This window comes from Mesorhizobium sp. B2-4-12 (assembly GCF_006441575.1).
Classification (GTDB): Bacteria; Pseudomonadota; Alphaproteobacteria; order Rhizobiales; family Rhizobiaceae; genus Mesorhizobium.
The window spans coordinates 1-56681 of sequence record NZ_VFVC01000002.1 but is presented as its reverse complement, the minus strand read 5'-3'; the positions used below and the strand labels follow the sequence as shown (position 1 = coordinate 56681).

57 protein-coding genes, 1 tRNA gene and 1 pseudogene (1 of these 59 running past the window's edge) are annotated in these 56681 nt (G+C 61.0%); 28 read left to right on the top strand and 31 right to left on the bottom strand.

Features of this window, described 5'->3' with window-relative positions:
• The 3 genes in view from FJ934_RS01605 to FJ934_RS01595 are tightly spaced (at most 52 nt apart) and all read left to right on the top strand, a layout consistent with a single transcriptional unit that may run on beyond the window.
• On the top strand, positions 1-358 hold the 3' portion of the coding sequence (locus FJ934_RS01605; RefSeq protein ID WP_140606910.1) for an ABC transporter permease. 773 nt of this gene lie to the left of the window's left edge; only the last 358 of its 1131 coding nucleotides appear in the window; its start codon lies off the left edge, out of view; the stop codon is at positions 356-358.
• The gene (locus tag FJ934_RS01600) at positions 358-1278 is read left to right on the top strand and encodes an ABC transporter permease (protein WP_140606909.1); all 921 of its coding nucleotides are present in this window, start codon (positions 358-360) and stop codon (positions 1276-1278) included. The genes FJ934_RS01605 and FJ934_RS01600 overlap by 1 nt, the downstream gene beginning before the upstream one ends.
• Before the next feature lie 52 nt (positions 1279-1330).
• Positions 1331-2398: a BMP family ABC transporter substrate-binding protein gene (locus FJ934_RS01595; RefSeq protein ID WP_140606908.1), complete on the top strand. Its 1068-nt coding sequence runs from the start codon at positions 1331-1333 to the stop codon at positions 2396-2398.
• A 520-nt stretch (positions 2399-2918) separates the two neighbouring features.
• On the opposite strand, the gene FJ934_RS01585 is transcribed toward FJ934_RS01595, so the two are convergent.
• The gene (locus FJ934_RS01585; RefSeq protein WP_140606907.1) at positions 2919-3866 is read right to left on the bottom strand and encodes a LysR family transcriptional regulator; all 948 of its coding nucleotides are present in this window, start codon (positions 3864-3866) and stop codon (positions 2919-2921) included.
• Between the two features lie 216 nt (positions 3867-4082).
• Between FJ934_RS01585 and FJ934_RS01580 the strand changes: the two genes are divergently transcribed.
• Positions 4083-4403 carry a YdhR family protein gene (locus FJ934_RS01580; protein WP_226890620.1) on the top strand — a complete coding sequence of 107 codons (321 nt, stop codon included), beginning with the start codon at positions 4083-4085 and terminating at the stop codon, positions 4401-4403.
• Positions 4404-4533: 130 nt separating this feature from the next.
• Positions 4534-4653: pseudogene (locus FJ934_RS01575) on the top strand (IS5/IS1182 family transposase); the annotation flags it as partial.
• On the opposite strand, the gene rimO reads toward FJ934_RS01575, so the two are convergent.
• The 5 genes from rimO to FJ934_RS01550 all read right to left on the bottom strand — a co-directional run bounded on the left by rimO (position 4650) and on the right by FJ934_RS01550 (position 9097).
• Complete coding sequence (gene rimO, locus FJ934_RS01570; protein WP_140606906.1) at positions 4650-5963, bottom strand: 30S ribosomal protein S12 methylthiotransferase RimO; 1314 nt, start codon at positions 5961-5963, stop codon at positions 4650-4652. The pseudogene FJ934_RS01575 and the gene rimO overlap by 4 nt on opposite strands.
• Positions 5964-6120: 157 nt before the next feature.
• Positions 6121-6801: a TerC family protein gene (locus FJ934_RS01565; protein ID WP_140606905.1), complete on the bottom strand. Its 681-nt coding sequence runs from the start codon at positions 6799-6801 to the stop codon at positions 6121-6123.
• A 174-nt stretch (positions 6802-6975) separates the two neighbouring features.
• Positions 6976-7383: a DUF930 domain-containing protein gene (locus tag FJ934_RS01560; protein WP_181165476.1), complete on the bottom strand. Its 408-nt coding sequence runs from the start codon at positions 7381-7383 to the stop codon at positions 6976-6978.
• Positions 7384-7438: 55 nt separating this feature from the next.
• Positions 7439-8137, bottom strand: a complete 699-nt coding sequence (locus FJ934_RS01555) for a DUF2161 family putative PD-(D/E)XK-type phosphodiesterase (protein ID WP_140606903.1) — start codon at positions 8135-8137, stop codon at positions 7439-7441.
• 162 nt (positions 8138-8299) lie between these two features.
• Entirely contained in the window at positions 8300-9097 is a 798-nt protein-coding gene (locus tag FJ934_RS01550; RefSeq protein ID WP_140606902.1) for a sterol desaturase family protein, read from the bottom strand.
• Positions 9098-9445: 348 nt separating this feature from the next.
• On the opposite strand from FJ934_RS01550, the gene FJ934_RS01545 reads away from it, so the two are divergent.
• Positions 9446-9679, top strand: coding sequence for a hypothetical protein (locus tag FJ934_RS01545; RefSeq protein WP_140606901.1), 234 nt, complete (start codon positions 9446-9448; stop codon positions 9677-9679).
• A gap of 276 nt (positions 9680-9955) precedes the next feature.
• On the opposite strand, the gene FJ934_RS01540 is transcribed toward FJ934_RS01545, so the two are convergent.
• The 3 genes from FJ934_RS01540 to FJ934_RS01530 all read right to left on the bottom strand — a co-directional run bounded on the left by FJ934_RS01540 (position 9956) and on the right by FJ934_RS01530 (position 12755).
• Positions 9956-10591, bottom strand: a complete 636-nt coding sequence (locus FJ934_RS01540) for an SDR family oxidoreductase (protein ID WP_140606900.1) — start codon at positions 10589-10591, stop codon at positions 9956-9958.
• 152 nt (positions 10592-10743) lie between these two features.
• Complete coding sequence (locus FJ934_RS01535) at positions 10744-11712, bottom strand: alpha/beta hydrolase (protein WP_140606899.1); 969 nt, start codon at positions 11710-11712, stop codon at positions 10744-10746.
• A gap of 95 nt (positions 11713-11807) precedes the next feature.
• Positions 11808-12755, bottom strand: a complete 948-nt coding sequence (locus FJ934_RS01530; protein WP_210241944.1) for an alpha/beta hydrolase — start codon at positions 12753-12755, stop codon at positions 11808-11810.
• Positions 12756-12910: 155 nt separating this feature from the next.
• Between FJ934_RS01530 and FJ934_RS01525 the strand changes: the two genes are divergently transcribed.
• From FJ934_RS01525 to FJ934_RS01460, 10 genes are all read left to right on the top strand, one after another.
• Positions 12911-13804 (top strand): LysR family transcriptional regulator, encoded by an 894-nt coding sequence (locus tag FJ934_RS01525; RefSeq protein WP_140606897.1) that lies wholly within the window; start codon positions 12911-12913, stop codon positions 13802-13804.
• Between the two features lie 294 nt (positions 13805-14098).
• Positions 14099-15316: a site-specific integrase gene (locus FJ934_RS01520; RefSeq protein WP_140606896.1), complete on the top strand. Its 1218-nt coding sequence runs from the start codon at positions 14099-14101 to the stop codon at positions 15314-15316.
• Between the two features lie 448 nt (positions 15317-15764).
• Positions 15765-16469, top strand: a complete 705-nt coding sequence (locus tag FJ934_RS01510; RefSeq protein WP_140606894.1) for a hypothetical protein — start codon at positions 15765-15767, stop codon at positions 16467-16469.
• Positions 16470-16910: 441 nt separating this feature from the next.
• The gene (locus FJ934_RS01505) at positions 16911-19016 is read left to right on the top strand and encodes an AAA family ATPase (RefSeq protein WP_181165475.1); all 2106 of its coding nucleotides are present in this window, start codon (positions 16911-16913) and stop codon (positions 19014-19016) included.
• 512 nt (positions 19017-19528) lie between these two features.
• Entirely contained in the window at positions 19529-20347 is an 819-nt protein-coding gene (locus FJ934_RS01500) for a hypothetical protein (RefSeq protein ID WP_140606892.1), read from the top strand.
• 122 nt (positions 20348-20469) lie between these two features.
• Positions 20470-20925: a hypothetical protein gene (locus tag FJ934_RS01490; RefSeq protein ID WP_140606890.1), complete on the top strand. Its 456-nt coding sequence runs from the start codon at positions 20470-20472 to the stop codon at positions 20923-20925.
• Entirely contained in the window at positions 20925-21227 is a 303-nt protein-coding gene (locus tag FJ934_RS01485) for a hypothetical protein (protein ID WP_140606889.1), read from the top strand. The genes FJ934_RS01490 and FJ934_RS01485 overlap by 1 nt, the downstream gene beginning before the upstream one ends.
• A gap of 184 nt (positions 21228-21411) precedes the next feature.
• Positions 21412-21780 (top strand): hypothetical protein, encoded by a 369-nt coding sequence (locus FJ934_RS01480; RefSeq protein WP_140606888.1) that lies wholly within the window; start codon positions 21412-21414, stop codon positions 21778-21780.
• A 917-nt stretch (positions 21781-22697) separates the two neighbouring features.
• Positions 22698-23159, top strand: a complete 462-nt coding sequence (locus tag FJ934_RS01465) for a hypothetical protein (protein ID WP_140606886.1) — start codon at positions 22698-22700, stop codon at positions 23157-23159.
• A 65-nt stretch (positions 23160-23224) separates the two neighbouring features.
• Complete coding sequence (locus FJ934_RS01460; protein ID WP_140606885.1) at positions 23225-24037, top strand: hypothetical protein; 813 nt, start codon at positions 23225-23227, stop codon at positions 24035-24037.
• 76 nt (positions 24038-24113) lie between these two features.
• Here the strand turns inward: FJ934_RS01460 and FJ934_RS01455 are convergent.
• Positions 24114-24203 (bottom strand) — tRNA-Ser (locus FJ934_RS01455).
• 270 nt (positions 24204-24473) lie between these two features.
• Here FJ934_RS01455 and FJ934_RS01450 point away from each other — a divergent pair.
• From FJ934_RS01450 to FJ934_RS01420, 7 genes are all read left to right on the top strand, one after another.
• A complete protein-coding gene (locus FJ934_RS01450; protein ID WP_140606884.1) occupies positions 24474-25697 on the top strand; it encodes a septal ring lytic transglycosylase RlpA family protein in 1224 nt (407 codons plus the stop codon).
• A gap of 97 nt (positions 25698-25794) precedes the next feature.
• Complete coding sequence (locus FJ934_RS01445; RefSeq protein ID WP_140606883.1) at positions 25795-26958, top strand: D-alanyl-D-alanine carboxypeptidase family protein; 1164 nt, start codon at positions 25795-25797, stop codon at positions 26956-26958.
• Positions 26959-27040: 82 nt separating this feature from the next.
• Positions 27041-27715, top strand: a complete 675-nt coding sequence (gene tmk, locus FJ934_RS01440; protein ID WP_140606882.1) for a dTMP kinase — start codon at positions 27041-27043, stop codon at positions 27713-27715.
• On the top strand, positions 27712-28767 hold the full coding sequence (locus tag FJ934_RS01435) for a DNA polymerase III subunit delta' (protein ID WP_140606881.1): 1056 nt from the start codon (positions 27712-27714) through the stop codon (positions 28765-28767). The genes tmk and FJ934_RS01435 overlap by 4 nt, the downstream gene beginning before the upstream one ends.
• Positions 28768-28906: 139 nt before the next feature.
• On the top strand, positions 28907-30460 hold the full coding sequence (gene metG, locus FJ934_RS01430) for a methionine--tRNA ligase (protein WP_140606880.1): 1554 nt from the start codon (positions 28907-28909) through the stop codon (positions 30458-30460).
• Positions 30460-31260 carry a TatD family hydrolase gene (locus FJ934_RS01425; protein WP_140606879.1) on the top strand — a complete coding sequence of 267 codons (801 nt, stop codon included), beginning with the start codon at positions 30460-30462 and terminating at the stop codon, positions 31258-31260. The genes metG and FJ934_RS01425 overlap by 1 nt, the downstream gene beginning before the upstream one ends.
• Entirely contained in the window at positions 31257-32075 is an 819-nt protein-coding gene (locus FJ934_RS01420; RefSeq protein ID WP_140606878.1) for an MBL fold metallo-hydrolase, read from the top strand. The genes FJ934_RS01425 and FJ934_RS01420 overlap by 4 nt, the downstream gene beginning before the upstream one ends.
• Positions 32076-32088: 13 nt before the next feature.
• On the opposite strand, the gene FJ934_RS28270 is transcribed toward FJ934_RS01420, so the two are convergent.
• Positions 32089-32364, bottom strand: coding sequence for a GNAT family N-acetyltransferase (locus FJ934_RS28270; RefSeq protein ID WP_226890622.1), 276 nt, complete (start codon positions 32362-32364; stop codon positions 32089-32091).
• A complete protein-coding gene (locus FJ934_RS28265) occupies positions 32319-32810 on the bottom strand; it encodes a hypothetical protein (protein ID WP_246671409.1) in 492 nt (163 codons plus the stop codon). Before FJ934_RS28265 ends, FJ934_RS28270 begins: the two co-directional genes overlap by 46 nt.
• A 296-nt stretch (positions 32811-33106) precedes the next feature.
• Here FJ934_RS28265 and FJ934_RS01410 point away from each other — a divergent pair, with 296 nt between their 5' ends.
• A complete protein-coding gene (locus tag FJ934_RS01410) occupies positions 33107-34018 on the top strand; it encodes an agmatinase (protein WP_140606877.1) in 912 nt (303 codons plus the stop codon).
• 76 nt (positions 34019-34094) lie between these two features.
• Here the strand turns inward: FJ934_RS01410 and FJ934_RS01405 are convergent, their stop codons facing one another.
• From FJ934_RS01405 to FJ934_RS01385, 5 genes are all read right to left on the bottom strand, one after another.
• Positions 34095-34967 carry an aldose 1-epimerase family protein gene (locus FJ934_RS01405; protein WP_140606876.1) on the bottom strand — a complete coding sequence of 291 codons (873 nt, stop codon included), beginning with the start codon at positions 34965-34967 and terminating at the stop codon, positions 34095-34097.
• 174 nt (positions 34968-35141) lie between these two features.
• Complete coding sequence (locus FJ934_RS01400) at positions 35142-35858, bottom strand: Bax inhibitor-1/YccA family protein (protein WP_140606875.1); 717 nt, start codon at positions 35856-35858, stop codon at positions 35142-35144.
• 41 nt (positions 35859-35899) lie between these two features.
• Positions 35900-36673, bottom strand: a complete 774-nt coding sequence (locus tag FJ934_RS01395; RefSeq protein ID WP_140606874.1) for an anti-sigma factor — start codon at positions 36671-36673, stop codon at positions 35900-35902.
• A complete protein-coding gene (locus tag FJ934_RS01390) occupies positions 36670-37191 on the bottom strand; it encodes a sigma-70 family RNA polymerase sigma factor (protein ID WP_246671408.1) in 522 nt (173 codons plus the stop codon). Before FJ934_RS01390 ends, FJ934_RS01395 begins: the two co-directional genes overlap by 4 nt.
• A gap of 125 nt (positions 37192-37316) precedes the next feature.
• A complete protein-coding gene (locus FJ934_RS01385; RefSeq protein ID WP_140606872.1) occupies positions 37317-37910 on the bottom strand; it encodes a histidine phosphatase family protein in 594 nt (197 codons plus the stop codon).
• A 131-nt stretch (positions 37911-38041) separates the two neighbouring features.
• Here FJ934_RS01385 and FJ934_RS01380 point away from each other — a divergent pair, with 131 nt between their 5' ends.
• Both FJ934_RS01380 and mazG read left to right on the top strand, forming a co-directional pair.
• Positions 38042-39226: an amino acid aminotransferase gene (locus FJ934_RS01380; protein WP_140606871.1), complete on the top strand. Its 1185-nt coding sequence runs from the start codon at positions 38042-38044 to the stop codon at positions 39224-39226.
• Positions 39227-39306: 80 nt separating this feature from the next.
• Positions 39307-40131, top strand: a complete 825-nt coding sequence (gene mazG / locus FJ934_RS01375) for a nucleoside triphosphate pyrophosphohydrolase (protein WP_140606870.1) — start codon at positions 39307-39309, stop codon at positions 40129-40131.
• 60 nt (positions 40132-40191) lie between these two features.
• On the opposite strand, the gene hflX is transcribed toward mazG, so the two are convergent.
• The 8 genes from hflX to dusB all read right to left on the bottom strand — a co-directional run bounded on the left by hflX (position 40192) and on the right by dusB (position 50334).
• Positions 40192-41583 carry a GTPase HflX gene (gene hflX / locus FJ934_RS01370; protein WP_140606869.1) on the bottom strand — a complete coding sequence of 464 codons (1392 nt, stop codon included), beginning with the start codon at positions 41581-41583 and terminating at the stop codon, positions 40192-40194.
• On the bottom strand, positions 41584-41829 hold the full coding sequence (gene hfq, locus FJ934_RS01365; protein WP_006202172.1) for an RNA chaperone Hfq: 246 nt from the start codon (positions 41827-41829) through the stop codon (positions 41584-41586). It lies immediately after the preceding gene.
• Between the two features lie 145 nt (positions 41830-41974).
• On the bottom strand, positions 41975-42838 hold the full coding sequence (locus tag FJ934_RS01360; protein ID WP_140606867.1) for a D-amino-acid transaminase: 864 nt from the start codon (positions 42836-42838) through the stop codon (positions 41975-41977).
• Between the two features lie 99 nt (positions 42839-42937).
• Positions 42938-44299 (bottom strand): sigma-54 dependent transcriptional regulator, encoded by a 1362-nt coding sequence (locus FJ934_RS01355; RefSeq protein ID WP_140606866.1) that lies wholly within the window; start codon positions 44297-44299, stop codon positions 42938-42940.
• A complete protein-coding gene (locus FJ934_RS01350; protein WP_181165474.1) occupies positions 44289-46574 on the bottom strand; it encodes a PAS domain-containing sensor histidine kinase in 2286 nt (761 codons plus the stop codon). Before FJ934_RS01350 ends, FJ934_RS01355 begins: the two co-directional genes overlap by 11 nt.
• Before the next feature lie 129 nt (positions 46575-46703).
• A complete protein-coding gene (ntrC, locus tag FJ934_RS01345) occupies positions 46704-48164 on the bottom strand; it encodes a nitrogen regulation protein NR(I) (protein ID WP_140606865.1) in 1461 nt (486 codons plus the stop codon).
• Entirely contained in the window at positions 48161-49309 is a 1149-nt protein-coding gene (locus FJ934_RS01340; protein ID WP_140606864.1) for a nitrogen regulation protein NR(II), read from the bottom strand. The genes ntrC and FJ934_RS01340 overlap by 4 nt, the downstream gene beginning before the upstream one ends.
• On the bottom strand, positions 49306-50334 hold the full coding sequence (dusB, locus tag FJ934_RS01335; RefSeq protein WP_140606863.1) for a tRNA dihydrouridine synthase DusB: 1029 nt from the start codon (positions 50332-50334) through the stop codon (positions 49306-49308). The genes FJ934_RS01340 and dusB overlap by 4 nt, the downstream gene beginning before the upstream one ends.
• A gap of 140 nt (positions 50335-50474) precedes the next feature.
• Here dusB and FJ934_RS01330 point away from each other — a divergent pair, with 140 nt between their 5' ends.
• Positions 50475-51704: a bifunctional 2-C-methyl-D-erythritol 4-phosphate cytidylyltransferase/2-C-methyl-D-erythritol 2,4-cyclodiphosphate synthase gene (locus FJ934_RS01330; RefSeq protein ID WP_140606862.1), complete on the top strand. Its 1230-nt coding sequence runs from the start codon at positions 50475-50477 to the stop codon at positions 51702-51704.
• Positions 51701-52189, top strand: coding sequence for a CinA family protein (locus FJ934_RS01325; RefSeq protein WP_140606861.1), 489 nt, complete (start codon positions 51701-51703; stop codon positions 52187-52189). The genes FJ934_RS01330 and FJ934_RS01325 overlap by 4 nt, the downstream gene beginning before the upstream one ends.
• Positions 52190-52261: 72 nt before the next feature.
• Here the strand turns inward: FJ934_RS01325 and FJ934_RS01320 are convergent, their stop codons facing one another.
• From FJ934_RS01320 to FJ934_RS01295, 6 genes are all read right to left on the bottom strand, one after another.
• Positions 52262-52720 (bottom strand): type II toxin-antitoxin system RatA family toxin, encoded by a 459-nt coding sequence (locus FJ934_RS01320; RefSeq protein ID WP_140606860.1) that lies wholly within the window; start codon positions 52718-52720, stop codon positions 52262-52264.
• A gap of 115 nt (positions 52721-52835) precedes the next feature.
• A complete protein-coding gene (gene lipA / locus FJ934_RS01315) occupies positions 52836-53801 on the bottom strand; it encodes a lipoyl synthase (protein ID WP_140606859.1) in 966 nt (321 codons plus the stop codon).
• Positions 53802-53935: 134 nt separating this feature from the next.
• Positions 53936-54193 (bottom strand): GlsB/YeaQ/YmgE family stress response membrane protein, encoded by a 258-nt coding sequence (locus FJ934_RS01310; RefSeq protein ID WP_140606858.1) that lies wholly within the window; start codon positions 54191-54193, stop codon positions 53936-53938.
• A gap of 102 nt (positions 54194-54295) precedes the next feature.
• On the bottom strand, positions 54296-55741 hold the full coding sequence (gene lpdA, locus FJ934_RS01305; protein ID WP_140606857.1) for a dihydrolipoyl dehydrogenase: 1446 nt from the start codon (positions 55739-55741) through the stop codon (positions 54296-54298).
• Between the two features lie 15 nt (positions 55742-55756).
• Positions 55757-56392 carry an SGNH/GDSL hydrolase family protein gene (locus tag FJ934_RS01300; protein WP_140606856.1) on the bottom strand — a complete coding sequence of 212 codons (636 nt, stop codon included), beginning with the start codon at positions 56390-56392 and terminating at the stop codon, positions 55757-55759.
• 166 nt (positions 56393-56558) lie between these two features.
• The coding region (locus tag FJ934_RS01295) for a 2-oxo acid dehydrogenase subunit E2 (protein ID WP_140606855.1) at positions 56559-56681 on the bottom strand (123 nt) is incomplete at its 5' end.

The following is a 56681-nucleotide window of genomic DNA, read 5'->3' as shown; positions in this document are numbered from 1 at the left end:
GGCCGGTCTTGCCGGCATCTCGGAAGTCTCCGGCGCTATCGGGCAATTACAGCCGGTGATCTCGCCCGGCTATGGCTTCACGGCCATCATCGTGGCATTCCTCGGCCGCCTCAATCCGCTCGGCATCATCGCAGCCGGCCTGGTGCTCGCGCTAACCTATCTCGGCGGCGAGGCGGTGCAAAGCGCGCTTGGCATTTCCGACAAGGTGGCGAGAGTGTTCCAGGGCATGCTTTTGTTCTTCGTGCTCGGCTGCGACACGCTCATTCACTACCGCATCCGGCTGATCGGCCTGGCGCTGACGAAACCGGATGGCGCGGCGAAGCTGGAAGCCGCGCCGAAGCTGAAGGAAGCCCGCTGATGGACATCACCGTCAACATCCTCCTGACCATCGCCACGGCGGCGACGCCGCTTCTCATCGCGGCGATCGGCGAACTGGTGGTCGAACGCTCCGGCGTGCTCAATCTCGGCGTCGAAGGCATGATGATCATGGGCGCGGTCGCCGGCTTCGGGGCCGGTTATCTGACCGGCTCGCCCTGGATCGGCCTTCTGGCGGCCATCGCCATGGGAGCTCTGTTCTCGCTGCTGTTTGCGGTCATGACGCTGTCGCTCGCCACCAATCAGGTTGCCACCGGCCTGTCGCTGACCCTGCTCGGCCTCGGCCTCTCCGGCATGATAGGAACGAGCTTCGTCGGCCAGCCGGGTGTCAGGCTGCCCAATCTCGACATTCCCGGGCTGAGCTCGGTCCCGGTCGTCGGCAAGCTGCTGTTCGGCCAGGATCCGGTGTTCTACATTTCAATCGCGCTGACGGCGGCGGTGATGTGGTTTCTGTTCAAGACGCGCACCGGGCTCACGCTGCGCTCGATCGGCGACAGTCATGCCTCGGCGCATGCGCTCGGCATCAAGGTCATCCGCTACCGTTATCTCTCGGTCATCTTTGGCGGCGCCTGCGCCGGCCTTGCCGGCGGCCATCTGTCACTGGTCTATACGCCGCAGTGGGTCGAGAACATGTCCGCGGGCCGTGGCTGGATCGCGCTGGCGCTGGTGGTGTTCGCGTCATGGCGGCCATGGCGGGTGCTGGCCGGCGCCTACATCTTCGGCGCGGTGTGGATCGGCCAGCTTCATGCACAGGCTTTTGGCATTCCTGTGCCCTCGCAGATGCTTTCTTCTCTGCCCTATCTGGCAACCGTCGTGGTTCTCGTTCTAATCTCGCGCAACAAGCGTCTGACGATGATGAACACGCCGGCATCCCTGGGGCAGCCATTCGTTCCGGATCGTTGACAACAATAAAAAGACGGGAAGCTCCAAGGCTTAAACTCAGAGAGGTAACACGATGAAAAAACTGCTTATTGCCCTGATGACCACGACAGCGGCACTTTCGCTGGCTGCGTCCGCAGAGGCTGCCGACAAGTTCAAGGCCTGCTGGGTCTACACGGGCCCGATCGGTGATTTCGGCTATTCCTACCAGCACGACCAGGGCCGGCTCGAGGTCGAGAAGGCGCTCGGCGACAAGGTCGAAACCGCCTATCTGGAGAACGTCTCCGAAGGCCCCGATGCCGACCGTGCTTTCGAGCGCCTGGCGCGCGAAGGCTGCAAGATCATCTTCGGCACGTCGTTCGGCTTCATGGACGCCGAAGTGAAGGTCGCCAAGAAGTTTCCGAAGGTGATGTTCGAGCACGCCACCGGTTACAAGACCGGTGACAATCTCGGCATCTACAATGCGCGTTTCTATGAAGGCCGCTACGTGCTCGGCCAGATCGCGGCCAAGGAATCGAAGTCCGGCGTGGCCGGCTACATCGTGTCCTTCCCGATCCCGGAAGTGGTCATGGGCATCAACTCCTTCATGCTCGGTGCGCAGTCGATCAACCCGAATTTCAAGGCCAAGATCGTCTGGGTCAATTCGTGGTTCGATCCCGGCAAGGAAGCCGACGCGGCCAAGGCGTTGTTCGACCAGGGCGCCGATATCATCGTCCAGCACACCGATTCGACCGCGGCGCTGCAGGTGGCCGAGGAGCGCAAGCTGCACGGCTTCGGACAATCTTCCGACATGATCAAGTTCGCGCCGCACGCGCAGCTGACCTCGCTGACCGACGAATGGGGTCCGTACTACATCAGCCGGGTGAAGGCGGCCATGGACGGCACCTGGAAGCCCGACAATGTCTGGCTCGGCATCAAGGACGGCGCTGTCAAGCTCGCGCCCTACACCAACATGCCCGACGACGTGAAGGCGATGGCCGAGGCGACCGAGAAGAAGATTGCCGGCGGCTGGAACCCCTTTACCGGGCCGATTGCCAAGCAGGACGGCTCGCCATGGCTGAAGGACGGCGAGGTTGCCGACGACGGCACGCTGCTCGGCATGAACTTCTATGTGAAGGGCGTCGACGACAAGCTGCCGCAGTAAGCGACGGCGACCTCAAATTGGGGAAGGGCGCCGCAGGGCGCCCTTTTTATTCGGCGGGATGCGTTGCGGCGGGGCCCCGGCCGCTGGGCCACGAAAGCAGTAGTGATACAGCACGACGGCGACTGCAGCAGCCAACCTCAGCAGGTCCAGCGTTGCAAAGTAGTTCTGCCTGGCAGGTCTGGCGTCCATGCCAAGCCTCTGCGTTTACGATCCGCAAACCATAAAGCAGGTGGCAGCCAAACAGGGTAAATGGCCGCAACTATCGCCAAATGGGATAAATCCAGCAATTCCAGGAAAAGTGCGTAGCGGTTTTCCGTCCGGAATTGCGCAAAAACGACGACCTGGAGCGGCTCAACGAACCGCTCTGGGTCATGTACTCATAACGGGGCGTTCGGAACGATCACGCTTCGATATCCGCTTGTACACCGTAAGCAGCGTGAACGCGGACATGCTTGGAGGCCCGAGAAGGGCCAGAAGGCGACATGTTGCGCCGCAACGGCAACGGAGGCCAAACTCCATTTCACGTTGGGTGCAGCCTGTCGTTCGTGGCGTTCGGTTGCGGCGACGGCATGGTGCCGAAATTGTTCCGGTCGTCACGTCGCGGTTTCGAACCGTCGAACAGCTCCCGCTGGCCCACGATTTCCGCCAGCATGTGTTCGCGAAACAGCCGCACACGCTTGGTGCGTCGGAGATTGGGATGGTAGAGCAGCCAGAGGCCGACATCATGATGCGGCTCCGGAGCGAGATAACGGAGCAGTCGGGCGTCATTGTCGCCCATGAAGCACGGCAGATAGGCGAGGCCCATTCCCTCGCGCAGCGCCGCGAGGGTCAACAAAGTATCGTCGACAAAAAAGCTGTGGTCGCGGTTGGGGCACGCAGCATTTGTCCACGACTGGTGGGAGGCGCAGCATTCCACGCCCAGCCATTTCGGCGTCGCACCGGAGCGCAATGAGGCCACATAATTGCGCTCGCCATAGACGGCGGAGGCGACCTTACTGAGCAACGTGCCGACCAGTGTCTCGTGCGGCGTGTTGGTCTGGCGGATCGCAACATCGGCCTGGCGCTTGGCCAGGCTGACATACTTGTTCGAGACCTGTATGTGCAACTCGATCTCTGGATATTTTGCGCTGAAGCGCGCGAATATCGGCATCAGCACCGACGAGGCCATGTTGTTGATCGCAGCGACGCGCAGAACGCCGGTTGGACGATCTTCTTCGCCGCCTAGCGCGCCTTCGATCTCCAGCACCTCGACTTCCATCTTGCTGGCAGCGAGCTTCAGTTCCTCGCCGGCGCTGGTGAGTTCGTAGCCCGACGCCTTGCGCTCGATCAGGCGCGTGCCGAGCTTTTGTTCTAGCACCTTGATACGGCGCGAGACCGTCGAATGCTGCACGTTGATCCGTTTTGCCGCGCCGCTGATCGATCCATCACGCGCGACAGCAAGGAATATCCTCAAATCATCCCACTGCATGGCGAGCCCCTGTCCTGTGCAAATTTGCACAAGGCGCGTCGAGATTTCGCGAATTCAGCCCAGGCTTTGCTGCGCTAACGTAACGTCCTCCGGAAGGCGATGATGGGACAAAAATAGGCAGATGCCAAGTCTCTCGCGTTGGCTGTGCCGTGTCCGGGCGCCTTACGGTCAGGATGAATGCTGGGTCGCATGACCCGATCAGAGAGGAGAAACGTCGTGCGCAATACAATCACCACAGTGGTGCAATTCCGGCTGCCACAGCCGATCAGCCTCGAGGAGGCGACGCGTCATTTCGAGTCGAGCGCCCCGAAGTACCGCAGTTTGCCGGGATTGATCCGGAAATATTACCTGCGGGCGGAGGATGGGCGCACGGCCGGTGGCGTCTATCTCTGGGAATCGCGTGCCGCGGCCGAGGCCGCCTACAGCACAGAGTGGCGCGAGCACGTTACGAAGGTCTTTGGCGGCGCGCCTGAGATCACCTGGTTCGACACGCCGGTGATCGTCGACAACGCGGCGCCGGCCAGCAAGGCGGCGTAGCCGGCGAAAGAAGTCGTCAGGATTGGCGCGGGCCGTGCCGTACTGGCGGCCCCACCGCCCTGCTGCGGTTATAGCGCGGCAGGGCGTCTGCGGTTTCGAACCAGGCAAGCCGCTCGGCCACGTGCACGTGATCAGACACCGTCGGCGTGTAGCGGCCCGCTACGACCAGCTCGCGGCCAATTACCTCGCATTCGTCCAACTCGCGTCAATACGGCTGTGGCTGCGCGTTAATGATGAGTCCACGGCCTAGACTGCTGAGCCGTAGAGATCGTAAGCGTCGGCGCGATCGATCTTGACGGTGACGATGTCGCCGGCGCGCAGCGGGCGGCGCGACTGGATATGGACCGAGCCGTCGATCTCGGGCGCGTCGTATTTGGTGCGGCCCTTGGCCGAGGTGCCGTGCGCCTCGTCGATCAACACCGGCAGGCGCTTGCCGACCTTCTTGGCGAGTTGCGTCGCCGAAATCTTCTGCTGGCGCTGCATGAAGCGGTGCCAGCGCGCTTCCTTGATCTCCTGCGGCACCTGTTCGAGGCCGAGATCGTTGGAGCGGGCGCCGCGCACCGGCTCGTATTTGAAGCAGCCGGCGCGATCGATCCTGGCTTCGTCCAGCCAATCGAGCAGTATCTCGAAATCATCGTCCGTCTCGCCGGGGAATCCGACGATGAAGGTCGAGCGGATGGCGAGATCCGGGCACACGTCGCGCCAGCCGCGAATACGCTCGAGCGTCTTTTCGCCATGTGCAGGCCGGCGCATGTTCTTCAGCACCCGCGGCGAGGCGTGCTGGAACGGAATGTCCAGATAGGGAAGGATTTTTCCTTCAGCCATCAGCGGGATGACATCGGCGACGTGCGGATACGGGTAGACATAGTGCATGCGCACCCAGATGCCGAGCTTGCCCAATTCCTGCGATAGATCGAGGAATTTCGCCCGCACCTCGCGGTCGCCGAACATGGACGTCTGGTACTTGATGTCGATGCCGTAGGCGCTGGTGTCCTGCGAGATGACGAGGAGTTCCTTGACGCCGGCCTTGGCCAGTTTCTCGGCTTCGCGCAGAACGTCGGCGGCCGGCCGCGAGACGAGATCGCCGCGCAGCGCCGGGATGATGCAGAAGGTGCAGCGGTTGTTGCAGCCTTCCGAGATCTTGAGATAGGCATAGTGGCGCGGCGTCAGCTTGACGCCCTGCGGCGGCAGCAGGTCGATATAGGGATCATGCGAAGGAGGGGCCGCCTCATGCACGGCGGCCATCACACTTTCATAGGCCTGCGGCCCGGTGATCGCCAGCACGTTGGGGTGCTTTTCGCGGATCACGTCGGGCTCGGCGCCAAGGCAGCCGGTGACGATGACCCGGCCGTTCTCCGACAGGGCGGAGCCGATGGCATTGAGCGATTCATCGCGGGCGGAATCGAGGAAGCCGCAGGTGTTGACGACAACGAGATCGGCGCCGTCATGCTTGCGCGCGATCTCATAGCCCTCGGCGCGCAGGCGCGTGATGATGCGCTCGGAATCCACAAGGGCTTTGGGACATCCAAGACTGACGAAGCTGACGCGCGGGGCGGACATGGGCAAGGTTCCAATGGATGCGGACCGGAAACGCTGATCCGGCCCGACATCTCGACATATGACGGTTTGCATGGCTCCGGCAGGAGCTCAATTTGGGCGGCGCAATAGCACGGGTTCGGCGATCAGGCAAACCGCCGGCCGGCGCGGTGCTTGCCGCTCAGTGTCCGCCCGACCCGAACCAAGGCTCCAGGAAGGCAAAATGCTCGGGGAATTGCTGCACCGCGCCGTCCAGCAGCATCTTGACCGCGACGTACAGAATGATCGCCAGACCGATATAGGCAATCCAGCGGTATTTGTGCAGCAGGCGCGCGACGAAGGATGCGGCAAAGCCCATCAAGGCGATCGACAGGACCAGTCCGACAATCAGCACCGTCGGATGGTTCATTGCCGCTCCCGCGACGGCAAGGACGTTGTCGAGCGACATCGAAACGTCGGCGATCACGATCTGCCAGGCGGCCTGCGAGAAGGTCTTGCTCGGTCCCTTGCCGGCCCCATCGCTGTCGAAGCCGCCATTGGACAGCGATTCGGTAGCGTCACGCTCCTGCTCGTGGCTGACACGCAATTCGCGCCACATCTTCCAGCAGACCCACAGTAGCAACAGGCCGCCTCCGATCAGCAGCATGGGGCCAATGGTAAGCAGCCATTGCGTGATCAGAGCGAAGAAAATGCGAAGAATGGTGGCGGCCACAATGCCGACGAGGATCGCCCGCTTGCGCTGGCTGGCCGGCAAGCCGGCCGCGGCGAGGCCGATGACAATGGCGTTATCGCCCGCGAGCGCAAGGTCGATGGCGATGACCTGAAGAAGAGCCGACAGGCCCGCGGCGGTAAATATTTCCATCGACCTGGAAGCCCTTCGCCGAGTGTTCGTTGTCGATTGTCAAAACGGGCCTAAAGGGATGGTCCGCTGGCGTCAAGACACAGCACTGGACAACACTGGAAAACCAATTCGTGGCCGTGGCATTACAGGGAATGTTCAGCAACCGCCGGCTCGCGACCCGAACTCGCGAAAAAACTAATCGTAGAGATTGTACTTTGCCCAGTCGCCTTCCGGGATCTCATTGCCGATTCGGTAGCGGAGCTGGAGAACTTGCATATGGTCCGGTCCCGTCTGGCACTTGAATTTCAGCCGGTACCACTGTCCTTTGCTGCGGAACGCCGCACCCGGGCTCCTGATCGCATCGGCGCTCATCTCGGGCGTCGCGAAGGCGTAGGCGACGACGCGATCGGCTTTGAACTTGCGGTCATCGTGGGTGATCCGATCCAGAACTTCGGCATCGCACCGCTGCTCGAGGCGGGTTTGCGGATCAAGTTTCATCAGCCCGGCACGCAAAGCATTGTCCATTGCGCTGGCCGGGAAGGCCAATATCAGCGACGCCACGGCCACCATGCAGAGTGTCTTCATGGGCGGGACAAGCACCATATTTTGTCTGAAAAATCAACAGAGAGGGGCACTCATGCCCGGCAAGTCCCGGCATTCAGGGGGGCGGCGCAATCAAAATCTCGTGTCGGACTTCGTCATGCGAGACCGGGGGCCAACGGACCAGCGAGGCGCGGCCGGCATCCGTGAGATCGTAGAGGCCACGGTCGACGCGCGCGAACCAGCCATAGACATTATGCTGCAGGATTTTCGGCGCGATCGGCGTCAGGACCTTCAGATCGCGCGGCCGTTTGGGACCATCGGCCATTGCGGCCGCGCAGGCGAGGGCGCTTTGGCGGTAAGCGGTCATGATCGGATTGCGCGACCCTCCGCCCGCGACAGGATCGCCGCGGCGGCGCTGATGCTCGTCGACAAGGCGGGAGCGGCGTCGAGCGTTCTTGCGCGGCGCAGGCGCAACCGGACTGAGAAGCACCTCGATACGGTCAGTCGCGGTCACGCCAAGCAAACCGAAGCCGAGCCGGCGGCAGAGGTTGCGGAACCTGGCGTCGCTTTCGCGGCCCTTGCCCCGCGCCGACATGCGCGCCGCCAGCCATACTTCGTCGCAAGCCGCCGCGCGGTCGACGCCTTGCAGCACCAGTTCGAGATTGAATTGCAGTTTCAATTCGCAGATGACGACGACCGCCGGCTCACCTTCGCGCAACGCGACGATGTCGCAGCCGCCAATTTCCCCCTTCACGACGAAGTCGAGACTTTCGAGGAACCGCTTCACCGGCGCATAGAGTGAGGTCTCGTTCATGTCTCAAGGCTTAGCCGATTCGACGCCAAAAGCCTTCCGGATGTGGAGGCTGGAATTTTGCCGGCAGCGGCCAAAACCGGCTCTCGACGCAGCGTCTGCTGCCACAAGGCGACACGGCAAATGTCGATTGGCCATGGGTCCTGCGTTCTCGATGCTAGCTCGTCAGGCCTCGGTGCTCGGCTGGGCTCGGTTCGAAACTTTCCTGCGGGGCCGGAGCGGATAGCCGATCTGTCCGAAATAGCTGGCAGGGATCGGATCATCGACGCCATACTTTTCCGGCGCCTTGTTGCCGGTGGCATTGTAGGTGCCGAACAGCACGTCGAGGAGGGGCAGTTGCCCAGCGAAGTTCTTGTCATAGGCTTCGCGCTGGTTGGCATGGTGCCAGCGATGGAACTGCGGGCTGGCGATCAGCCACTTCAAGGGGCCGAACGGAACCCGCAGGTTTGAATGAACGAGCATCGTGTGCCCAAAGTAGATCATCGAAAAGACGGCGATCGAGGCCTCGGAGAACCCAAGGAGAAAGATCGGCATCAGCGATATCGCCTTTGTGGCAATCGCGTCGACCGGGTGGGAGTGGAAAGCGCCGAGCCAGTCCAGTTCCTCGATGCCGTGGTGAACCGCATGGAACTTCCAAAGCGCGGGGATTTTGTGGAAGGCGCGATGCGCCCAGTAGACACCGATGTCGGTGATCAGGATGATTTCCGCAACCTGCAGCCAGACGGGCTGACCGCTGACGGCTCGCGTCACCGATTGAGGGACAAGGACTGCGGCGACGTGGAGGACAACGGCCGCCATCATGACCATGGCCACCTTTACGATGAAGGCGTTGAACATCAGATAGATCAGATCGACATCGAAGCCCTTGCGAAAGATCTTCTGCGGCCGCTCGGCGAACAGATGTTCGAACGGAATGAAGATCAATGCGCAGATCAGCAGCGCCTTGATGCCAAAAATATCCATTCATCCGCCTCTATCGCCTTGTCTGTCGCGGCGCGGCCTGCGCCTGGGCTTCTGAACAGAAGCACATCTCTCCTTTCCAAAGGCTTGATATGGGCTTTGGGGTCGTGTTTGCGACGGGCAGTGCGACAGCGGCGCCCGCCATTGTCACATAGGTGTCGCAACAGGGCGATATCTGGCGAGCGCGCGGTTTGCGAACGCAGCGCGACCCGCGTCCTCCCAGGACTAACCCCTCCGGTTCCCTGCCGGTGGGGTTTTCTATTTCAGGTGCTATCTTGTGCAGGTTCCATCTTGGCAGCCGCGAATGATCCTTGCTATTGTGGCCTCACGGTCAGCACAGGACACCCCGTCATGGACGCAAGTGAAATGAGTGCGATCGGCGACACCCTCATGAGGATCGTCACGCCCGACATGTCTCCCAAGCAGCTTGTCAAGGCAGCTCAGAAAGCGCATCCCAACGCCTCGAAGAAGGACATTGCCAGAGCGGCCTTCTTTTCGATCATCGCAAACGCGGATCAGGATATAGGCAAGGCCAAGAACCTGCAGGCATTCGCGATCGCCGAGCGCACCCAGCAATCCGACTGAGCAATCGCCTGGCGTCGCGCTGGCTTGCCATCGCCGCGCCCTTATCGCCGCGGATTGCTTGCGGGTAGTGCAGGATGGCGATGAGAACTCGTCTACGCCTTAGCCCTCTAAGATGCCAACTGAAGATCAGCCGGAACTCATTGAAATCGCGTCTGGTTTTCGACCGACTTGTCCTGCTCTGTCACGCTCTTCTGACTGTTTCGAGGATGGTAGCTCACGACGCCGGGCCGCACTGGTTGAGGAGCGTTCTGCCTCCTCTAAGCAATAGCGGCAACTTTACATGAAATAGGGCTTCTCGCCGTCGGTCCCGGGCTTGTTGACGCCAATATTGCCGCGCAGGTGCAGGCCCGGCGAGCGGATAATCTTCACGATCAGATCGGCCACGCTCTTGCGCGAGACGACGGTACCCTTGAACGGCTCATTCCGCGGCGTCAGCTCATAGTCCACTTCATTCTCATCCATCAGCCAGGCAGGGCGGATAATGGTGTATTCCAGCCCCGATGCCTCGATGGCATCGGCGGCGCGGCGGAAGGGTTTCAAATCCTCGCCGATGGTCGTGTTGTTCCACTCGCCGAACTTGCCGGGCACCTCATCGTAAATTCCCAGTGACAGGATGAAGATCAATCGGTTGACGCCCGCCGCCCGCATTGTGGCGATGACGCTTTTTGCCTGTGCATCGAGGTCTTCGCCGGTCAGGTTGGCATAGACGATGTCTTGTCCTTTCACCGCCGCACCGAGTTGCGTGGCATCCAGCACGTCGCCCTGAATGACGGAAGCGTTGGCGGGCACTTCCACCAGCTTGGCGGCGTTGCGAGCGAACAACGTCAGCCGCACATCATCCTCGCCGGCCAGCATCCCGATGGCGTGGCGGGCGATTTGTCCGCTTGCGCCGAGAATGAGCACCTTCGTCATTTTCTTCTCCTCATGAAACTGTCTGGAGCAGGCTCGAAGGCCGATCGCGCCTGTCCTATGCGACGTGCTCATTGGCACCAGAGTTCATCTCCGGCCCCATCCATTCGCCAGGCGGACGAGCAGGGCCGGCTAATACCCTCGATCAAATATGCTTATTCGGCTGCTTCGCGTCGGCGTGCGGCGACCGGCTCGTTCAGATGCTTTTTGAAGAACGGAATAAGCTTTTCGAGCGCCATGCCCACCGGCTCGGGCTTGTCGTAGAGGTCGTAATGCGACCAGTCTTCCAGCGAGACCAGTTGACGGTCCTTCGAGCCGGTCGCGCGGCCATATATCTCCATGCCGTCGCCATAGGCTCCGAAGGCACCCACCTTCTGGCCGACCACCACCATGACGGGCTGCGTGAGGAGCGTCTCGGCAAAGGCGAACGCGTCCCAGGCGAGCGCCTTCTGCGCATGTGAGAATAGCATCCTGGTCGCACCACCCGGCTTTTGGCCGCGCGGCGTCTTGTAGTAGTCCGTCGCCTCGAAAACGTCCCGCTCGGTCAAGCCGTTCTTGGTGGCTTGCTCCGGACTGGCGGGCAGCAACTCATTGACTTGAAGCTCGCCGCCGCGAACCTCCTTGGTGCGTTGCGCCGCCATCGCTTCGAGCGCGCCGAGCGGATCGTATTGGCTGAAGCCTTCACGGAACAGCCGGCCGATGTTCACGCCGGTGATGCTGACCACGGCCTTGATGCGCTTTTCGGTCAGGGTGGCATTCACCGCATAGCCCCCGCCGCCGCAGACGCCGAGCACGCCGATGCGATTTTCGTCGACATAGGGAAGCGTCACCGCATAGTCGATGACACGGCTGACATCCTCGACCCGCTGCGTCGGGTCCTCGATCCAACGCGGCGATCCACCGGATTCGCCCTGGAAGCTGGCGTCATAGGCGATGACGACGAAGCCCTGCTCGGCGAGCGCCTTGCCGTAGACATTGCCCGAGGTCTGCTCCTTGCAACTGCCGAATGGATGAACGCTGATGATTGTCGGGTATTTCTTCGACTCGTCGAAGCCCGGCGGAAACAAGATGTTCGCCGCGATGTGCCAGGCCATGTCGGGGTTTTGGACTTGGACGGATTTCATGGAGTGCTCTCCTGACTGAATACCGGGCTGCCCGCTCCCCGCAGGGAGCCGCTTCGGCGCTGGCGCAGCCCGGCGATTGGGGTTCGGATTTGGTGTTATTCCGCTGCGGCCTTCGCAGCATCCGCGGCGTTCAGCTTCTGCTGGAAGAAGGATGCGAGAACCGACACAGCCTCGTCGACATATTTCTGACCGTCATAGAGTTCCATGTGATTGGCGCCCTCGACGACATGGAAAGACTTGTCCGTGCTGGCGGCGCGGTCGAACAGGTCGTCGCTCATCCACTTCGAACCCGCCATGCTCCCAGCCACGATCTGTATGGGCTGGGTCAGGTAGACATCCGCCATATGATAGGCATCGTAAGTGATGATCTGGTTCAGGCTGCGCAGCGTCGCAAAACCGGGTGCGGTTGCGCATTCGGCGCGCGGCGTGTGGTAGTACTCCCAGGCCTGACGGAGTTCCTCGTTTGGCGCGTCCCTTTCCGTCAATGGCGCGAGCGGCATGGTCGCAACCGCAGCGCCACTGGCATCCGAGGTGCGGGCGCTCGAGCCGGCCTCGATCAGCGGCAAGGCGTCGATCGACCGGACGGTATTCTGCCAGCCGTTCCGGAACATCGAGCCGATGTTGACGGCGCTGACGGTGCCGATGGCCTTGATGCGGCGATCCTGGATCGCGGCATTCGCCGTGTAACCCGCACCAGCGCAGATGCCCATCGCACCGATGCGGTCCTTGTCGATGTAAGGCAGCGTGATCAGGTGGTCGATGACAGCGCTGACGTCCTCGGTGCTGATGTAGGGATTTTCGAGCTGGCGCGGTTCGCCGCCGCTTTCGCCCTGGTGGGAGCGGTCGAAAGCAATGGTGACGAACCCTCGTTCCGCCAGCTTCTTGGCATAGGTGCCGGCCGTCTGCTCCTTTACGCCGCCGCCGGGATGCGAGACGACGATAGCGGGATAGCTGCGTTTCTCGTCGAAGCCTGCGGGGAAATTGATGACGGCCGACATGGTGATCGTCTTGTTGTTCGAATTGGCGAAGCTGATCTTGTCCATTTCCAGTCTCCTTCCGTTGAAGCGCGCGGCCCGCCGCGTTGAACGCGAACGGTACGTTTGGTTTTGAACGCCCTTGTGAATGAACAGAATCTAGCGCAGAAAGATTGCACGAATTAGGCGGTTAATTCTTATTAGGTCTATCATTGAGATGATGAATGCGGCGGGATGAAATTGCCGATCTGGCGGCCTTTGTAGTCGTTGCCGAGGAACGCAGTTTCACCAAGGCGGCTCAACGCCTCGGCATGGCGCAATCCGCGCTCAGTCAGATCGTGAAGCGGATCGAGGAACGGCTGGGAATGCGGCTCCTGTCGCGTACGACGCGCAGCGTGGCGCCCACTGAGGCGGGCGAGCGGCTGATCGCGACGCTTGGTCCCATGCTGCACGACCTGGACGCCGCCATCGCCTCGCTCGGCGAATTGCGCGACCGCCCGACCGGAACAATCCGTATCACCACCGTCGAGCACGCGGCTAAGACCATCATTGTCCCGGCCATGAAGCGGCTGCTGCCGGGTAACCCGGACATCGCGGTGGATCTCACCGTCGACTACGGCCTTGCCGATGTCGTGGCTGATCGCTTCGACGCTGGTGTCCGGCTCGGCGGGGAGATGGCGAAAGACATGATAGCGGTGCGTATCGGGCCTGACATCCCGATGGCGATCGTCGGCTCGCCGGATTATTTCCGCACGCACACTGTTCCGAGTTCGCCGGCGCAACTGATCGATCATCGTGCGATCAATTTGCGGCTACCGACTTCCGGCACGCTGAATAAATGGCGATTGATGCGCGGCGGCCGCGAGACGCGGGTGAGGGTCGACGGGCCGCTCGTCTTCAATACGATCGACCTGATCCTTGATGCCGCGCTCGACGGCCACGGCCTCGCCTATTTACCACTCGACCAGGTGCAGCATCATTTGGATGGAGGCCGGCTGGTGCGTGTGCTGAGCCGGTTCACGCCCGATCTGCCGGGCTATCACCTCTATTATCCACACCGACGGCACGCTTCGTCCGCCTTCACCCATTTTGTGGAGACACTGCGCTTCCGGGCGTGAACGCTTTGAGCGAACACCCCCGAAACAAGACATCGTGCGGCAATCGGCGGTGATTGGCGCGCCCGGAGGTGCACTAGAGTGGTGGCAGATATGGCGGAGGGAGTGGCCTACGAGGTGAGCGCTAACAGGCGTTCACAAGCGGTCACGAATGCGCTACTATCATTCTGATTTTGTTATTCTTTATCTGGCTTTGACCGCTCACTAGCGCTCACAGCCGCTTGCTGACGCATCACAACGTTCCCCCGCGTTTTGGCCATTCGATTTGGCCAGTTCGCGCCAGCAAGGATTGGAATAATGCTCACTGTAAAAGAGATTCAATCGCTCGTCCAAAAAGCCGAGCCAGGTCAATGGAGCCATACGAAGGCTCTATATCTGTTTATCGCGCCGTCCGGTCGTCCGTTTTGGGCGATGCGCTACATGATCAAAGGCCGGCGTCGCCAAATGTCATTGACGGACACAATGCCGACGACCGTTCGGGAACTAAAACAAATCGAACTGTTGTCGGAAACCGAACGCGAAAAGATCAAACGCGGCATCGATCCGTTGGCGGAACGTGAAGCATCGAAGGCTGCCACGCCGGAGCCGGTTAGGAAGATCGCCACATTCAAATCCGTCGCCCTGGACTATATCGCCGCGAACCGTGACGGATGGAAAAATGCCAAGCACATCCAACAGTGGGAAAACACGCTGGCAACGTACGCCTATCCGGTCATTGGTCATCTTGAGCCATACTCAATCACGACAGCCGACGTTCTGAAAATTGTCCAGCCCCTATGGGCTGGAAAGCGCGAAACAGCATCCCGCGTTCGCTCTAGGATCGAGACGGTAATTGCAGCCGCGAAAGCCAAAGGAATGTCCGAAACTCCGGAGCCGTGGGCCAACCATCACAACCCGGCGCGATGGGCAGACAATTTGGAATTTTGGCTAAACGGCAAACAGGAAAAGAGCCATTTTGCCGCAATGCCCTACGTGGAAATTCCCGCGTTTTTCCAATCGATTTCCGATCGCGATGACTACTCGACCAAAGCCCTGCAATTCCTGATTTTGACCGGAACGCGCACGAATGAAACGCTAGGCGCGACTTGGTCGGAAATCGACACTGAAAAAGCGGTTTGGACAATCCCGGCAACACGAATGAAGGCCGGGAAAGAACATCGGGTTCCCCTGTCCAGCGGAGCGTTGAAACACTTGTCAGCGCTGCTCCGCATTGAGGGAAACCCTTATCTATTCCCCGGTGCGGTCCGGAATAGATCGCTAAGCAACATGGCGCTGTTGATGGTCATGCGAGGGCTGAAATTGGGTCATTACGTGCCGCACGGTTTCCGGTCGGCGTTCCGCGATTGGGCGGCGGAAGAAACCATGTATCCCAATCACATTGTCGAAATGGCGCTCGCCCACGCAATTAAAGATAAGGTCGAGGCGGCATACCGGCGCGGTGATTTGATCGAAAAGCGTAGGAAATTAATGGAAGATTGGTCGGTATATTTGACGAGCAGCAAGCAGAAAGAATAGTAGATATTCACATTCAGGGGACGCGCAGCTTTCTTTTCTTATAAAATCTCTTGACGCGTCGTGCGTCCCCTGTGTACCTCTAAGTTGTTCTTGATTCGGACTGCGACACGCGCTTGCACATGAAGCGAGCGAGCTGGACGGCTTTCGCAGCGGTGCAAGTAATGACGGCGGACGCCGCACTAACCCCATCAATTATTCAAATGGAGTGTGTGACCATGGCCGCTAATTGTCGCGTCCGCGATTTGAACGAATCCGCAATCGTCCTGTCAATTCCACAAGTATGCGCCGCCTTGGGTATCAGCCGCCCAACGCTTGATCGGTACATCGCAACCAACCCCGCTTTCCCTCGCAAAAAGAAGCTCGGACCCAGGCTGGTCGGCTTCCTTCGAAGCGAGCTCGAAAGTTACATCCGCTCGCTTCCGGATGCGTGATCGGGAGATTTGGAAAAATGAACAACATTGAACTAACGATGCGGATCAATGCCGTCATCTTCCGCGATCACTACGAGCCGCATGTGAAGCGAGCGATTAGGCTGTTGGAACGCGCTAGGGAAGTCGGGGTGTCCGTCGAGTGGAAAGACATCGGCGACGATATCGGAACGCGTTTCTGCCCGCGCGACGGGGTGACTCAAATCAACCAAAATTACGGCAAGCGGAACGACAAAATCCGTATCCGCTGGAGCGCCTTCGAGCAGAAAATTGACTATTTTTTCGACCATTTCAACCGACGGTTCAATGAGCCGTTCATTGATGACTCAATTCACATCCGCATAAGCACTAAGCCCTGCACAGACCTTATAGTCGAACGGATACAGCGTCAGATTATTCGTAAGGACCGGCAATCCAATGGCGCTTTCTTCGATCGAATGGTGTTGATTGGAGCCGACTTATTCGCCTGTGACACGCTGTTTAATAGCGTTGAGGCGTCTGGTTGGCAGACACGCGGCCATCGGTTGTTTCCGTGGATCGATATGACCAAATGGCGTCGATGGGATCAACAGCCCGATTGTGCGGAATTTCTCGCGCCCGACGAGCGGCTAGTTTTTTTCAGCGATGGAACGCCGATGATTAGCCGTCCGTCGTCGGGCTACATGACTAACTATCATGCCGTGCCGGGATGGTTTCATGACTTGGTCAAGCGACCCATGCATTGATGGTTTGGCGGGCAACCGCTCCGCTAAATCGCCCTGATTTTGTTGGATAAACTATCGGATTTTTGGCTGGATAGCCAACGTAGATAGCCAAAAGTAGTTTTAGACGATTTTTGCGACAAAGAACGACAAGTGTTTATTTGATTGCCTTCCGGTAATTGACGAATAGATAGGTTATGCACAGAGAAACGTTGACACGATTGTCAATATAGTCTCTGCGTGCTTCACGCTAGCCGCCCAAATCAGCTAACCGTTGCTGTTGCGCGAACTAGCGAAATGTGTGTGGTGGTTTTTAGGACCAGCGGGAGGGACGCGCCAGCGGTCGCAAGATCGAGTTCCTCCCGTACCTCCACCCATACAAGGCGTTGGTAGGCGCGTGAAACGGCTGCTCTGGCGAGCGGCTTAAAGCCAACCACACACGCGAGCCTTACCCCAATGCTAGCAATGAATAACGCCGTCGCGAACGGCGATCGGTCGATTGTGCCATTTGTGCCGTACTACACGGAACCAAGACCAGGACGTCCCGGCAAGCTCGACAAAAAGCCATTTGTACACACCAACAAATATGCGCCGACAGGGGCCAATCACCGGAATGCGTGGTTGTCGTTGGAACAAGCCTATCAGTTGCGACCCACGGTCGAAGGCATCGGGATCGTTTTCGATCCTTCCCACGATATTGTCGGCATCGATCTTGACGATTGCATCGATGCCAACGGGCTATGGTCGCAATACGCTATTGATGTTTACAACTGGCTTGGTAGCCCCGCGTGGGAAGCATCAATCAGCGGGCGCGGACTCCATTTCTACGGACGAGCTGACAAAAGCCGATGCCCGGATACGACCGATTGGTATGACAACGGGCAGCATGTCGAGATTTTCACCAAGTCAAAATTTATTGCCATGTCGGGCGATTTTACCGCGCTACTGGCGGGAGGCACACTCAATGGTCCGCTGCCCGACTTAACGGAGCAGCTAATTGGATGGACAACGGCAGCCGGCAAAAACGCCGCGAACAGTGCGGGCAATCGCCTTCCTCTCGGTCATCCCGATCTAGCCGCTCCGTCGTTGGACTGGGCCACCAGGGCGCTTTTTGAAGTCGATCCGAATGAATTGAGCCGCCATGAGTGGCTTACAGCGTCTGCCGCCTTCAAGGCTGCCGCATGGCCGCACACTGACGAAGCCAGGGCGCGGTGGTTGTGGGAGGTTTGGTGTGAGCGGTACACAACCGGGCGCGGTAATGATCCGTCTGAGAACGGCACGCTTTGGGGATCGATCCGCGAGGCTGAAGCGGGCTTCAAACATCTGCTCCACAAAGGCGGGTTGCGGCAGGAATACCAAGAACGCCTGGCACTCGAATCGTTCATTGCTAACCCGATCCCAATCGTCCCGACGGTCGCCACAAAGGTCGCCGCGCCGCAGATCACGACAGATTTTGTGGACATTAAGAGCCGACCGCGCGTCGTCGCCCGACCGCTCATAGACGGTGTCTTGCCAGCCGCAAGCGTGGGGATGCTGTTTGGCGCACCAAAGGCAGGAAAGACGTTCGTTACATTGGATCTGGCTTTATCGGTCGCCACGGGGACGGAATGGAACGGACACGCTGTGAAGGCCAACGCCGGCCCGGTTGTTTACGTCGCCGGGGAAGGGCACAAAGGGCTTCGGTATCGGGTCGAGGCGTGGGAGTTAGAACGTTCGATCGGGATCGGTCGTGACCGAATCCGCTTCACCGATGCCGCAATCAATTTTGGCGACGGAAACGCACTGGCTGCCTTGCAAAGTGATTTGGATGCCCTGTCCGTCCGTCCTTCGCTGCTAGTCATCGATACGCTCTTTCGCGCCACGGTCGGCACAAACGTCAACGACCAAGAGCAGATGTCGAAATTCTGGCAAATATGCGAGCAGATCAGCCGGCAATATGGATGCACGGTGCTTGTCGTTCACCACACAAACAAATCGGAATCCGCTACTTCGTTCGGTTCAATCGTCTCGGAAGCGAGCGTCGATTTTCAGATTGCTGTTGAATGGGATCAGGGCAGCCGCTTCATTCGTTCGCGGCTGACCAAAGACGACGAACCATTTGACGATATCTGCTTCAATCTCAAGTCGGTCGCCGCTGGCTTTGTCGAGTACGACGACGGCGGCACAACCGTCATTAAGTCATGCGTACCCCAATATGTTCAGTCGTCGGCAAACGGAAACACCAATCAGGAAAAAGCAAGCGCCCGGACAATGGGAAGGTCAATGTTGCGATCGCCACGCGGCAAGGATGCGGCGGACGTTCTGTATTTAATGGCGCGTATTCAGTTGGCAGTCGGGCGAGAATGCGTCATCACAAAAGAGCAGATCAGAACCGGATTGAAGGAAAGTGGGTCCGATAGGCAACCCGCGCACATAATTCGAGACGGTACAAAATCGCTCCTATCGAGCGGCCACATTCTCCCACACAAGGGGAAGGACGATGCCTGGACGATCACAGACGACGCCTTTAATTTGGCAGCGGAGGACAATTTTGGAATTTATGAAAATTATGATCCAAAATTAGAGTATTAGCTTGGAGAGAATGGAGAAAACCGGACTTCTCTAACTTCTCCAAAGCGTGGAGGAAAGTCTGGAGAAAACGGCCCATAGCCTAGCGTCAGGGCCTTCTCCTGACTTCTCCAGGGACTTCTCCAAAGATGAAACTGCCTGCCAATTTTTAAATTATGATCATGGAACTTACTTAATTTACCGCCCAAGCTAAAATCGAAATTACCGCTGCCTGTCTTCCCTTGCCGCGTTCGACCTTCGCCAACAGGCGATGACCGGTCGGCGACATCCCGAAATATCCGGTACGGCGGAGCATCCGTCCGCCAAATCACCAGGAAATCTCGGCTTCAATTACCGGATTGTGGCTTAGATAGCCAAACCGGATCGCCACCGGAGTGATGGCAGGCGATCTGCCAAGCAACACACGAAGATAATTAATTTGTTGTGCAAGTGTAATTGATAATATTTGCTATGTATATGTCGTGAGTTTATGCCTTTCGCTGCGGCGATTCTCAACAATGTGGAAGGATACAACGATGATAACCGGCTTTAAGCAAATTGGTGGCGCGGCTGAGCGCGGCAATTTATTCCAATGGCAATACAATGGATCGGTTATTTCCGCATTCTGGCCGAACGAGTATGCCGACGCTTCTCCCGACGTCGATGCTGCCGCCAAGACATTGAACAACGGAGTTTTGGCAGCAGCGGCGGAAATCGCATCGGCGGCGGATCGATTGAAGCGGACCGACGAAATCCACGCCGTGTCCAGCGAGGCAACAGCGCGCTATGTGGCCGTCCCGTTCCGGTATCTGCGCGATCGGGCAATTGATGAGCGCAACAGCGTAGGCATTGCTCGAAACTCGCTTGCCCAACCGATCCCGCTTCCTAATCCCACGCCGTTTTCCATCGCTGCCGACAGCCTGGAGCGCCAGGAAGTGCGCCGACATTTGGAGCGGTTCAAGGAAATCGGCGAGGCGTACGACTGGGCAACGCGGTCAACTGGCATCACGGTTCTGAACGCCATTGCGCCGTCGATCGATCTGACAATCTTCGCCAAAGACAAGCAATTGTCCGATTTGATCCTGGACGAGTTCGCGGTGCGCAAAATTGCGCGGACTTTCGACAATCCGCCGACCGATGCACAAGCCACGGCGTCCGATCCGCTCAAAAACAAGATGAGCGATGACGTGGTCCGCGATCTGGCAAAGGCTCAATTGGGCGGGTTGAAATTGCGCGAGGCGGCTGTTGCCGATGCCGAGAAATTATTGCTCGCAGTGATCGCCTTTTCCAGCCAAGCGGGAAATCTGACAGCCGATGAAGCATTCAAAATGCTCATGGGGAGGAAATCCGCCTAGCCGGTCGTCCAACCAGCTATGCGTTCCGGTCGGGTTGTTTGAGGATTTCCACATGGTCCAGCGAACAACCCGACCGGTCATATAAACCGCCCATAAAACGGTTGACATCGGTGTAAATGACAATGGCAAATTTGCTACCCAATTCCGACATTAACGACGGGGACGGTAAAGACGAGCGGACCGGTAAATTTCTGCCCGGTCACTCCGGATTTAAAAAGGTCGGGTCGCGTTCGAAAGTCTCCCGACAAGCTATCGATACGGCAAACGAACACGCGGCCACAGCGATGACAATGCTGGTTGGCAAGATGATGGCCGGCGACATCAAAGCCGCCGAGGTTCTTCTCCGCTACGGAGTGGACGCATTCTTGCCGAAAAATCGAACGGTCGAATTGCCTGACGTGCCGGAGAATCCGACAAGCGAACAATTGGCTAAGACCGTCCTGCAAGCGGCTTGGTCCGGCGAAATAAGTCCCGACGAAGCCACCCAACTGCTCACAGCGATCACGGCGAGCAAGGGGATCATTGAGGACGGCGAGCTATTGCGCCGCGTCGAACAGTTGGAAGCGGCCAAGGGCTAATGCGTCCGTTCCAACGCCTCGCCCTGGCCAAACGTCTCGACAAACTGGCGCCCGGTCGAGACTGGCAATTGCCGAGGCAACAAATGAGCCGGGATCAATCGGCGTTCTTATGGGCCTTTAACATTACGCTGCAATTGCTGCCCGATCCGATCGAACGATACGCCTACACGCTCACGGCGGACGGGTCCGCAATGGTCGCAGAGTTTTTCAAGATCACCGCTGGCGCGGCAAATGCGGATCATATCTTGCCGACCGATACACCCGAGGCGGCACAAGCGAAATATCGGGATTGGATCGGGTAATTCCAGCCACAAGGGGCAGCCGCTACCCGAACAGAAGGGCTATATTGTCACGGAAGTTCACGACGCCATTTCAGGCGATCCTGCCGATAGCCCGCGCGCGCCCTTGGTATCAAACCGACATTGAATCCCTTGGAGACCCGCTTTAAATAGAGGTACTTACAATCTCAGCTATTGGGAGGTAGCGATGGTTGAAAGCCGTACAGACATCGCGCGCGCGATGATCGACGCCACCTTCATCTCGCAGCGCCGCTCTATAAGTGACATCGCCTCAATTCGTCGTGATCTGGACCAGTCCCGGCGGGCAATTGCTGCATCGCACGACCTTCTAAAGCGGTTGCGCAAGCGCAAGATAGACGAGGCGACCAGAAACGTTGAGCGGCACAACGTGTCCGCGTTCGACGCTGACATTCTCCGGTCTGTTTTTCATGACTTGGCCTTGGAAATGAAGGCACCGGAGGGTCAATGGCGCGATCTAGCTCATAGCTTGGTCTACGAGTTCACCGGGTGCGAGCGCATAGACGCTGCCTTAGTGGATTGGATTATCAGGAAGTAGGCGCTTGCTGCGTTTGCTACATAAGACCGTGGAAAAGCCCGTCGCAGCTAATGAGCGTAAGCGACGGGCTTTCTCGCGGCCCTGCGAAGAAGAGACTTGCTGTGTAAATTACCAAGCCGTGAATTTGTTCCACAATGGGACATGCTATTTTCGCAGATGAGCCGCGCGAGGGCGGCTGCCATGTCAATGTCGCGTCACAGTGGTGTCTACTGGCCCGCTGATTTGGCTATGCTCAAGCGGGTGTTTGATCGGCTGTGCTACGAACGCCGCCTCGCCAAGAAAGACCGGGAGCAGCGCGAATTCTTGGCTATGGAAATCTTCCAAGTTTTCGATGATGGGACTACGGACGAAGCGGACCTATTGCGGAAGCTTTCCAAGCGGCGAAGGGCCTAGCGTCCGACAACTACGTCACGCATCATTGCAGGATTTTTGGGAAGTGCCTGATTAGCGCCGGCTGTGGCCAAGAGAGGCCACTTGCACGCGCAGCGGGTTGCAGGCGGCGGTGTGGGGAGGACCGGCAGAGATACGTCGATTATCTGATGGAACGGGACAAGGCCGGCGCAGCTCTAGCGTCCTTGAACGGGCTGGCCTCTTTGATGATCCGCAAGGCTTCTTCTGCGGTAATCCCGCACCTACGGGCATAGTAGACCGCTTCCGTTTGAGCCTCGTCTTCAAACGGTAGCTCAATAGACTGCTTTGCTTTGCGCCTCGCCTTCTTGCCCACGGGACGAATCATACCACAATTCCGATACGAATACGTTAGATTAGGTGAGTTGAGGGGCCGCCCCACCGGCAGGTGAAAAAATGGGAACAACAATACCAGACGCCGCCTTGACGCCGTAGGAATTTGTTCCTTATTGCTCGTACAAAGGGTTGTTTAACGGGACGGGCGGGCGCTGCGCTCGCCGGGCTAAGCCATGGGAAAAACGGCAGAAGATAATTTCCGGATTGAAGTTTGGGATCGTGAGGAAAAAACACTCGTCGAAACGATCTGCCGATCACCGGATTCAACGGTTAGCCAAGCCGCATGGCAAGCCGCCGTCCGGCGTCGTCCGGGCATGGTGCTAATCCACTACAACGGTCGACACAGAATGGAGAAAATTGTAACTCCAGGCGAACCGACCGTTCCGCCGCAAACCATCATTGACGGCAGCATCCACGCCGGCCTGGACGTGGCACTTGGCGATTTGCGCGATTGGCACCGGTTGCGCGCATGGTGCAAAAATTGCTCGCACCATGCGGACGTAAAGCCGGCAGCTCTCATTAAACGATATGGCAAGGATGCATTATTCAGCACGGTCGAGCGAGCGCTGTTTTGCACAAGCTGCGATCGCGGCGGACCCGTCAGGCTGGAAATTCACAGCTTGCCGAGGGGATAGCCTATCTGGCGCTTTGTCTGGAATTGAATGAAAGTCGGGATTCAGAATTTTCAATCGGAGCATTCATGAGCAGTGGACCAGAAGAAGGCGGATACTTTCGCCGAAATTACGTGCGCGAGCCGGTCCTCTTGGCCGATAGTGTGCGCGCACGGCGTCGTTTAGTAGCTTGGTTCGCCGCCGCGAGAATGGGCGACAAATCGGATTTTGCCGAGCAAATGGAAAGAATGTTCGGCGTTGATTATCCGATTGGGTTCGACAGTTATAACCATTCCGCTTTCTGGGAAAAGGAGGACATAGCAGACATCCTCAGTGGCATTACGTTGTGGCTGCAGATGAACCGTCTTCATAATCTCCTGCTTGCTGAGGCGCGAGCGATAATCGCCGAAGAATCCCTCCGGTATCGAATAGACGACAAGGGCGGAGTGCATTTTTTCGTAGACGAAGAATTTGAGCGAGCGATTCAAAGCACCATTGCGGGACTAGGATCGACGCGGTTCACCGCTGCAAATCACGCGTTGCAAGACGCATTGTCCAATTTGGACGTCGCCCACCAAAGCGGGAAAGGGTTAATTAGCGGGATTTTCGAGGCTGTTGAAAGCGCATTTATAACAATCATCGGTCCAACTAAAATTGACCGAATAAGCCCGAAAGCGATTGACGACCACCTAAGGCCGAAACTCCTAAACCATTTCTCCGCTTATCCGGAAGCGGGGGACAAGGTTGACAGGCTCTTAGGAACATTCAAAGCGTGGGTTCATTCTGCCCATCCGTTCCGCCACGGTGCTGGTTTCGACCAGGCACACGAAGCGCCCCTCGACCTAGCAATTGCGACGGCAACGCAAGGCATGAGTTTCTTGCGGCTGATCGTGGCGCTATAGAACGCTTTCGGTTTGGCTAGTCGTCTGGCTATTTAGAGCCGAAAAATGCGAGAAAACCCACCATTTCGGCTTGACTTGGCGGAGGGAGTGGGATTCGAACCCACGGTGAACTTGCGCCCACGCCGGTTTTCAAGACCGGTGCCTTAAACCGCTCGGCCATCCCTCCAGTGACTGTTCATCACAGGCGACTGCTCTAGTGTGCTTGGCAAAGACCTGTCAACCGGCTTCCGTGAAGCGCGCATGACCCAGACAGCGATCCCCGGCAAGCAGCGTCACAATCTTGCCCGGTTCCGGCCACAATCGGTTAATATCGTGATAAACAATTCCTGCGCAAAAAGGATCGGGGTTCTAGTCGCCTATTGTCGAGTGAGTGCTTTGGCTCCTCTGATGTCAAACGGCGGCATCTTTGATTGAGACTGTAGGGGATTTCAGGAACATGCAGGCTGCGACGCGCCCGCGTCTTCGTCGCGCTTCCACGATTGCGCTGTTTGCTGTGTCGGCTGCCTTGCTGGCGGCCTGCGCGTCGCCGCAGCCGAAGGCGATGGCCAATCCCAAGCATCGATCCAAGGAATATTTCGCCGAAACCGAATATGGCGTGAAAGCCAGCCCGCGCGTTGCCTTGATGCGGCGTGGCGGCGGCCGCGACCAGCTCGGCAAGCCCTACCAGGTTCGCGGCAAATGGTATTATCCGAAGGAAGAAAAGCGCTACGCCAAGGTCGGTCTTGCTTCCTGGTATGGCGATGCCTTCCACGGCCGGCTGACCGCCAACGGCGAAGTCTACGATATGAGCCACCTGACGGCGGCACATCCGACGATGCCGCTGCCTAGCTATGCCCGCGTCACCAATCTCAAGACCGGCAGCTCGGTCATCGTACGCGTCAATGATCGCGGACCCTACCACGAAGGCCGCATCATCGACGTGTCGCAGCGTGCCGCGGAGATGCTCGATTATGCCAATGTCGGCACCGCCGAGGTGAAGGTCGAATATGTCGGGCGCGCGCCGCTCGACGGCGATGACGACCAGTACCTGATGGCCTCCTATCATCCCGGCAACAAGCGCCCGGACCCATCGGACGGCCTGCCAAGTGGCGTCATGGTCGCCATGAACGGACCGTCGCCGAGCCTGCCCGTGGGTGCCGCCGCGCCGTTCCCGGGCCAGATGACGGATTCCGGCCCAGCCTTCGCTCAGCCGGCTGCCCTGTCGGCGCAGGCGCCAGCTTTCGGCGACGTGGCACTGCCCGATTTCGGTCCGATCGTGCCTGAGCGCCCGGACATTATGCTGCCGCCGCGATCGCCGTTCGCCGTGGCTTCGCTGTCCTATGCGGATGAACGCGTGCGGCGCGCGGATGTTTTTGCCGCATTGGACGACAGCGGCATGTCACCGGCCGACATCCTGCGCTCGTGGAAGAAATCCAATCCGAAGGCGTCAGCGTCCAATTCCGACTATGTCGCCGCCGGCACCTTCGACAATGCCGCTGAAGCCAAGCGCGTAGCCGCCGCACTCGAGCCCTTTGGCCGGATAGAGATCCAGCGTTCCGATCTCGACGGCAATGACTGGTATGCCGTCAATCTCTATCCGGATGGCCACGGCGGCGTGGACGAATTGCTGCAGGCGGCGTGGACGCATGGCGCGCCCGATGCGCTGGCCGTGCGCGACTAATACGCGAGACGGATTCCACTGAACAGTTGATCCGTCCCGGAAAAAGCCGGATAGTTTCGCTGGCTTGCCGGAGGGACCGGCCAATGGGTCAAATTTCATGCAGTTTCGCTTGCTTCAGCCTTTTGCCGGGGTTCTTCTTCTCGGCCTCCTGCTTTCTATGACCCCGGCCCGCGCACAGCTTTTCGAGACCAAGGCCGCACAGGCCTTCATGATCGATGCCGATACCGGCACGGTGCTGTTCTCGAAAGATGCCGACAAGCAGATCCCGCCGGCCTCGATGGCCAAGCTGATGACCATGGAAGTGGTTTTCAACGCCCTCAAGTCCGGGCGTCTCAAGCTCGACGACACGTTCGTCGTGAGCGAAAACGCCTGGCGCAAGGGCGGCGCGCCGTCGGGAACGTCGACGATGTTTGCCAAGCTCAAATCGGCGATCCGCCTCGAGGACCTGATCCAGGGCGTGACCGTACAGGCTGCCAATGACGGCTGCATCGTCATCGCCGAAGGCATGGCCGGGTCCGAGGACAATTTTGCCGCGCAGATGACCGAACGCGCCCGCCAGATCGGCCTCAAGACATCGACTTTCGTCAATTCGACCGGTCTGCCGGCGGACGGCCAGCAAACGACGGTACGCGAGCTGGCGCAGCTTGCTCTGCATTTGTGGCGCGATTACCCGGATTACTATCGCTACTATGGGCTGAAGGATTTCACCTGGAACAAGATCACCCAGAAAAACCGTAACCCGCTGTTGGCCATGGACATCGGCGCCGATGGCCTGGTTGTCGGTGCCAGCGAGGCGGCCGGCTTCGGTATCGTCGCTTCGGCCAGCCACAACGGCAGCCGGGTGATCGCGGTGATGAGCGGGCTTGCCAACGACAAGGAACGCGCCGAAGAGGCGCGCAAGCTACTCGACTGGGGCGCGCGGTCCTTCGAGAAGACCGAGATATTCGCTAGGGACGAGGTGATCGGCGAGGCCCAGGTTTTTGGCGGGGCGAAATCCGGCGTGACGCTGAAGGCAAAAGGGCCGATCGACATCTTCCTGCCGATCACCAACCGTGACAAGCTGACGGCCCGGATCGTCTACACCGGCCCGGTCGCCGCTCCGGTGGAGGCAGGGCAGCCGGTGGGCGCGCTGCGCGTCTGGATCGGCGATACGCTGAGCCAGGAGACGCCACTCTTCGCCGCCGAGTCGATCAGTGTCGGCACCTTGCCGCAGCGCGCACTCGATGCCGTCAAGGAACTGGCAATCGGCTGGCTGCGATAGCACCGACGGCATGGACGTTTTCCCGAACGCGGACTATCTAGAGCGCAACAATCCACTCCAACATGGACAAAGGCTCTTTCGATTGGCGCGCGGATTTTTCATCACCTTCGAAGGCGGCGAGGGCGCAGGCAAGTCGACGCAGATCGAGCGGCTGGCGAGAAAGATGCGCGCCAAGAAGTACGATGTCCTGCTCACGCGCGAACCGGGCGGCTCGCCAGGCGCCGAAGCGGTCAGGCATGTGCTGCTTTCAGGCGCCGCAGAGCCATTCGGGCCGAAGATGGAAGCGCTGCTCTTCGCCGCCGCGCGCTCCGACCATGTCGAGCAGGTCATCCGACCCGCGGTCGAGCGCGGCACCATCGTGTTGTGCGACCGCTTTCTGGATTCCTCGCGTGTCTACCAGGGCGTTACCGGTGGAATCGATCCGGCGTTCATGGAAACGCTGGAGCAGGTCGCGATCAACGGCATGATGCCGGACATGACGCTGATCTTCGATATCGATCCGGCCGAGGGCCTCAGGCGCGCGACGCTGCGGCGCGGCAGCGACGCGGGCGCCGACCGCTTCGAAAAGGAGACGCTCGCCATCCATCAGGCCCGGCGTGATGCCTTCCTGGCCATCGCCGCGGCCGAGCCGGGACGCTGCATCGTCGTCGACGCGTCGGCCGATCCAAACACGGTGGAGGATGTCGTCACCGCGGCCGTGTTCGCGGCACTCGAGGCGAGGGCACCCGCGCGCAACAGGCAGGCCGCACCGGTATGATCTTCGAACGCATCGCGCCGGAACAGCACGATACGCTGGACGGCGTACCCGAGCCCGCCGAAACGCCCCGTCTTGTCGGACACGGGCAGGCGGCCGGCATGCTCGCCGCCGCCTATCGGTCGGGAAAGCTGCCGCATGCGCTGATCTTCGCTGGACCGGTAGGCATCGGCAAGGCGACGCTGGCCTTCCATCTTGCGCATCATCTGTTGAAATACCCGGCCTTCGATCAGGCCCCGGAAAGGCTTGCCGTGCCCGATCCGGCGTCGCCGCTGTTTCGCCAGATCGCAACCGGCGCACATCCCGGCGTGCTGCACCTGACCCGTCCGCTGAACGACAAGACCAAGAGCTTCAAGACCGTCGTCACCGTGGACGAGATCCGCAAGGTCAGCCGCTTCCTGTCGCTGACCTCGCATGACGGCAGCTACAGGGTGGTGATCGTCGATCCCGCCGACGACATGAATGCCAATGCCGCCAACGCCTTGCTGAAAAACCTCGAGGAGCCGCCAGCAAGAACGCTGTTCATTCTCATCGTCCATGCGCCGGGCAGCCTGCTGCCGACGATCCGCTCGCGCTGCCAGGTGGTACGCATGACGCCGCTCGATGCCGACGATTTGCTGGCGGTGCTGCAGACCGCCGAGCCGCCGCCGCCGGATGATCCGGCAGCACAGGCGGCACTGGTCGAACGGGCAGGGGGCAGCGCCCGCAACGCCATCCTGCTGACCCAGTATGGCGGGCTGGAGATCGCCCAGACGCTCGATGCACTTGTGGCGGCAGGAAAGAGCGACGTCGGCGCAACCTACCGCCTTGCCGAGGCCGTCGCCGGACGCGATCAGGCGATCCAGTTCGACATCTTCAATCGCCGTGCCCTCGACCTTCTGTCGGACGTTGCAAGCCGCGCTGCCCTGGACGGAGACCTTGCGCGTGCCAAAGCGCTGTCGGACACTTGGCACGAGGCGCTGGACGCTATATCTGAAACCGACACCTACAATCTCGACAAGAAGCAGCACGCCCTGACCATGATCGACCGCCTGAAGTCTGCGATGCGAATGTGACGGCCTTTTTGATGCATGCCGTTGCCCCAAAAACCGGCGCCACTTTTGGCGGCATGCATTGGTCTCGGGATGGCAATCGCCATTCCGATGCGATATCCACCGCGACGGCTTCCATTCAGACATTCATGACGGTTCATTCATGTCACGCGACACATTCTACATCACGACCGCGATCTCGTACCCCAACGGCAAGCCGCATATCGGCCATGCCTACGAACTGATCGCCACCGACGCGCTTGCGCGTTTCCAGCGGCTTGACGGCAAGCAAGTCTTCTTCCTGACGGGCACCGACGAGCACGGCATCAAGATGCTGCAGACGGCGAAGCGCGAAGGCATTTCCGCACGCGAACTGGCCGACCGCAATTCGGCCGATTTCAAGCGCATGGCGGCCGCGCTCAACGCCTCCAACGACGATTTCATCCGCACCACGGAAGAACGGCATTACGCGTCTTCGCAGGCGATCTGGAAGGCGATGGACGCCAATGGCGATATCTACAAGGGCGGCTATGCCGGCTGGTACTCGGTGCGCGACGAAGCCTATTACGGCGAGGAGGAGACGGAGGTCCGTCCCGACAACATCCGCTACGGACCGCAGGGAACGCCTGTCGAATGGGTCGAGGAGGAGAGCTATTTCTTCCGCCTCTCGACCTATCAGGACAAGCTCATTGCCCTCTATGAAAACCAGCCCGACTTCATCGGCCCGGCCGAGCGGCGCAATGAGGTGATGAGCTTCGTCAAATCGGGGCTGAAGGATCTGTCGATCTCGCGCACGACCTTTGATTGGGGCGTGCCGGTGCCTGGCGACGACAAGCACGTGATGTATGTGTGGGTCGACGCGTTGACCAATTACATCACCGGTGTCGGCTATCCCGATGAAAAGGCTGACAATTGGCGCTTCTGGCCGGCCGATGCACATATCATCGGCAAGGATATTGTGCGCTTCCATGCGGTCTATTGGCCAGCCTTCCTGATGTCGGCCGGCATCCCGCTGCCGAAGCGCGTTTTTGGCCACGGCTTCCTGTTCAACCGCGGCGAGAAGATGTCGAAATCGGTCGGCAACGTCATCGACCCGTTCACCATGATCGAGCATTACGGTCTCGACCAGGTACGCTATTTCTTCCTGCGCGAAGTGCCGTTCGGCCAGGACGGCAGCTACAGCCATGAAGCGATCGTCAACCGCACCAACGCCGATCTCGCCAACGGCCTCGGCAATCTGGCGCAGCGCTCGCTGTCGATGATCGCCAAGAATTGCGGCGGCGTGGTGCCGAAGCGCGGCGACCTGACCGATGCCGACAGCACGATCCTGGATCAGGCGGCGGCCGCTCTTGCCACCGCGCGCAAGGCGATGGCCGAACAAGGCATCCATCTGGCGCTGGCGGCGATCTTCGGCGTCGTGGCGGAAGCCGATCGGTATTTCGCCGGGCAGGAGCCATGGGCGCTGAAAAAGACCAATCCGGAGCGCATGGAAACGGTGCTGTGGACGACAGCCGAAGTGGTCCGGCGCGTGGCGGTGCTGTGCCAGCCCTACATTCCGGGATCGGCCACGAAGCTGCTTGACCTCCTGGCGGTGCCGGCGGACAGGCGCGACTTCGTGCACGTCCACGCCGATCATGCGCTTGTCCCGGGTTCCGCCTTGCCTGTGCCGGAAGGTGTGTTTCCGCGTTACGTCGACCAGCCGGACGCGAACGCCTGATGCTCGTCGACAGCCACTGCCATCTGGATTTTCCAGATTTCGCCGAGGAGCGGGCGGCCATTGTCGCCCGCGCCGTGGCGGCCGGCATCGGCCGCATGGTGACGATATCGACCCGTGTGAAGCGATTTCAGCAAATTCTTGAAATTGCGGAGACTTTCGACGAGGTGTATTGCTCGGTCGGCACCCATCCGCACAATGCCGCAGAAGAGCTCGACGTTACTGCCGCCGACCTTGTCCGTTTATCGGCTCACCCCAAGGTGGTGGCGATCGGCGAGGCCGGGCTTGATTATTTCTACGACAAGGCGCCTCGCGATGCGCAAGCGCAGGGCTTTCGCGCCCACATCGCCGCCGCTCGCGAAACCGGACTGCCTCTGGTCATCCATTCGCGCGACGCCGACGAGGACATGGCCGATATCCTCGAGCAGGAAACGGGGAAGGGTGCCTTTCCTTTCATCCTGCACTGTTTCTCGTCGGGTCGCCAGCTGGCCGAGGTGGGCGTTTCGCTTGGCGGCTATGTGTCGTTCTCAGGCATACTGACATTCAAGAATTCTGCCGAATTGCGCGCCATCGCCGCCGATGTGCCGCATGACCGGCTGCTCGTCGAGACCGACGCGCCATACCTGGCGCCAGTACCATTCCGCGGCAAGCGCAACGAGCCGGCCTATGTCGCGCAAACCGCCAAGGTGCTGGCCGAGACGATCGGGGTCGGTGAGGCTGAAATCGCTGCATTGACGACGAACAACTTCTTTCGGCTGTTTGGAAAAATGCCGCGCCCGGACCAGCGGGCGTCCAACGCATGAGCGACAGCCTGCGCGTCACCGTTCTCGGCTGCGGCTCGTCCCCAGGTACGCCGCGCATCACTGGCGACTGGGGCAAATGCGACCCGGAAAATCCAAGGAACCGGCGCACGCGCACGGCAGCGCTGGTCGAGCGGATCGCCGCGAACGGCAATCGCACGACCGTCGTCATCGACACCGGACCGGATTTCCGCCAGCAGATGTTGATGGCCTCTGTCAGGCGCATTGACGCGGCCGTCTATACCCATCCGCACGCGGACCACATTCACGGCATCGACGATCTACGCGGCTTCGTCCTCGATCAGCGCCAGCGGATCGATATCCACGCCGACCAGCCAACGATGCTGCGGCTGCGCCAGGCGTTCGGCTATTGCTTCGAGACGCCAGCCGGCAGTTCCTATCCGCCGATCGTCGAAGCCCATATCATCGACCACGCCAAGCCGGTGGTGATCGAGGGAGAGGGGGGTGCCCTCACCCTCGAGCCTTTGCCACAGGTCCACGGCGATATCATCTCGCTCGGCTTTCGCGTCGGGACGCTGGCCTACTGCCCTGATATCAGCGACTTTCCCGATGCCACCGTCGGAAGGTTGCGCGACCTTGAAGTTCTGATCGTCGACGCGTTGCAATACAGGACGCATCCGAGCCACCTGTCGCTTGGCCAGGCGCTTGAATGGATCGAAAAGCTGGCGCCGAAACAGGCTGTGCTGACGCACATGCACGTGCCGCTCGACTACGCCACGGTCAAGGGCGAAGTGCCTGCTAACGTCACCCCGGCCTATGACGGCATGGTGATCGAAATTCCCTATGAATCAGCGTGATACGAACGGTCCCTCATGAGGACGTTCGGCTCCTTGGGCCAAATATCAGCAGCATTCCAATCCGCTCATAGCCCATGCTGGGATAAAGCAGCGCTCCGGCGTGGGTCGCCATCAACACCGAGCATCGCGACCCACGGACCTGGTCATCGTGCAGCATTTTAGCCATCAGCGCCTTGCCGATGCCGCGACGCCGTTGTGAAGGCTCGACATACATGTCCGCGCACCAGGTTGCGCCGACAGCGTTCACGCTGCGGACGCGCCCAACGATATCGTCGCCTTCGACCGCCACATACTGGGGAACGGCGCGCCGTCGCCGAGCAGATCGGTCGCGATCGGCCGCCTGCGCATGATCTTTCGCAACTGCGCGGCCCGTTCGGCTGTGCGCACACGTTCGATCAAGACGAGAGCTGGCGGGCTCGGTATCCAGCGCAGGGGCTGAACGAAAAAGCCTTCCGTCCGCAGCAGCCGATAGCCGAGCGCTTTGTAGGCGGTTCGGGCTGGTCCATCCGATTCGTCGTTCGCGATCACGACGGAAACAGCAAAACCCGGCCGCGCATGCTGCCGCACGATCGCATCAGCTTCCTCGGCGGCGACGTCATGGACGACCCATTCCTCGCTGCGATAGTCGCGAGGATTCTTGCGCTCGGCATCGCGCATCAGCCACAATGGTCCGACGCGGCTGGCTTCGTAGGGAAAGGTTCGGCTTCTGCCCGTGCTGTAGCCATGCACGAACACTTCAATCGCCACTTCGATCTCACGCCTTGCTGTCGTCATTCACGCAGCGTAGCGTTGGCCATCAGCTCAAGGCAACACGCATCGATCGATGCCAAACCCATGAAAATCAGCGGCAATTCCCAGCCGTCGGGAAATGTTTAAGTTCCATAATCTATCTTATGCGACTTTCGGACGTGGTTGTGGAAGAGCCGCCGCTGGCGATCTTGCGCGGGCCGGCACCTTGCGCCCTGAACAGCTTGGCGTAGGATTTCGTCCGATCCCAACCATCCTGCACACGTTCGGCTCCAAAGTTCATCATGACCGTATCGACCTCGTTCCTGGGCTTTCCCGATCACCACGCTAGTGGCCAGACGCCCCGGGCGGTTATCTTCGGAGCCGGCCACGGCAGCACCTATCCAGGCAAGGACAGCAGCGGCCATGCCTTGGCCGCCGACGCGATCCGGGCCGCGAGCCAGGACGATGCCGCACTCATCGAGCACTGGGATTTCGATCTCGGCGGGCCGCTGTTCGACAGCAAGGCGATCTGCTGCATCGACGCCGGCGACATCTTGACCATCCTGCACGACAATGCCGGCAACCGGGCCCGTATCGAGGCAAAGACGCGCGAGATCCTGTCCTTGCCGGGCGTGCCCATCCTGCTCGGCGGCGACTGTTCCGTGACCATTCCCTTCCTCGCCAGCTTTGCCGACCATGGACCGATCTGGGTCCTGCAGATCGACGCCCATATCGACTGGCGCGACGAGGTCCATGGCGAACGCTACGGCTATTCCAGCCCGATGCATCGTGCGAGCGAGATGCCGCATGTCGCCGGCATCGTACAGGTCGGCCTGCGCAGCGTCGGCAGCGCACGTATCGCCGACGTCGAAGCGGCACAGCGCTATGGCAGCCGTTTCGTGACCGCACGCCAGATTCACGCCCAGGGCGTCGAAGCCGCCCTTCGGCATATTCCGGAAGGAGCGCGGGTCGTCGTCACCCTCGATTGCGACAGCATCGACCCAGGCATCATGCCGGGCGTGGCGGCGCGCACGCCCGGCGGCCTCACCTACACGCAGGTCATCGATCTGATCGCGGGTCTCGGCAAGCGGGCCAGGATCGCCGGATTCGATCTCGTCGAGTTCTATCCGCCCGCCGACATTGACGGCCTGTCGGCGCTGACCGCCGCGCGCCTTCTCGTCAATGTGATCGGCACCATCGTCCGGCAGGTTTGAAACCTCGCTCGTGCACCGATCTAAAAAGGCTGTCCAAAAAGGAACGATTCATCACCAACCCTATCGGGCGCCCTGCTCACTCGACGATGCGGATCTGATATGTCAGAACGTGTTTGGCGGTAGGCTCGATCAGCATGACGCCAAGCTTGTCGCTGAACTCGCCGTCGAAGTCCACCGGGCTCGCGATACCGTGCCAGGGTTCGATGCACAGGAACGGGGCACCGCCTGGCTTTGACCAGATGCCCAGTTCCTCAAATCCCAACCATGTCATTTCGATCGCCGGACCACGCTCGGCCCCATAGCGCACGCTGGTGCCGGCAGGCTGATCCAGGATGACGGCGTCGTCGTCGAACAGCCGTTCGGAGAGCGTCAGTGTCCTGCCTTTGATCGGTGTTGGCCACGACTTCGGGAGCAGTAGGCCATCCTTGAGCCGGCGGATCGGCGCCGGTTCGGCCTCGGCAAAGGTCAGCCGGTAGGCCTCCTTGGGCAATTCCGGCAACAACGGCCAATTGAATGCCGGGTGTGCGCCGATCGAGGCCGGTAACGGCTCGTCACCAGTATTGGTGATCTCGAAGGTCACACGGAGCTGCTGGGGCTCCAGCGTGTAGGTCACGGCCAACCGAAAGGCGAAGGGGTAGTGCGCACGCGTGTCGGCATCGTCGGTGAGAACCAACGTACAGGATCGAGGTCCCCTCTCCGCCCAGTCGAAAGGCTTGTCGCGCGCGAAGCCGTGCTGCGTCATCGGATAGGTCCTGCCGCGATGGCGCAGTTGGTCGCTCTTCAGCCGGCCGACGATCGGGAACAGCACTGGAGAATGGCGGCGCCAGGCTGGTCCGGCCTGCCACAGGAACTCAAACCCCTGCGCATCCCGTAGCGAAACCAGTTCGGCACCCTGCCCGGTTATAACAGCCGAGATGCCGTCGCCATGAAGCGTTTGGCTGTCTGCCACATGTCCTCGCGCGATGTTGAAGGCTGGTGCGGCGCGCAGACTAGCAAAAGCTCTCGGGGACTCAAAGATGTAGCCGGGTCTTGCCGGAACGAATTGTGACCGGAGGATTTCTCCTCCGGCCACCTCTCCGCATCAAGGACGACAATCCTCGCCCTTGCCCACAGCGGACAGTCGTTACTCGCGCTCGCCAGTGAAATTCAGCAGCAGCTGGAAGATGTTGATGAAGTTCAGATAGAGCGAGAAGGCGCCGAAGACGGCCAGCTTCTGTCGAGATTCGGCATCGAAATTCTCGGCATACTGTTCCTTGATCGTCTGCGTGTCCCAGGCGGTCAGGCCGATGAAGACAGCGATGCCGATCACCGAGATGGCGAACTGCAGCGCGGTCGAGCCGAGGAAGATGTTGACGATGCTGGCGATCACCACGCCGATCAGGCCCATGATCAGGAACGACGAGAACTGCGTCAGATCGCGCCTGGTCGTGTAGCCATAAAGGCTGGTGGCACCGAACATGGTGGCGGCAATGAAGAAGGTGCGCGCGATGCTGGTTCCGGTGAAGACCAGGAACACGGAGGCGAGCGACAGACCCATCACCGCGCAGAACGCCCAGAACATCATCTGGGCGCTGGCAGCCGACATGGTCTGCATCTTGAACGAAAACAGCATGACGAAGGCGAGCGGCGCCAGCATCACCACCCACTTCAGCGGGCTGGAGAAGATCGGCACATAGAGCGCCGGCGTCGACGACACCATGAAGGCGACCAGGCCGGTGACCACGAGGCCGAGACCCATATAGTTGTAGACGCGCAGCATGTGCTGCCGCAGGCCCTCGTCGTACATGGCACCGGTTTGGGTGCCCGTTCCCACGCGGTATCCCAGATTGGGGGTATTCATTGGGTTCTCCTTTGTGAATCGGTCAGTAAAGCGTGGATCGGTCAGTAAAGCGTTTTGGCGAGCGTCTCGGCGGCGCGGTCGAGATCATGAACCCCGCTGCGCGCGACCACCGCATAGGCGACCTCGCCGATCTGGAAGTAGGCCGCGGAAATGTCGCCTGAGAGCGCAATGGTCGGCTTGACCACGTCGAAGGTTCCCGGCCGGATCGCAAACAGCGACACCAGGCCCATGTCCGTGGTATCAGCCGCCATCTCGACGCTCGGGCCGAAACGTGACGGATAGACCTGCACGTCGCGCACCTTCCAGTCCTTGGGCAGCGAAGGCATGACGATCGCGGTCGCTGCACGGATCTCGCCGGCATTGTAGTTGGGTGCTTCCTGCTGCGAGGGCATGGTTTCGCGCACCAGCGTCGTCCTGTGTGCCCGCACCGCATCGTCGACATAGGCAGGCGGCTGCGGCGAAGCGACGACCTTGGTCACCGACATCGGCCCGATTATGCCGTTCGCCAGCCAGCCGGCGGCAACGAAGGCCGCAACGGCGGCAGCGCGCTGCAAGACGCCGAAGATTCGGCCGCGGGCAAGCCCCCTCTCCAACCGGCGGGCCGCATCAGCGGTCGCCGGCCGCGCCATGCCTTTCGAGCCGGCGAGCGCAACACGCAGTTCATCGCGGGTCCTGAGATCCGACATTACGCGCGCGGCCGCCTCCGGGCGGATCGACAGGAAGGCCTCGACCTCGATGCGGCGGGTGACATCAAGCTGGTCGTCGACATAGGCATCGAGGTCGGTGTCGGTCACGGGGTCGACAAGAGCGGTCATGAGTCGCCTCCCACAATCCTGAGATGATTTTTGCCGCACGTCGGGGCGGCGTCTTCCATCTGGCGCAAGGCGGCGCGCGCCCGGCCGATGCGCGACATCAGCGTGCCCAGCGGCACACCGGTGGCATTGGCCGCCTGCTGATAGGAAAGCCCTTCGATGGCGACCAGATGCAGCGCCGAACGCTGTTCTTCCGGCAGGTTGAAAAACGCGTCCCGCACCTGCGCCAGGCGCACCGAGTGCTCCTGCGGCGCCGGTGTGCTGGTGGCAGCAAGATATCTGGCCTGTTCGACACGCAGCGCTTCCGAGCGGCGCGAGCGCATGCGGTCAACAAACGCGTTGTGGACGATCGAGAGCAGCCACGCCCGCAGGTTTCCGCCGGAGCGAAAGGTGCCGCGCCGCTCATAGGCGCGCACCAGCGCGTCATGCACGAGGTCCTCGGCTTCCGCATTGTTACGCGTCAGCGACTGGGCGTAACGCCGCAGCGGCCCGAGCTGTCCAACAATATCGAAGCGTGGCATCGACCGTTTCATGCCCTGTTTACGGAGCATGTGGGGATTTTAATCCCGGCAGCGCTATTATTATTATCCGGGTTTGCCGGAGTACGTTCGGTGCCCTCGCCTCGCCTGGGCTTCGTAGAGCGCTGTCAGGCCCGAAGCGGTGTTGCCGGTTTGGGCACAGTTACGCCGCAGGCACGCAACACCCACCTGCGGCCGTCGCTGCGAAAATCGGTGATGCTGAGCGGCTCGATGTCGATCTTCCCGCCGGCGGTAAGCGGCGCACCAAGCACATGCAGGATCGCGGCGCGGATGATGCTGGCGTGCGTCACTGCGATTGTGTGGCCATGCTCGGCGATCAGTCGCCCCATCAAGTCCGAAGCCCTGCCTGCGACATCGGCAAGCGACTCGCCACCGTGCGGCGCCGCATTGGGGTCCGTGAGCCAGGCGGTGATGTCGGCGGGCTGCTCCGTCTGCACGTCCTCGAAACGCCCGCCGGCCCATCGGCCATGGTATCGATCGGCCAGAAGCGGTTCAACCGATGCGTCCAATGCCAGCGCCTCGGCGGTCTGCCGGGCACGAAGCGCCGGGGCTGTCCACACGCGGTCGGCACGGCGCAATGTTCCGCGCATAGCCTTCGCCAGCGTCAGCGATCGCGGCTCCAGCGGCTCATCCTCCGGGAACGCACCCTGCCGGGTCGCGGCCGTGGCACCGTTGCAGATCATCGTCAGCCGTACGAGCATAGAGCGTGCCTTCCCTCGAGCCGTTGAAAGCGGCACGGTCAGGTGCCGGTTTTTGCCTTGACGTAACCAAAACCGCTGGTGAAGCGCGCTCGATTTGCGTATCACTCCGCCGCGCCAACGGAACCATAGCGATGTTCGAAGATCTTCAGCCAGCTCCCGCCGACAAGATTCTTGCCCTGATCGGCCTCTATCGCGCGGATCCGCGTCCCAACAAAGTCGACCTTGGGGTCGGCGTCTACAAGGATCGCGACGGCAAGACGCCGGTGATGCGTGCAGTGCGCGAAGCCGAAAAGCGGCTGCTGCAGGACCAGGATACCAAGACCTATCTCGGACTTGCCGGCGACACCGGGTTCAACATGGTGATGGCCAAGCTCGCCTTCGGCCCGGGCGCGGACATGTCGCGCATTCGTGCGGCGCAGGCGCCCGGCGGCTCCGGGGCGCTGCGGCTTGTGGCGGAACTGCTCAAGCGGACGCGCGCGGACGCAACCGTCTGGCTGTCGAACCCGACCTGGCCGAACCATATGCCGGTGATGCGCGCCGCCGGGCTGCAGATCCGCGAATACCCCTATTTCGATGCGGCCTCGGGCGCGGTTCGTTTCGAAGACATGCTGGCGGCGCTGCGGACGGCCAAGAGCGGCGACGTGGTGCTGCTGCATGGCTGCTGCCATAACCCGACCGGCGCCAACCTGGATGCTGCCCAGTGGGCTGCCGTTGCCGAACTGGTCGTCGAGCATGGCCTGCTGCCGTTTGTCGACATCGCCTACCAGGGCTTCGGTGACGGTCTCGAGGCCGACGCCCTCGGCTTGCGGCTGCTGGCGGCGAAAGTTCCCGAAATGGTTGTCGCGTCCAGTTGCTCGAAGAATTTTGCCGTCTACCGCGATCGTGTCGGCGCGGCAATGGTCCTGGCCAGGGACGGCGCGCAGGCCGATATGGCGATGAGCCAGATGCTGTCGGCGGCACGCGCCATGTATTCGATGCCGCCGGACCATGGGGCGGCGGCGGTGCGCATCGTGCTGGAAGACGCCGCCTTGCGTACCGACTGGGAAGCAGAGCTGGAAGAGATGCGCCTGCGCATGCTCCGTCTTCGTGTCCAGTTTGCGGAGGCACTGCGCCGGCAATCCAACTCCGACCGCTTCGACTTCGTCGCCAGCCATCGCGGCATGTTCTCGCGGCTTGGCCTCACGGAAGCGCAGGTCGAGCGGCTGCGCATCGAACGTGGCATCTACATGGTCGGCGACAGCCGCATCAATGTCGCCGGACTGCCCGAAGACGGCATGGATGACCTCGCCAAGGCCATCGTCTCCGTACTCGACTGAAGCGGCTCACCTGTGGACAAGGCGCCCTCGCCGGCTGACAGCATTGGCCGCGCGGCGGCCGCAGGATAGCATCCGCTACCATGACACCATCGAAAGACATTTCGCGGCTGATCGAGATCATGGCGGCACTGCGCGCGCCGAAGACGGGCTGCCCGTGGGACATCGAGCAGGATTTCTCGACCATCGCCCCCTATACGATCGAGGAAGCCTATGAGGTGGCGGATGCCATCGCGCGCGGCGACCTCGACGACCTGCGCGACGAACTCGGCGATCTCCTGCTGCAGGTCGTCTACCACGCGCAGATGGCCGAGGAAGCCGGCGAATTCACCTTCGGCGACGTGGTTGAGGCCATCACCACCAAGATGATCCGCCGCCATCCGCACGTCTTCGGCGACGAAAAGACCCGCAGCGCCGGCATGGCCAAAGGCATGTGGGAAAAGATCAAGGCACAGGAAAAGGCTGAGAAGCGGCAGGCTCGCCTCAACCGGGGCCTCGACCCCGAAGACAACGGCAAGGGGTTTCTGGACAGCGTTCCAGTCGCCCTGCCCGCCTTGACGCGGGCGCTGAAACTTCAGGAGAAAGCTGCCCGTGTGGGCTTCGACTGGAGCGAGGCGGCCCCGATCCTCGACAAGATCGAGGAAGAGATCGGCGAACTGCGCGAAGCGCTGGCCAAGGGCGACACGGCGTCGATCAAGGATGAGTTCGGCGACATGCTGTTTGCCGTCGTCAACCTCGGCCGGCACCTCAAGCTCGATTCGGAAGCCGCGTTGAGCGGCACCAACGAAAAATTCCGGTCGCGCTTCCACTATGTCGAGCAGGCCCTGGAAAAGTCCGGCAACACGCTGGAAAACGCTGATCTGGCGGAGATGGAAGTGCTCTGGCAGGAAGCCAAGGGCGTAAAGTAGGCCTATAGACCAGCAATTCCAGACGGGAAACGGCTAGACTTTTCCTGGAATTGCTCCGATCTACCCGTTGTTCTTGCGGCGCAATCGGCTCTCTATCTCTTCGCGGGCGCTCCGCGTGGCCTTGAGCGAGATGGTGGCGCTGCCGTCATCATTGTCGGTGCGCGAAACGACATCGCCATTGCGGTAAAGCCAATCGACAAGACCGAATTGGGCTGGCTCGATCGTCACCGTCAGGTCCTCGATCTCGCCGGCCATCCGTGTCTCGATGATCGTCTTCAGCGCTTCGATGCCTTCGCCGGTCACCGCCGATATGGCGATCGGCGGACCCTTGATGCCGTCGGCTGCATCGGCAAGCAGCCGGCTCCTGTTGCCTTCGTCGAGTCGGTCGATCTTGTTCCAGACTTCGATCACACGCTTCGTGTCACTGGCATCGACGCCAAGGCCGGCCAGGATGCGCTCGACGTCCTCGGCTTGCGCTGCCGTGTCGGGATCGGAAATATCGCGCAGATGGATGACGAGATCGGCCTCGACCACCTCTTCCAGAGTGGCGCGAAAAGCGGCGATCAGATGCGTCGGCAGGTCGGAGATGAAACCGACAGTGTCCGACAGGATGATCGGCGTGCCATGTGGCAGACGCACGCGGCGAAGCGTCGGATCGAGCGTGGCGAACAGCATGTCCTGCGCCAACACCCCCGCCCCGGTCAGCTTGTTGAACAGCGTCGACTTGCCGGCATTGGTGTAGCCGACGATCGCCACCACCGGGAACGGCACCTTCTTGCGCTTGGCCCGGTGCAGGTCGCGTGTGCGCCGCACTGTTTCCAGCTCGTGCTTCAGCTTGATGATCTTTTCCTGCAGCTGCCGCCGGTCGGACTCGATCTGCGTTTCGCCGGGGCCGCCGAGAAACCCGGCGCCGCCGCGCTGGCGTTCAAGGTGGGTCCAACTGCGCACGAGCCGGCCCTTCTGGTAGTTCAGATGCGCCAACTCGACCTGCAGCGTGCCTTCCTTGGTGCGGGCGCGCTCGCCGAAGATTTCCAGGATCAGGCCGGTGCGGTCCAGCACCTTGGCGTTGAATTCCTTTTCCAGATTGCGCTGCTGCACCGGGGTCAGCGGATGGTCGACGATGACCAGCTCCGCGCGGTTCTCCTTGACGATTTCGGCGAACTCTTCGACCTTGCCGCTGCCGAGCAAGGTCGCCGGGCGCGGGTCGTTGACGGTCACGACAGCCGTATGGACCGGATCGAGATTGATGGCGCTGGCGAGGCCGACCGCCTCGTCGTGGCGCGCGTCGGCCGAACGCGTCAGCCGCGGACGATTGGTCTCGTCGTCACTGCGTGGCTGGCGGGTCAGGACCGGGACGATGACAACGGCCCGGGTTGGACCCTTGGCTTCCGTCCCGGGATCGTGCGCTGGTTTTCCGCGGACCGTCCCGTCCGCGTCTTTCTCACGTGCCAATCAGGCGCCCTGGCTTTCCTCGCCATCGAACATCTGAACCGGCTGGCTCGGCATGATCGTGGAAATGGCGTGCTTGTAGACGAGCTGAGAGTGACCGTCGCGGCGCAAAAGGACACAGAAATTGTCGAACGAAGTGACCACGCCGGTCAGCTTCACGCCGTTGATGAGAAAGATGGTGAGCGGGTTCTTGCTCTTGCGAACTGAATTCAGGAACAGGTCCTGAAGGTTTTGCGATCGTTCCGCCATTGTTCTTGTCTTTCGCCGATCCCCTTCGGTTTGCAAGCCAATGCGCCAAATTGTCGGGCCCATGTCAAGCGCGCAAACATCGTCTTGCCGTCAGTAACGACAAGCAGAACGAGATATATTGATGTTCATTCCACCTGTGCGGTTATCAGGCTGGACTTTTTTCCGCAATGTCAAAAAAGGCCTGCCGCAACGAAAGTGTTATTGATCCGGGGTGCCCATTGGCGACCGGATCGCCGTCGATAGCCACGATAGGCATCGCAATTGTCGTCGCGGAACTGATGAAGGCTTCCTTTGCCGCCTTGGCTTCGGCGACGGAAAAGCCACGCTCCTCGATCTTCAAGCCGAGCTTGGCCGCCACCTCGAACATGGTGGTGCGGGTGATGCCGCGCAGAATGCCGTGCTCTGCCGGTCTCGTGACCAGGACGCCCTCCCTGGTGATGATCCAGGCGTTGGACGAGCCACCTTCCTTGACATTGCCATCGGTGTCGACGAACCAGGCTTCCTGCGCGCCGGCTTCCTTCGCCTTCTGTTTGGCCAGGACGTTGGGCAGCAGGCCGACGCTCTTGATGTCAACGCGATCCCAGCGATTCTCGGGCACGGTGATGACGGCGATGCCAGTTTCGGCGCGTTTGGTGCCTGCGGCGGGATCGGCCTTCCTCGCGGTCACCACCAGGGACGGCTTGGTGTCCGCCGAAGGGAAGACGAAGTCGCGGCTGGCGACGCCGCGCGTCACCTGGACATAGACCAGGCCGTTCACGACATGGTTGCGGTTGACCACCTCGCGCAGGATGAGCGGCAGCACGTTGCGTGTGACCGGCCAGGCGATCGACAGTTCGGTCAGCGAGCGGTTGAGCCGAGCAAGATGGCGCGGCATGTCGACGATGAAGCCGCGGGCCACCTCGCAGACCTCATAGACGCCATCGGCGAACTGGTAGCCGCGGTCCTCGATGTGGACGGCGGCGTCCGCATGAGCGACGTAGCGCCCGTTGACATAGGCAATGCGTGGCATTGACGACCCCTGGAAAACTCTCGGGCTTTCTTATGCGATTCCGCCTTGGCCGTAACCGGCAAATGCTTGGCCCAGGCGCGGCTGATTGGATGTCGCGCGTCAGACGCCCAGCGACTTCAGCTTGCGATGCAGTGCTGAGCGTTCCATGCCGATGAATTCGGCGGTCTTGGAGATGTTGCCGCCAAACCGGTTAATCTGGGCGATCAGATAGTCCTTCTCGAACTGTTCACGTGCCTCGCGCAGTGGCAGCGCCATGATGTGCTGGTCGGACTGATTGGGGGTGCGTGGCATGACATCGCCGATCTCGGAAGGCAGAAGGTCAGCGGTGATCGGCGCATCGACATCGTCGCCACGCGCCAGGATCATCAGGCGCTCGACATTGTTGCGCAACTGGCGGACGTTGCCCGGCCAGTTATGCGCCTGCAGCACGGCCAGCGCGTCATCGCCGATGCGGCGCGGTTTTATGCCGGCCTGGCGGGCGATCTGCTTCATGAAATTGTCGACGAGATAGGGAATATCCTCGCGCCGTTCGGCCAGGCCCGGCACCATGACCGGCACCACGGCCAGACGGTGGTAAAGATCCTCCCGGAAACGGCCGTCGGCAATCATGGCTTCCAGGTTCTGCGAGGTCGAGGAGATGATGCGGACGTCGACCTTGACCCGTTTGGTGCCCCCTACCCGCTCGAACTGCTGTTCGACCAGAACGCGCAGGATCTTGTTCTGCGTCTCGCGCGGCATATCGGCCACTTCGTCGATATAGAGAATGCCGCGATGGGCCTCCTCGAGTGCACCGACCTTGCGCTCGGTGCCGTTCGATTCGGTACCGAACAGCTCGATCTCCATGCGTTCGGGCGTGATGTTGGCGGCGCTCAGCGTCACGAACGGTGCGCCCTTGCGCGCCGACAGTGTATGGATGGCGCGTGCCGCCAGTTCTTTGCCCGAACCGGAAGGGCCAACGATCATCACACGGCTGTTGGTCGGCGCGACGCGCTCGATGGTCTGGCGCAGCTGGCTCATCGCCGACGACATGCCGATCAGGTCGAAAGTCTCGCCGCTGCGCTGCTTGAGATCGGAAACCTCGCGCCGCAACTTCGAAGTCTCGAGCGCACGCTCGGCGATAAGGATCAGCCTGTCGGCCTTGAACGGCTTTTCGATGAAGTCATAGGCGCCGCGCCGGATGGCGGAGACTGCTGTTTCGATGTTGCCGTGGCCGGAGATCATCACCACCGGCAGGTTCGGGTGCATGGTCTTGATCTCGTCGAGCAAGGCCAGTCCGTCCAGACGCGAGCCCTGCAGCCAGATGTCGAGGAAAATCAGCCTCGGCGCCCGATCGGCGATGGCCGCCAGCGCGCTGTCGGCATCGAATGCCGTACGGGTTTCGTGACCTTCGTCGCTCAGGATGCCTGCGACGAGCTCGCGGATGTCTTCCTCGTCGTCGACGATGAGAATATCAGACGCCATTACCGACCTTTTCAGTTTCTCTTTCGTGTTCCGCCCTGCTTTCGCCGCGCGGTGGTGCGCCGGCCGCAGGCGGCAGGATGATGCTGATCATCGCGCCGCGCCCGCCATGGAAATCCGCGGGCGCATCATGGAGTTCCAGCCTGCCGCCATGGTCTTCCACGATCTTCTTGACGATAGCGAGACCAAGCCCGGTCCCCTTCTCGCGTGTGGTCATATAAGGCTCGAGCAGCCGTTGGCGATTCTCGCGCGGTAGGCCCTTGCCATTGTCGATGACGTCGATTCGAATTGCGCCATTCTGACGGCCGGCTTGAATCCGGATTATGCCGTGCGAACCGTCCTTTTGTTCCAGCCCGTCGATTGCCTCGGCGGCGTTCTTGATCACATTGCCGAAGGCCTGCGCCATCAGCCGGCTGTCGAAAGTGCCCTTCAGCGGCTCGTTGCCGAATATCCGTTCGAAGATAATGTCCGCGCGGCTGACTTCGACCAGGAACGAAGCCTCGCGCAGCGCTTCGCGCAGGTCTATGGCCTTCATCTCGGGTTTGGGCATGCGTGCGAAAGCCGAGAATTCATCGACCATGCGGCCGATGTCCTCGACCTGCCGGATGATCGTGTCGGTACACTGGTCGAAAACCTCGCGATCCTCGGTGATGACCTTGCCATAGCGGCGCTTGATGCGTTCGGCCGATAGCTGGATCGGCGTCAGCGGATTCTTGATCTCGTGGGCAATGCGCCGCGCCACGTCTGCCCAGGCGGAAGAGCGCTGGGCCTGGACCAGGTCGGTAATGTCGTCGACCGTCACGACATAGGATTTTTCCTCGGAGCCGTCGTCGCCAGCCTCGATGGTGATCTGGACATTGAAGGTCCGCTCGGCGCCGGCGCGATAGAAGGTCACCTGCTCGCGGTAGACCGGCTTGCCGGATTTGCGGCCGATCTCGAAGACGCGGCCGACATGCGGCAGAATGGCGGAAAGGTTCTGGCCGAGCGCGGCGCTGGCGGAGATGGCCAGCATCGATTCGGCCGAACGGTTGACGATGGTGATGATGCCGTAGGGATCGACGCCGATGACGCCCGCGGTGACGCCCGCGAGCACGGCCTCCGAAAAGCGCCGCCGCTCGTCGATCAGGTCCTTTGCCGAGAGGATTTCGTTGCGCTGCGATTTCAACTCCAGCAGCATCTTGTTGAACGTGTCGCCGAGCGAGGCGACATCGCCGTCCGAAGACCTGACGGGTACCGCGACGTCGAGATTGCCGGTCGCGACCTCGTCGGCGGCACCGATGAGCTGGCGGATGGGGCGCACAAGACGGTCGGCGACGGCAATGCCGGTCCAGATTGCCGACAGGATGATGATCAGCGTCAGCGACAGGTAAGGCAGCGCGAAGGCAACCTGCGAGGTGCGCCTGTTGTCTTCGAGATTGCGATACTCGTCCGTGTTGGACCTGACGATCTGCCGCGCCTTGATCACCTCGGGATCAACAAGGCGGATGGTGTAGAGATAGAGCCCCTCGATCTCGCGCAGCTTGACGATGGCGCCCATGATGTTGCGGGTGCGCGGTTCGATTAGAACCGGCTTGCCGTCGCTGGCGCTGCTGACCGCACCTTCGGGCGGTTCCGGCATGGCGAAATCGGCATCGGTCTTGGCGCTCATGACGAAAGAACCGTCGGGCTTGATCAGCGCGGCATGGGCCAGTCCACGCCCCACGGATTCCTTGTTCATCAGATCAAGAAAACCAGTCCGATCAAGCCCATACAGCGTGCGGGACGCATCAAGGTCATAAGCCATCGACAATGTCGTGCCCTGCAGGTTGCGGGCATTTTCCTGCACATAGGCGTCGGCGATCGATAGCGAAGAATTGACGATCGTCTTGGTGCGAATCTCGAACCAGCGGTCGAGGCCGATATCGAGCGTGATCGAGGCGATGATCGCCACCATGATGGCGGGAATGGCTGCAACCAGCGCGAACATGGCGACGATGCGCACATGCAGCCGCGAGGCCGCCTTGCCATGACGACGCGCCATGACGATGCGATGCACCTCGCGTCCGACCAGCGCGATGAGAACGAGGACGAAAGCGGCATTGAGCCCGATCAGCGCCCATGTCGTCTTGGCGTCCGGCGCAATCGGCGTTGCACCGACCAGGATGGCGAATGAAATGGCCGCCATGACCAACGCTCCGCCGACCGCAACCACGCCGGGCAGCGCCAGCAGGCGGCGCCCGTCGCGCGCGCCGGGTTCACTGAAAAGCTGTTTGTTGAGGGTCGGTACCTGCGGAGCCATGTCGCCGTCTGGAGCCAGTGATTGCGTCCGATCTATGCAACGCATTGTGGCGATTATGCAACAAGTGTGACAACGACGGAAATCTTTCGCCGTTTAGTCCCCCGAAAAGAGGCGATGTCGGATCAGCGCTCAGCCCGGCCGCGATGATTTGTAGACGTTGACGCCCAGTTCGCGAATCTTCTTGCGCAGCGTATTGCGGTTCAGCCCCAGCAGTTCCGCGGCCTTGATCTGGTTGCCGCGGGTTGCCGTCATCGAGGCCAGCACCAGCGGATATTCGACCTCGGACAGGATGCGCTGATAGAGGCCAGCGGGTGGCAGTTCGCCGGCGAACGAGGCGAAATAGCGCTGCAGGAAGTGCTCCACCGCCTGGCCGATCGATAGGTCGTCGGGAATGAGGTTGCCGCCGCCGGGCACCACGGGACGCTCGCCGGTCTTCAGCTCCGCCTCGATGATTTCGGCGGAGATCTCATCCTGCGAATAGAGCGCGGCCAGCCGGCGAACGAGGTTTTCCAGTTCACGCACGTTGCCCGGCCACGGATACCGCTTCATCAGTTCGATACCGCCGGACGAGATGCGCTTGGTCTGCAGCCCCTCCATCTCGCCGAGCTTGAAGAAGTGACGCACGAGATCTGGCACGTCCTCGGAACGCTCGCGCAACGCCGGCAGCCTGAGCGGCACGACGTTAAGGCGATAGAACAGATCCTCGCGGAACAACCCCTGATTGATGAGCGTGCGCAGATCCTTGTTGGTGGCTGCGACGATGCGCACGTCGGTCTTGATCGGCGTGCGGCCGCCAACCGTCGTGTACTCGCCCTGTTGCAGCACGCGCAGCAGGCGCGTCTGCGCCTCCATCGGCATGTCGCCGATCTCGTCGAGGAACAGCGTGCCGCCCTCGGCCTGCTCGAAGCGGCCGGTGGACCGGTTCTGAGCACCGGTGAAAGCGCCCTTCTCGTGCCCGAACAGCTCCGATTCGATGAGATCGCGCGGAATTGCCGCCATGTTAATGGCAACGAAAGGGCCGCCACGGCGACGGCCATACTCATGCAGCGCGCGCGCCACCAGTTCCTTACCGGTGCCGGATTCGCCCGAGATCATCACCGTCAGGTCGGTCTGCATCATGCGCGCCAGCATGCGGTAGATGTCCTGCATGGCCGCCGAGCGGCCGACCAGCGGCATCGTTTCGGGCTGCTCTTCCGGCCGCGCATCGATCTTCGGCCGTCGCGGCTCCGACAGCGCCCGGTTGACGATGTTGAGGAGCTCGGTCAGATCGAAGGGTTTTGGCAGATATTCGTACGCGCCGGTTTCGGAGGCGCGAATCGCCGTCATGAAAGTGTTTTGCGCGCTCATGACGATAACGGGCAGCTCCGGCCGCGCCTTCTTGATGCGCGGCAGCATGTCGAAGGCGTTCTCGTCCGGCATTACCACGTCGGTGATGACGAGGTCGCCCTCGCCAGCCGCCACCCAACGCCACAATGTCGAGGCATTGGAGGTGACGCGCACCTCGTGACCGACGCGGGAGAGCGCCTGATTGAGCACCGTGCGGATCGCCGCGTCGTCGTCGGCGACGAGAATATTGCCGCGTGCGCTCATTTGCGGTCTCCTTCAGCGTCTTGATCGCCGCCATGCGCGGTTTCCTTCCAGGCCGGCATCAGGACGCGGAAGGTCGTCGCGCGCGGGCGCGGGGTCGAATCGCATTCGATGATGCCGCCATGCTCGCCGACGATCTTGGCGACGAGCGCCAGCCCCAGCCCCGAGCCGTTCGGCTTGGTGGTGATGAAGGGATCGAACAGGATAGGCAGGATATCCTCCGAGACGCCGGAGCCGTTGTCGCGCACGCAGAACTCCAGCGGCAGCGACACGCGGTCCTGTGTGCCTGGAACGGAAACGCGAATACCTGGCCTGAAGGCGGTCGACAGTACGATCTCGCCCTGTGGGTCGCTGCCGATCGCCTCGGCGGCATTCTTGATCAGGTTGAGGAACACCTGGATGAGTTGGTCACGGTTGGCGAATACCGGAGGCAACGACGGATCATAGTCCTCCAGAATCTTGATTCTCTTTGCAAAACCATTCTTGGCGATCGCCTTCACATGGTCGAGCACGACATGGATGTTGACAGGGTAGCGGTCGATCGGCCGCTCGTCGGAAAATACCTCCATGCGATCGACCAGCGACACGATGCGGTCGGTCTCGTCGGTGATCAGCCGGGTCAGCGCGCGGTCCTCGTCGGAGGCGGACAGTTCGAGCAATTGGGCGGCGCCGCGGATGCCGGAGAGCGGGTTCTTGATCTCATGCGCCAGCATCGCCGCCAGGCCGGTCACCGAGCGCGCGGCACCGCGATGCGTCATCTGCCGGTCGATCTTGTCGGCCATCGACCGTTCCTGGAACATCACCACGACGGAGCCCGGGAATTCCGTCACCGGCGCGGCATAGAGATCGACCACCTTCTCGATGCCGAGGCGTGGCGACGACACGTCGACCCGGTACTCGTTGACTGGAGCCCGTCGCTCACGCACCTGGTCGACCAGCGTCAACAACGGGCTGCCGAAGGGAATGAGCTTGGACAGGGTGTTGCGCGCCAGCATGGTCGCGCTCGCGCGAAAGAAATCCTCGGCATCGGCGTTGGCGAAGGTGATGAATCCTTCCTCGCTGATCATGATCACCGGGCGACGGATGGTGTTGAGGACGATCTGGGCGGCATTCGCCCTATCAGCGCCCTGGCCAGCGGTGGCGTTCATGCGGCGCTCCGCAGCTTCAAGGGTTGCGGATGGCGCGAAAACACATCGCGCAGCAGGGCGATGACGCGGGCCGGTTCGAACGCGGTCAGGATCGCCTTCCGGCTGTCGTCGGCGACGCCACCAGCATGGCGATCGAGATACCAGCCCAGATGCTTGCGCGCTTGGCGCAAGCCGCTCTCGACACCATAAAGCGCCAGCATGTCCTCGTAGTGCGCGACGACGTAATCGGCCAATACGGCGGGATTCTGCGGCACGTTGGCCGCCGTTTCACCGGCTGCCGCAGCAGCAATGCCACCGGCGATCCAGGGCGCGCCATAATGCGCGCGGCCGACCATCACCGCATCGGCGCCGGACTGATCGAGAATGGCGGCCGCCTCGGCCGGGGAGCAGACATCGCCATTGGCGACCACCGGAATGGATACGGCCTCTTTGACGCGAGCGATCGCACGCCAGTCGGCCTTGCCCTGATAGAACTGGCAGCGCGTGCGGCCGTGCACCGTTACCATCGTGACACCGGCCTGTTCGGCGCGTCGCGCAAGTGTGGGCGCGTTGAGGGCATCTTCGTCCCAGCCCAACCGCATCTTGACCGTCACCGGCACCTTGACCGCTCCGACCACGGCTTCGATCAGCGATAGCGCATGATCAAGATCGAGCATCAGCGCCGAGCCGGCATAGCCGCCGGTAACCTTCTTGGCTGGGCAGCCCATGTTGATGTCGATGATGTCGGCGCCCTCGCCGGCAGCTATACGCGCGCCTTCGGCCATATGGATCGCCTCGCGGCCGGCAAGCTGCACCATGTGGACCGGCAAGCCTGAATGTCGTATGCGCAGGTCGAAACCCGCCCGGCCCTTGGCGAGCTCCCCGCTGGCCACCATTTCGGACACGACAAGACCCGCGCCATGCGCATGGGCACGGCGCCTGAAGGGCTCATCCGTAATTCCCGACATCGGCGCGAGGAAAACGCGATTGCGGATACTCACGCCACCGACATCGAGAGGTGCGGCCAGTTTGGTCACATTAATCATGCACAAAAACCAAGCATGTCCATTCGTTGCACATTCTCTAGCCAGAACCGCCGCAATGTGCAACGCGGAATGACGCCACATTAAGGCGCAATTGGGAAAATGCTGGCCTTCGGCCTTGGCCGCGACTAGGACCAATCGGCATGACGGACGCAAGTGAAAATCACGTTTCGGAGGCGGATGGCGAAGTCGGGGTGGTAATCGTCGCCGCCGGCCGCGGGGCGCGTGCCGGGCAGGCCAATGGACCCAAGCAATACCAAAGCATCGGCGGGCGCGCCGTCATTGCGCACACGCTGGACATGTTCCTGGCTCATCCCCGAACGGGCCGGATCGTCGTCGCCATCCATGCCGACGATCATGAGTTGTTCCGGCAAGCGGCCGGCGCCGCCGCCGGGCGGGTGACAGCCGTCATGGGCGGCCCGACACGGCAGGAGTCCGTCCGGCTCGGGTTGCTTGCGCTGATGGAGCACGCGCCAAGCCAGGTTCTGATTCACGACGCCGTCCGGCCGTTCGTCGACGCGGAATTGATCGACCGCACCATCGCCGCCATCACCGAACACGAAGGGGCGCTGCCCGCCCTGCCCGTCGCCGAGACGCTGAAGCGAGAATCAACCTCCGGCGTGGTCGCGGAGACTGTTTCCCGCAGCGGGCTGCACGCTGCGCAAACGCCGCAAGGTTTCCCCTACGCGCCAATTCTTGCCGCGCACAACAAGGCGCATCTGCTGGGCAGACTGGACTTTACCGACGACGCGGCCATCGCCGAATGGGCGCATATTCCAGTCAAGCTCGTTCCCGGCTCGCCAGACAATGTCAAACTCACATGGGCACGGGACATCGCCATGGCGCATCAGAGGCTTTCCAACATGCCGATACACTTTCCCGACATCCGCACCGGTAACGGCTACGACGTCCATGCCTTCGAAGCCGGAGACCACGTCACCCTGTGCGGCGTCGCCATTCCGCATGAGAAGAAGCTGTCGGGCCATTCTGACGCCGATGTCGGGCTGCACGCCCTGACCGATGCGCTGCTGGCGACATGCGGCGCCGGCGACATCGGCACGCATTTCCCGCCGTCCGACCCGCAATGGAAAGGTGCCGCGTCCCGGATATTCGTCGAACACGCGGCGAGACTGGTGCGTAAGCGCGGCGGGCGCATCGCCAATGCCGACATCACGCTGATTTGCGAGGCGCCGCGCGTCGGCCCGCACCGCGAGGCGATGACATCAGCCCTTTCACGGATGCTGGGCATTGCCGCCGACCGCATCTCGATCAAGGCGACGACCAACGAGAAGCTCGGCTTCATCGGCCGCGAAGAGGGCATTGCGGCGATCGCCACGGCCAGCGTGGTGTTTCCCGGCGAGGTGCCGGAATGAGCAATAGCGAGCTGGCAATCGCTCTGTTGGAGGCCTGCCGGGAGCGCGGCATCATGGTGGCGACGGCGGAAAGCTGCACCGGCGGCATGATCATCGCCGCGCTGACCGACATCGCCGGCTCCTCCGCGGTGGTCGACCGGGGCTTCATCACCTATTCCAATGAAGCCAAGATGGACATGCTTGGTGTTGGCGCCGCCACACTCGACGCGCATGGTGCGGTATCGTGCGAGACAGCGGTCGAGATGGCAGCCGGTGCGCTTGCACGATCGTGGGCCGGGCTAACCCTGGCAGTCACCGGCATCGCCGGGCCTGGCGGCGGTTCAGTGGAAAAGCCCGTCGGCCTGGTGTGGTTCGGCGTCGGCTTGGACGGCAAGATGGTCACTGCAGAACGGATGCTCTTTGCTGACAAGGGCCGCGATTTCATTCGCCGCGAAACGGTCAGGCACGCACTGGAACTTGGGCTGAAAGCTCTTGGCCGGCATTAAAGCGCCACGGCGCGATTGGTGATGTGCATGTCGTTGTTCCAAAAACCGCTGCGTAGTTTTGGGCGACCTGCATCAGGCTGAGGGCGCGACACCATAGATGACGTTGGCGCGCTTTTCGAACGCCTCGGCGAACATGCGGAAGGCACGGTCGAACATGGTGCCCATCAGCGCGCCCAGAATGCGGCTCTTGAACTCGTAATCGATGAAGAAACGGACGGCGCAGCCGTCGCCATCGGGCTCGAAACGCCAGACATTGCTCAGATATTTGAACGGGCCGTCAATGTACTTCACGTCGATGGCGTTTTCGTCGGGTTTCAGCAGCACCTGCGTGGTGAAGGTCTCGCGGATCGCCTTGTAGCCGATGCTCATGTCGGCGACGAGGATGGTGCGCCCGTCGCGCTCCTTGCGCGAGCGCACCGTCAGCGCTTCGCACAGCGGCAGGAATTGCGGATAGGCCTCGATGTCGGCGACCAGCGCGAACATCTGCTGCGGCGTATGGGCGACGCGGCGGGTGGCTTCGAATTTCGGCATGAAACCGGCTCTAGAGCACTTCGCGTCGAAACGGCTTCATGCGACGCGCTTTAGATTCGTTGTTTTCATGCATGTCGTTCTTCCAAAATCGAGGTCACTTTTGGGCGACATGCGTTTAGAGCGATTTCTCAAGCTGGGCTTCGCGCGCCGCGCGCAGCCTGGCGAAATCGTCGCCGGCGTGGTGCGATGAACGCGTCAGCGGGCTCGACGCCATCAGCAGAAACCCCTTGGTCCGGCCGATCGTCTCAAAGGACTTGAACTCCTCCGGCGTGACGAAGCGGATCACCGGATGGTGCTTCTTCGACGGCTGCAGATACTGACCGATCGTCATGAAGTCGACATTGGCCGAACGCAGATCGTCCATTAGCTGCAGGATTTCGTTCCGCTCCTCGCCCAGGCCGACCATGATGCCGGACTTGGTGAAGATCGACGGATCGAGTTCCTTGACCCGCTGCAACAGCCTGATCGAGTGGAAATAGCGGGCGCCCGGCCTGACCTTCAGATAGTTCGACGGCACGGTTTCCAGATTGTGATTGAAAACGTCGGGCCTGGCCGCCACGACGATCTCCAGCGCGCCGTCCTTGCGCAGGAAATCGGGCGTCAGGATTTCAATCGTGGTCGACGGCGTTGCGGCGCGGATGGCCCGAATAACATCGGCGAAGTGCTGCGCGCCGCCATCGGCGAGGTCGTCGCGGTCGACCGAGGTGATGACGACGTGGCTAAGACCCATCTGCTTGACTGCATGCGCGACACGGGCCGGCTCATCGGGATCGAGGGCTGTCGGAATGCCGGTGGCGACGTTGCAGAAGGCGCAGGCGCGCGTGCAGATCTCGCCCATGATCATGAAGGTGGCGTGCTTCTTTTCCCAGCACTCGCCAATATTCGGGCAACCGGCCTCTTCGCAGACGGTCACCAGCTTGTGGGATTTCACGATCTCCCGCGTCTCGGCATAGCCTTTGGAGACCGGCGCCTTGACGCGGATCCAGTCGGGCTTGCGCAACACCTCCTGGTCAGGCTTGTGCGCCTTCTCGGGATGCCGCAGCCGCGGCGCGTTGGCGATCGTATCGAGGACGGTGACCATCTTAACCCTGGTTTTCTTCGCGACCGCCGCCGGCGATCGTCACTTCCACGTCATCTAGGACTTTTCAACACAAAGAAAAAGGCTGCGGCGGCACATGCCGCCACAACCGTTTTCGCATAGCGGAATGGTATCGACTAGCGGCGCACCAGGCGCCCTACCCAGATCAGCAGGCAGGCGCCGATGAAGCCGGTGATCAGATAGGCGGTCCAGCCGACCCCGAAGACGCCGATGTTCAGGGCCTGCAGGATCGCGTTCAGCACGATTGCGCCCACGATGCCGAGAACCATGTTCATGAAGATACCGGTGTTGCTCTTCATGACCATTTCGGCGAGCCAGCCCGCCAAGCCTCCGATGATGATCGCTGCTATCCAGCCGACGCCATTCAAGTGCATATGCCCTCTCCTTGTGTGATGGGTGAAAATGCATCCGGAAACGAACTACTTTGCCAGCGAGCTCCTGCGGCCTGCGCATCTGAGTCTCGTGCAAGCAATTTATCATGCGTTCAGCGCGCGGCCATAGGCGTCGAGCACGCTTTCCTTCATCATCTCTGACAGCGTCGGATGCGGGAAGATGGTGTGCATAAGTTCTTCCTCGGTCGTTTCGAGGTTCATCGCCACGACAAAACCCTGGATCAGTTCGGTCACTTCGGCGCCGACCATGTGCGCGCCGAGCAACTGACCCGTCTTCTTGTCGAAGATGGTCTTGATGAAGCCCTGATCCTCGCCGAGCGCGATCGCCTTGCCGTTGGCGGCGAACTGGAAACGACCGACGCGGATATCCTTGCCTTCGGCCTTGGCCCTGGCTTCCGTGAGACCAACGGAGGCGACTTGCGGATTGCAGTAGGTGCAGCCGGGAATCTTGAGCTTGTCGATGGCATGCACGCCGGGAAAGTTGGCGATCTTCTCGACGCACACCACGCCTTCATGCTCGGCCTTGTGGGCCAGCATCGGCGGGCCGGCGACATCGCCGATGGCGTAGATGCCGGGTACGTTCGTCTTGCCGTAACCGTCGACAACGACGCAACCGCGATCCGTCTTCACGCCAAGCGCTTCAAGACCGAGATTCTCGATGTTGCCTTGCACGCCGACGGCCGAGATCATGCGGTCGGCGGTGATCTTCTCGACCTTGCCATCCTTCATCTCGACATGCGCGGTGACCGAGTTGGCACCCTTCTCGACCTTGGTCACCTTGGCTTCGAGGATGATCTTCATGCCTTGTTTCTCGAACTGCTTTTGCGCGAATTTCGAGACTTCGGCGTCCTCCACCGGCACTACCGCCGGCAGCAGTTCGACCACCGTCACCTCCGCACCCATGGTGCGATAGAAGGAGGCGAACTCGATGCCGATGGCGCCCGAACCCATCACCAGCAGCGACTTCGGCATCTCCTTCGGCACCATGGCCTCGAAATAGGTCCAGATCAGCTTGCCGTCCGGTTCGATGCCGGGCAGCGCGCGCGGCCTGGCGCCGGTCGCCAGGATGATATGCTTGGCGCTGTAGGTGCCCTCACCCTTGACGCCCTTCGGCACCGGCGGCTGCGGTTCCATCGGCTTCTTGGCCGTCTTGGACACGACGATCTCGCCCGGCTTGGAAAGCTTGGCCTCACCCCAGATGACGTCGACCTTGTTCTTCTTCATCAAGAAGGCAACGCCGCCATTGAGCCGCAGCGAAACCTTGCGGGACCGATCGACCACGGCCGCCGTGTCGGCGCTCACCTTGCCGTCGAGCTTCAACCCATAATCCTTCAAATGATCCGAATAGTGCATGATCTCGGCCGAGCGCAGCAGCGCCTTGGTCGGAATGCAGCCCCAGTTGAGACATATGCCGCCGAGATGCTCGCGCTCGACGATCGCCGTCTTGAAGCCAAGCTGGGCGGAACGCACCGCCGCGACATAGCCGCCGGGACCGGAGCCGATAATGATGACGTCGTAGTTCTCAGCCACGGTTTTCTCCTTCAATCACAATTCCAGCATCACGCGCACGACTGGCGTCAGCGCCTTGCCGATGTTCCGGGTGTTTTCGGCGTCGAGATGGACGCCATCGAGCGGCGTGGTTTGCGCTACGGTAGCTGCATCGAAGAAACCGCAACCGGCCTCGTCGGCCAGCGCCTCATACTGCGATGCCAGATACTTCGAAGCGTCATCGCCGCCGGCATACATTTCCTTGAAGTCGGCATTTTCGGTGCGGCTGACAACAGGAGGCGAGACGACCAGTATCTGCGGCGCTTCCCAGTCGAACGGGTAGTCGTGGCCGCGCACGATGTCGATCAGCCGCCGCATCCCTTGCTTGGCCGCGACCGGATTGCCATGGATCCACGGCTTCATGTCGTTGGCACCGAGCAGGATGATGATCAGGTCGATAGGCGCATGCGTGGTCAGAGCCGTCGGCAGCAGCCTGGCGCCGTTGCGATCGGCACCAGCCAGATGATCATCGAAGGCCGTGGTGCGGCCATTCAGGCCGTCGGCGATGACCTGAACGCCTCCGCCAAGCCCAGCCTGCAGCACGCTTGGCCAGCGATCCTCAAACGCGTGACGGCCGCCCTCGGCATTGTAGGCCCAGGTCAGCGAGTCACCGTAGCAAAGCACCGTCTTCATCCGTTCAATCCGCCCTTCCACCAGCCAAGCCGCGCTTCACACGCCAGCTTACAAACTGGCGTCGGTGATGACGGCCAGCTTCCCGCGCGAGAAGGCCGCCGGCGAATCCGGAGAGAATGAGGGCGAAAAGGCTGGTGAAGAATTTCCGCACCGCCTTCTCCTTTGCCTAGACCAGCATGCCCATCGGGTTCTCGATCAGCCGCTTGAAGGCAACGAGCAGTTCCGCACCCAGCGCTCCATCGACTGCTCGGTGGTCGGTCGACAGCGTCACCGACATCACCGTGGCGAT

Coding starts and splice junctions, on each gene's coding strand:
- FJ934_RS01425 (WP_140606879.1), top strand. CDS start 30,460: ATGCTCGTCGACAGCCACTGCCATCTGGATTTTCCAGATTTCGCCGAG.
- lipA (WP_140606859.1), bottom strand. CDS start 53,801: ATGGTCACCGTCCTCGATACGATCGCCAACGCGCCGCGGCTGCGGCAT.
- FJ934_RS01400 (WP_140606875.1), bottom strand. CDS start 35,858: ATGAATACCCCCAATCTGGGATACCGCGTGGGAACGGGCACCCAAACC.
- FJ934_RS01500 (WP_140606892.1), top strand. CDS start 19,529: ATGATAACCGGCTTTAAGCAAATTGGTGGCGCGGCTGAGCGCGGCAAT.
- dusB (WP_140606863.1), bottom strand. CDS start 50,334: ATGATTAATGTGACCAAACTGGCCGCACCTCTCGATGTCGGTGGCGTG.
- mazG (WP_140606870.1), top strand. CDS start 39,307: ATGACACCATCGAAAGACATTTCGCGGCTGATCGAGATCATGGCGGCA.
- FJ934_RS01350 (WP_181165474.1), bottom strand. CDS start 46,574: ATGGCTCCGCAGGTACCGACCCTCAACAAACAGCTTTTCAGTGAACCC.
- FJ934_RS01460 (WP_140606885.1), top strand. CDS start 23,225: ATGAGCAGTGGACCAGAAGAAGGCGGATACTTTCGCCGAAATTACGTG.
- FJ934_RS01340 (WP_140606864.1), bottom strand. CDS start 49,309: ATGAACGCCACCGCTGGCCAGGGCGCTGATAGGGCGAATGCCGCCCAG.
- FJ934_RS01505 (WP_181165475.1), top strand. CDS start 16,911: ATGAATAACGCCGTCGCGAACGGCGATCGGTCGATTGTGCCATTTGTG.
- FJ934_RS01445 (WP_140606883.1), top strand. CDS start 25,795: ATGCAGTTTCGCTTGCTTCAGCCTTTTGCCGGGGTTCTTCTTCTCGGC.
- FJ934_RS01585 (WP_140606907.1), bottom strand. CDS start 3,866: ATGCAGTGGGATGATTTGAGGATATTCCTTGCTGTCGCGCGTGATGGA.
- FJ934_RS01395 (WP_140606874.1), bottom strand. CDS start 36,673: ATGACCGCTCTTGTCGACCCCGTGACCGACACCGACCTCGATGCCTAT.
- FJ934_RS01490 (WP_140606890.1), top strand. CDS start 20,470: ATGGCAAATTTGCTACCCAATTCCGACATTAACGACGGGGACGGTAAA.
- FJ934_RS01565 (WP_140606905.1), bottom strand. CDS start 6,801: ATGGAAATATTTACCGCCGCGGGCCTGTCGGCTCTTCTTCAGGTCATC.
- FJ934_RS01360 (WP_140606867.1), bottom strand. CDS start 42,838: ATGCCACGCATTGCCTATGTCAACGGGCGCTACGTCGCTCATGCGGAC.
- metG (WP_140606880.1), top strand. CDS start 28,907: ATGTCACGCGACACATTCTACATCACGACCGCGATCTCGTACCCCAAC.
- FJ934_RS01510 (WP_140606894.1), top strand. CDS start 15,765: ATGAACAACATTGAACTAACGATGCGGATCAATGCCGTCATCTTCCGC.
- FJ934_RS01420 (WP_140606878.1), top strand. CDS start 31,257: ATGAGCGACAGCCTGCGCGTCACCGTTCTCGGCTGCGGCTCGTCCCCA.
- FJ934_RS01485 (WP_140606889.1), top strand. CDS start 20,925: ATGCGTCCGTTCCAACGCCTCGCCCTGGCCAAACGTCTCGACAAACTG.
- FJ934_RS01480 (WP_140606888.1), top strand. CDS start 21,412: ATGGTTGAAAGCCGTACAGACATCGCGCGCGCGATGATCGACGCCACC.
- FJ934_RS01330 (WP_140606862.1), top strand. CDS start 50,475: ATGACGGACGCAAGTGAAAATCACGTTTCGGAGGCGGATGGCGAAGTC.
- FJ934_RS01325 (WP_140606861.1), top strand. CDS start 51,701: ATGAGCAATAGCGAGCTGGCAATCGCTCTGTTGGAGGCCTGCCGGGAG.
- FJ934_RS01530 (WP_210241944.1), bottom strand. CDS start 12,755: ATGGACAAGATCAGCTTCGCCAATTCGAACAACAAGACGATCACCATG.
- FJ934_RS01390 (WP_246671408.1), bottom strand. CDS start 37,191: ATGCCACGCTTCGATATTGTTGGACAGCTCGGGCCGCTGCGGCGTTAC.
- rimO (WP_140606906.1), bottom strand. CDS start 5,963: ATGTCCGCCCCGCGCGTCAGCTTCGTCAGTCTTGGATGTCCCAAAGCC.
- FJ934_RS01550 (WP_140606902.1), bottom strand. CDS start 9,097: ATGGATATTTTTGGCATCAAGGCGCTGCTGATCTGCGCATTGATCTTC.
- FJ934_RS01310 (WP_140606858.1), bottom strand. CDS start 54,193: ATGCACTTGAATGGCGTCGGCTGGATAGCAGCGATCATCATCGGAGGC.
- FJ934_RS01555 (WP_140606903.1), bottom strand. CDS start 8,137: ATGAACGAGACCTCACTCTATGCGCCGGTGAAGCGGTTCCTCGAAAGT.
- FJ934_RS01300 (WP_140606856.1), bottom strand. CDS start 56,392: ATGAAGACGGTGCTTTGCTACGGTGACTCGCTGACCTGGGCCTACAAT.
- FJ934_RS01540 (WP_140606900.1), bottom strand. CDS start 10,591: ATGACGAAGGTGCTCATTCTCGGCGCAAGCGGACAAATCGCCCGCCAC.
- FJ934_RS01450 (WP_140606884.1), top strand. CDS start 24,474: ATGCAGGCTGCGACGCGCCCGCGTCTTCGTCGCGCTTCCACGATTGCG.
- hfq (WP_006202172.1), bottom strand. CDS start 41,829: ATGGCGGAACGATCGCAAAACCTTCAGGACCTGTTCCTGAATTCAGTT.
- FJ934_RS01595 (WP_140606908.1), top strand. CDS start 1,331: ATGAAAAAACTGCTTATTGCCCTGATGACCACGACAGCGGCACTTTCG.
- FJ934_RS01435 (WP_140606881.1), top strand. CDS start 27,712: ATGATCTTCGAACGCATCGCGCCGGAACAGCACGATACGCTGGACGGC.
- ntrC (WP_140606865.1), bottom strand. CDS start 48,164: ATGAGCGCACGCGGCAATATTCTCGTCGCCGACGACGACGCGGCGATC.
- FJ934_RS01525 (WP_140606897.1), top strand. CDS start 12,911: ATGCGGCGGGATGAAATTGCCGATCTGGCGGCCTTTGTAGTCGTTGCC.
- FJ934_RS01385 (WP_140606872.1), bottom strand. CDS start 37,910: ATGCTCGTACGGCTGACGATGATCTGCAACGGTGCCACGGCCGCGACC.
- FJ934_RS01465 (WP_140606886.1), top strand. CDS start 22,698: ATGGGAAAAACGGCAGAAGATAATTTCCGGATTGAAGTTTGGGATCGT.
- FJ934_RS01320 (WP_140606860.1), bottom strand. CDS start 52,720: ATGCCGAAATTCGAAGCCACCCGCCGCGTCGCCCATACGCCGCAGCAG.
- FJ934_RS01520 (WP_140606896.1), top strand. CDS start 14,099: ATGCTCACTGTAAAAGAGATTCAATCGCTCGTCCAAAAAGCCGAGCCA.
- FJ934_RS01355 (WP_140606866.1), bottom strand. CDS start 44,299: ATGGCGTCTGATATTCTCATCGTCGACGACGAGGAAGACATCCGCGAG.
- FJ934_RS01535 (WP_140606899.1), bottom strand. CDS start 11,712: ATGAAATCCGTCCAAGTCCAAAACCCCGACATGGCCTGGCACATCGCG.
- FJ934_RS01410 (WP_140606877.1), top strand. CDS start 33,107: ATGACCGTATCGACCTCGTTCCTGGGCTTTCCCGATCACCACGCTAGT.
- FJ934_RS01600 (WP_140606909.1), top strand. CDS start 358: ATGGACATCACCGTCAACATCCTCCTGACCATCGCCACGGCGGCGACG.
- FJ934_RS01560 (WP_181165476.1), bottom strand. CDS start 7,383: ATGGTGCTTGTCCCGCCCATGAAGACACTCTGCATGGTGGCCGTGGCG.
- FJ934_RS01380 (WP_140606871.1), top strand. CDS start 38,042: ATGTTCGAAGATCTTCAGCCAGCTCCCGCCGACAAGATTCTTGCCCTG.
- FJ934_RS01545 (WP_140606901.1), top strand. CDS start 9,446: ATGGACGCAAGTGAAATGAGTGCGATCGGCGACACCCTCATGAGGATC.